50 protein-coding genes and 4 pseudogenes (1 of these 54 running past the window's edge) are annotated in these 56,309 nt (G+C 65.5%); 24 read left to right on the top strand and 30 right to left on the bottom strand.

Annotated elements, in window-relative coordinates; translation table 11 throughout:
• Positions 1-1,530: the 5' portion of an ATP-dependent DNA ligase gene (locus tag AC1DFE_RS13790; protein WP_476906438.1), read on the bottom strand. The gene continues 60 nt to the left of window position 1, outside the view; 1,530 of the gene's 1,590 nt are visible here — the first part of the coding sequence; it begins with the start codon at positions 1,528-1,530; its stop codon lies off the left edge, out of view.
• Between the two features lie 63 nt (positions 1,531-1,593).
• On the opposite strand from AC1DFE_RS13790, the gene AC1DFE_RS13785 reads away from it, so the two are divergent.
• Complete coding sequence (locus tag AC1DFE_RS13785; RefSeq protein ID WP_476906437.1) at positions 1,594-2,196, top strand: dihydrofolate reductase family protein; 603 nt, start codon at positions 1,594-1,596, stop codon at positions 2,194-2,196.
• The gene (locus AC1DFE_RS13780; protein WP_476906436.1) at positions 2,193-2,420 is read left to right on the top strand and encodes a hypothetical protein; all 228 of its coding nucleotides are present in this window, start codon (positions 2,193-2,195) and stop codon (positions 2,418-2,420) included. The genes AC1DFE_RS13785 and AC1DFE_RS13780 overlap by 4 nt, the downstream gene beginning before the upstream one ends.
• 816 nt (positions 2,421-3,236) lie before the next feature.
• Here the strand turns inward: AC1DFE_RS13780 and AC1DFE_RS13775 are convergent.
• Positions 3,237-3,446 (bottom strand): hypothetical protein, encoded by a 210-nt coding sequence (locus tag AC1DFE_RS13775; protein WP_476906435.1) that lies wholly within the window; start codon positions 3,444-3,446, stop codon positions 3,237-3,239.
• 24 nt (positions 3,447-3,470) lie between these two features.
• Between AC1DFE_RS13775 and AC1DFE_RS13770 the strand changes: the two genes are divergently transcribed.
• Complete coding sequence (locus AC1DFE_RS13770) at positions 3,471-4,520, top strand: phospholipase D-like domain-containing protein (RefSeq protein ID WP_476906434.1); 1,050 nt, start codon at positions 3,471-3,473, stop codon at positions 4,518-4,520.
• A 73-nt stretch (positions 4,521-4,593) separates the two neighbouring features.
• On the opposite strand, the gene AC1DFE_RS13765 is transcribed toward AC1DFE_RS13770, so the two are convergent.
• From AC1DFE_RS13765 to AC1DFE_RS13755, 3 genes and pseudogenes are all read right to left on the bottom strand, one after another.
• A complete protein-coding gene (locus tag AC1DFE_RS13765) occupies positions 4,594-5,661 on the bottom strand; it encodes an AI-2E family transporter (protein ID WP_476906433.1) in 1,068 nt (355 codons plus the stop codon).
• 261 nt (positions 5,662-5,922) lie between these two features.
• Positions 5,923-6,226, bottom strand: a pseudogene (locus tag AC1DFE_RS13760) (recombinase family protein); the annotation flags it as partial.
• Positions 6,227-6,574: 348 nt separating this feature from the next.
• Entirely contained in the window at positions 6,575-7,666 is a 1,092-nt protein-coding gene (locus AC1DFE_RS13755; RefSeq protein ID WP_476906432.1) for a maleylacetate reductase, read from the bottom strand.
• A gap of 180 nt (positions 7,667-7,846) precedes the next feature.
• Here AC1DFE_RS13755 and AC1DFE_RS13750 point away from each other — a divergent pair, with 180 nt between their 5' ends.
• From AC1DFE_RS13750 to AC1DFE_RS13725, 6 genes are all read left to right on the top strand, one after another.
• Positions 7,847-8,389, top strand: coding sequence for a YceI family protein (locus AC1DFE_RS13750; RefSeq protein WP_476906431.1), 543 nt, complete (start codon positions 7,847-7,849; stop codon positions 8,387-8,389).
• Between the two features lie 133 nt (positions 8,390-8,522).
• A complete protein-coding gene (locus AC1DFE_RS13745; protein WP_476906430.1) occupies positions 8,523-9,494 on the top strand; it encodes a ring-cleaving dioxygenase in 972 nt (323 codons plus the stop codon).
• A gap of 10 nt (positions 9,495-9,504) precedes the next feature.
• Positions 9,505-10,140, top strand: coding sequence for an alpha/beta hydrolase (locus tag AC1DFE_RS13740; protein ID WP_476906429.1), 636 nt, complete (start codon positions 9,505-9,507; stop codon positions 10,138-10,140).
• Positions 10,141-10,297: 157 nt separating this feature from the next.
• The gene (locus AC1DFE_RS13735) at positions 10,298-10,819 is read left to right on the top strand and encodes a carboxymuconolactone decarboxylase family protein (protein ID WP_476906428.1); all 522 of its coding nucleotides are present in this window, start codon (positions 10,298-10,300) and stop codon (positions 10,817-10,819) included.
• The gene (locus AC1DFE_RS13730; protein WP_476906427.1) at positions 10,816-11,829 is read left to right on the top strand and encodes a pirin family protein; all 1,014 of its coding nucleotides are present in this window, start codon (positions 10,816-10,818) and stop codon (positions 11,827-11,829) included. The genes AC1DFE_RS13735 and AC1DFE_RS13730 overlap by 4 nt, the downstream gene beginning before the upstream one ends.
• Positions 11,830-11,856: 27 nt before the next feature.
• Positions 11,857-12,204 (top strand): GNAT family N-acetyltransferase, encoded by a 348-nt coding sequence (locus AC1DFE_RS13725; RefSeq protein ID WP_476906426.1) that lies wholly within the window; start codon positions 11,857-11,859, stop codon positions 12,202-12,204.
• 363 nt (positions 12,205-12,567) lie between these two features.
• On the opposite strand, the gene AC1DFE_RS13720 is transcribed toward AC1DFE_RS13725, so the two are convergent.
• Positions 12,568-12,831, bottom strand: coding sequence for an antibiotic biosynthesis monooxygenase family protein (locus tag AC1DFE_RS13720; RefSeq protein WP_476906425.1), 264 nt, complete (start codon positions 12,829-12,831; stop codon positions 12,568-12,570).
• 1,002 nt (positions 12,832-13,833) lie between these two features.
• Here AC1DFE_RS13720 and AC1DFE_RS13715 point away from each other — a divergent pair.
• On the top strand, positions 13,834-14,772 hold the full coding sequence (locus AC1DFE_RS13715; RefSeq protein ID WP_476906424.1) for an RNA polymerase subunit sigma-70: 939 nt from the start codon (positions 13,834-13,836) through the stop codon (positions 14,770-14,772).
• Positions 14,773-14,835: 63 nt separating this feature from the next.
• The gene (locus AC1DFE_RS13710; protein ID WP_476906423.1) at positions 14,836-15,402 is read left to right on the top strand and encodes a dihydrofolate reductase family protein; all 567 of its coding nucleotides are present in this window, start codon (positions 14,836-14,838) and stop codon (positions 15,400-15,402) included.
• 614 nt (positions 15,403-16,016) lie between these two features.
• Here AC1DFE_RS13710 and AC1DFE_RS13705 read toward each other — a convergent pair.
• From AC1DFE_RS13705 to AC1DFE_RS13655, 11 genes are all read right to left on the bottom strand, one after another.
• Positions 16,017-17,276 carry a cytochrome P450 gene (locus tag AC1DFE_RS13705; protein ID WP_476906422.1) on the bottom strand — a complete coding sequence of 420 codons (1,260 nt, stop codon included), beginning with the start codon at positions 17,274-17,276 and terminating at the stop codon, positions 16,017-16,019.
• 13 nt (positions 17,277-17,289) lie between these two features.
• Positions 17,290-18,960, bottom strand: a complete 1,671-nt coding sequence (locus AC1DFE_RS13700; protein WP_476906421.1) for an FAD-dependent oxidoreductase — start codon at positions 18,958-18,960, stop codon at positions 17,290-17,292.
• 363 nt (positions 18,961-19,323) lie between these two features.
• Positions 19,324-19,506 carry a hypothetical protein gene (locus tag AC1DFE_RS13695; protein WP_476906420.1) on the bottom strand — a complete coding sequence of 61 codons (183 nt, stop codon included), beginning with the start codon at positions 19,504-19,506 and terminating at the stop codon, positions 19,324-19,326.
• Between the two features lie 439 nt (positions 19,507-19,945).
• Positions 19,946-21,805, bottom strand: coding sequence for a glycoside hydrolase family 15 protein (locus AC1DFE_RS13690; protein ID WP_476906419.1), 1,860 nt, complete (start codon positions 21,803-21,805; stop codon positions 19,946-19,948).
• Positions 21,792-22,439: a hypothetical protein gene (locus tag AC1DFE_RS13685; protein ID WP_476906418.1), complete on the bottom strand. Its 648-nt coding sequence runs from the start codon at positions 22,437-22,439 to the stop codon at positions 21,792-21,794. The genes AC1DFE_RS13690 and AC1DFE_RS13685 overlap by 14 nt, the downstream gene beginning before the upstream one ends.
• A gap of 25 nt (positions 22,440-22,464) precedes the next feature.
• Positions 22,465-23,220 carry a ZIP family metal transporter gene (locus tag AC1DFE_RS13680; RefSeq protein WP_476906417.1) on the bottom strand — a complete coding sequence of 252 codons (756 nt, stop codon included), beginning with the start codon at positions 23,218-23,220 and terminating at the stop codon, positions 22,465-22,467.
• Positions 23,221-23,308: 88 nt separating this feature from the next.
• Entirely contained in the window at positions 23,309-24,415 is a 1,107-nt protein-coding gene (locus tag AC1DFE_RS13675) for an enolase C-terminal domain-like protein (protein WP_476906416.1), read from the bottom strand.
• Between the two features lie 3 nt (positions 24,416-24,418).
• Positions 24,419-26,209, bottom strand: a complete 1,791-nt coding sequence (locus AC1DFE_RS13670) for a thiamine pyrophosphate-requiring protein (protein WP_476906415.1) — start codon at positions 26,207-26,209, stop codon at positions 24,419-24,421.
• A 2-nt stretch (positions 26,210-26,211) separates the two neighbouring features.
• Positions 26,212-27,867: a GMC family oxidoreductase gene (locus AC1DFE_RS13665; protein WP_476906414.1), complete on the bottom strand. Its 1,656-nt coding sequence runs from the start codon at positions 27,865-27,867 to the stop codon at positions 26,212-26,214.
• Positions 27,864-28,505: a gluconate 2-dehydrogenase subunit 3 family protein gene (locus AC1DFE_RS13660; RefSeq protein ID WP_476906413.1), complete on the bottom strand. Its 642-nt coding sequence runs from the start codon at positions 28,503-28,505 to the stop codon at positions 27,864-27,866. Before AC1DFE_RS13660 ends, AC1DFE_RS13665 begins: the two co-directional genes overlap by 4 nt.
• Positions 28,502-28,966, bottom strand: coding sequence for a hypothetical protein (locus tag AC1DFE_RS13655; RefSeq protein ID WP_476906412.1), 465 nt, complete (start codon positions 28,964-28,966; stop codon positions 28,502-28,504). The genes AC1DFE_RS13660 and AC1DFE_RS13655 overlap by 4 nt, the downstream gene beginning before the upstream one ends.
• 91 nt (positions 28,967-29,057) lie before the next feature.
• Between AC1DFE_RS13655 and AC1DFE_RS13650 the strand changes: the two genes are divergently transcribed.
• Entirely contained in the window at positions 29,058-29,558 is a 501-nt protein-coding gene (locus tag AC1DFE_RS13650) for a MarR family winged helix-turn-helix transcriptional regulator (RefSeq protein WP_476906411.1), read from the top strand.
• Positions 29,559-29,691: 133 nt separating this feature from the next.
• On the opposite strand, the gene AC1DFE_RS13645 is transcribed toward AC1DFE_RS13650, so the two are convergent.
• From AC1DFE_RS13645 to AC1DFE_RS13635, 3 genes are all read right to left on the bottom strand, one after another.
• Positions 29,692-30,654 carry an aldose 1-epimerase family protein gene (locus AC1DFE_RS13645; protein ID WP_476906410.1) on the bottom strand — a complete coding sequence of 321 codons (963 nt, stop codon included), beginning with the start codon at positions 30,652-30,654 and terminating at the stop codon, positions 29,692-29,694.
• On the bottom strand, positions 30,651-31,724 hold the full coding sequence (locus AC1DFE_RS13640) for a glucose 1-dehydrogenase (protein ID WP_476906409.1): 1,074 nt from the start codon (positions 31,722-31,724) through the stop codon (positions 30,651-30,653). The genes AC1DFE_RS13645 and AC1DFE_RS13640 overlap by 4 nt, the downstream gene beginning before the upstream one ends.
• Before the next feature lie 162 nt (positions 31,725-31,886).
• Positions 31,887-32,189: a DUF4193 domain-containing protein gene (locus AC1DFE_RS13635; RefSeq protein WP_476906408.1), complete on the bottom strand. Its 303-nt coding sequence runs from the start codon at positions 32,187-32,189 to the stop codon at positions 31,887-31,889.
• 611 nt (positions 32,190-32,800) lie between these two features.
• On the opposite strand from AC1DFE_RS13635, the gene AC1DFE_RS13630 reads away from it, so the two are divergent.
• The 3 genes from AC1DFE_RS13630 (at position 32,801) to AC1DFE_RS13620 (ending at position 35,315) form a co-directional block, all read left to right on the top strand.
• Positions 32,801-34,150: an MFS transporter gene (locus tag AC1DFE_RS13630; protein ID WP_476906407.1), complete on the top strand. Its 1,350-nt coding sequence runs from the start codon at positions 32,801-32,803 to the stop codon at positions 34,148-34,150.
• A 443-nt stretch (positions 34,151-34,593) separates the two neighbouring features.
• Positions 34,594-34,920, top strand: a complete 327-nt coding sequence (locus tag AC1DFE_RS13625) for a hypothetical protein (protein ID WP_476906406.1) — start codon at positions 34,594-34,596, stop codon at positions 34,918-34,920.
• Between the two features lie 122 nt (positions 34,921-35,042).
• Positions 35,043-35,315 carry a hypothetical protein gene (locus tag AC1DFE_RS13620; RefSeq protein ID WP_476906405.1) on the top strand — a complete coding sequence of 91 codons (273 nt, stop codon included), beginning with the start codon at positions 35,043-35,045 and terminating at the stop codon, positions 35,313-35,315.
• Positions 35,316-35,805: 490 nt separating this feature from the next.
• Here AC1DFE_RS13620 and AC1DFE_RS13615 read toward each other — a convergent pair whose 3' ends face one another.
• Positions 35,806-36,708 carry a hypothetical protein gene (locus AC1DFE_RS13615; RefSeq protein WP_476906404.1) on the bottom strand — a complete coding sequence of 301 codons (903 nt, stop codon included), beginning with the start codon at positions 36,706-36,708 and terminating at the stop codon, positions 35,806-35,808.
• Positions 36,709-37,264: 556 nt separating this feature from the next.
• On the opposite strand from AC1DFE_RS13615, the gene AC1DFE_RS13610 reads away from it, so the two are divergent.
• Together AC1DFE_RS13610 and AC1DFE_RS13605 are read left to right on the top strand one after the other, a co-directional pair.
• Positions 37,265-37,759, top strand: a complete 495-nt coding sequence (locus AC1DFE_RS13610; RefSeq protein ID WP_476906403.1) for a hypothetical protein — start codon at positions 37,265-37,267, stop codon at positions 37,757-37,759.
• A gap of 159 nt (positions 37,760-37,918) precedes the next feature.
• A complete protein-coding gene (locus AC1DFE_RS13605; protein ID WP_476906478.1) occupies positions 37,919-38,884 on the top strand; it encodes a polysaccharide deacetylase family protein in 966 nt (321 codons plus the stop codon).
• Between the two features lie 554 nt (positions 38,885-39,438).
• On the opposite strand, the gene AC1DFE_RS13600 is transcribed toward AC1DFE_RS13605, so the two are convergent.
• Positions 39,439-40,338, bottom strand: a complete 900-nt coding sequence (locus AC1DFE_RS13600) for an SDR family oxidoreductase (protein ID WP_476906402.1) — start codon at positions 40,336-40,338, stop codon at positions 39,439-39,441.
• A gap of 456 nt (positions 40,339-40,794) precedes the next feature.
• Between AC1DFE_RS13600 and AC1DFE_RS13595 the strand changes: the two genes are divergently transcribed.
• The 4 genes and pseudogenes from AC1DFE_RS13595 to AC1DFE_RS13580 all read left to right on the top strand — a co-directional run bounded on the left by AC1DFE_RS13595 (position 40,795) and on the right by AC1DFE_RS13580 (position 44,055).
• Positions 40,795-41,463 carry a dihydrofolate reductase family protein gene (locus AC1DFE_RS13595; protein WP_476906401.1) on the top strand — a complete coding sequence of 223 codons (669 nt, stop codon included), beginning with the start codon at positions 40,795-40,797 and terminating at the stop codon, positions 41,461-41,463.
• A gap of 440 nt (positions 41,464-41,903) precedes the next feature.
• Entirely contained in the window at positions 41,904-42,854 is a 951-nt protein-coding gene (locus tag AC1DFE_RS13590) for a cation diffusion facilitator family transporter (protein WP_476906400.1), read from the top strand.
• A 250-nt stretch (positions 42,855-43,104) separates the two neighbouring features.
• Positions 43,105-43,251: a hypothetical protein gene (locus AC1DFE_RS13585; protein WP_476906399.1), complete on the top strand. Its 147-nt coding sequence runs from the start codon at positions 43,105-43,107 to the stop codon at positions 43,249-43,251.
• A 220-nt stretch (positions 43,252-43,471) separates the two neighbouring features.
• Positions 43,472-44,055 (top strand): annotated as a pseudogene (locus AC1DFE_RS13580) (dihydrofolate reductase family protein).
• A gap of 333 nt (positions 44,056-44,388) precedes the next feature.
• Here AC1DFE_RS13580 and AC1DFE_RS13575 read toward each other — a convergent pair.
• A pseudogene (locus AC1DFE_RS13575) lies at positions 44,389-44,673 on the bottom strand (hypothetical protein); the annotation flags it as partial.
• 116 nt (positions 44,674-44,789) lie between these two features.
• Between AC1DFE_RS13575 and AC1DFE_RS13570 the strand changes: the two are divergent.
• From AC1DFE_RS13570 to AC1DFE_RS13560, 3 genes are all read left to right on the top strand, one after another.
• Positions 44,790-45,854, top strand: a complete 1,065-nt coding sequence (locus AC1DFE_RS13570; RefSeq protein WP_476906398.1) for a sodium:calcium antiporter — start codon at positions 44,790-44,792, stop codon at positions 45,852-45,854.
• 158 nt (positions 45,855-46,012) lie between these two features.
• Positions 46,013-47,605, top strand: coding sequence for a S53 family peptidase (locus AC1DFE_RS13565; protein ID WP_476906397.1), 1,593 nt, complete (start codon positions 46,013-46,015; stop codon positions 47,603-47,605).
• Positions 47,606-47,843: 238 nt separating this feature from the next.
• Complete coding sequence (locus AC1DFE_RS13560; RefSeq protein ID WP_476906396.1) at positions 47,844-48,746, top strand: hypothetical protein; 903 nt, start codon at positions 47,844-47,846, stop codon at positions 48,744-48,746.
• Between the two features lie 963 nt (positions 48,747-49,709).
• Here the strand turns inward: AC1DFE_RS13560 and AC1DFE_RS13555 are convergent.
• The 7 genes and pseudogenes from AC1DFE_RS13555 to AC1DFE_RS13525 all read right to left on the bottom strand — a co-directional run.
• Positions 49,710-50,615: an amidohydrolase family protein gene (locus tag AC1DFE_RS13555; RefSeq protein ID WP_476906395.1), complete on the bottom strand. Its 906-nt coding sequence runs from the start codon at positions 50,613-50,615 to the stop codon at positions 49,710-49,712.
• Positions 50,612-50,746: a hypothetical protein gene (locus AC1DFE_RS13550; protein WP_476906394.1), complete on the bottom strand. Its 135-nt coding sequence runs from the start codon at positions 50,744-50,746 to the stop codon at positions 50,612-50,614. Before AC1DFE_RS13550 ends, AC1DFE_RS13555 begins: the two co-directional genes overlap by 4 nt.
• A 103-nt stretch (positions 50,747-50,849) precedes the next feature.
• Positions 50,850-51,782 (bottom strand): NAD-dependent epimerase/dehydratase family protein, encoded by a 933-nt coding sequence (locus AC1DFE_RS13545; protein WP_476906393.1) that lies wholly within the window; start codon positions 51,780-51,782, stop codon positions 50,850-50,852.
• Positions 51,779-52,843: an ABC transporter permease gene (locus AC1DFE_RS13540; RefSeq protein WP_476906392.1), complete on the bottom strand. Its 1,065-nt coding sequence runs from the start codon at positions 52,841-52,843 to the stop codon at positions 51,779-51,781. Before AC1DFE_RS13540 ends, AC1DFE_RS13545 begins: the two co-directional genes overlap by 4 nt.
• Positions 52,840-54,342 carry a sugar ABC transporter ATP-binding protein gene (locus AC1DFE_RS13535; RefSeq protein ID WP_476906391.1) on the bottom strand — a complete coding sequence of 501 codons (1,503 nt, stop codon included), beginning with the start codon at positions 54,340-54,342 and terminating at the stop codon, positions 52,840-52,842. Before AC1DFE_RS13535 ends, AC1DFE_RS13540 begins: the two co-directional genes overlap by 4 nt.
• Before the next feature lie 34 nt (positions 54,343-54,376).
• Entirely contained in the window at positions 54,377-55,432 is a 1,056-nt protein-coding gene (locus tag AC1DFE_RS13530; protein WP_476906390.1) for a sugar ABC transporter substrate-binding protein, read from the bottom strand.
• A 56-nt stretch (positions 55,433-55,488) separates the two neighbouring features.
• Positions 55,489-56,309: pseudogene (locus tag AC1DFE_RS13525) on the bottom strand (flagellar biosynthesis protein FlgA); the annotation flags it as partial.

Genomic DNA, 56,309 nt, shown 5'->3' with positions numbered 1-56,309 from the left:
GCCCGGTGGGGTATGGAGCAGGGCGCGTAACGTCTGGATGGTGTCGGCCTCCGCGGCCGTCTTGTCGTCACGGTAGCGCTTGACGCGTGCGAACCGAAGGGCGATTCCACCCGGATAGCGGGGAGACTGCTGGACGCCGTCGATGGCGATCTCGACGACGGTGATCGGCTCGGTCCAGACCGTACCAGCCGTACGACGCACCTCCAACTCCTGGAACCTTTCGGTCTGCCATCGCAGCAGCGCGTCGGTGAGGCCCTTGAAAGTTTTGCCGACCATCACGTAACCGCCGGGTTCGCCGAACTCGCCGATAGGGTCCAGGGCTCCGAGGTGCAGGTTCGACAGCAGCCCGGTGCGCCGTCCTGACCCCCATTCGCAGGCGAGCACCACCAGGTCGTAGGTGAGCACCGGCTTCACCTTGATCCAGTTCGAACCCCGCCGCCCGGCGGCGTAGGCCGAGCCCACCGCCTTCACCACCACACCCTCATGGCCGGCGGCAAGCGCACCGCGCGACACTTCCTCGGCAACAGCCGGATCCGCAGTGATTTTCCCCGGGATGCGGTGCCCGGGGGCGATACGCTCGAGCACGCCGATGCGTGTGGAGAGCGGCTCGTCGAGCAGGTCGCGCCCGTCGACGTGCAGCACGTCGAAAAACCAAGGATGCAGCAGCGTGGTGCGCGCCGCGTTCGCCCCGAACCGGGACATGGTCTCCTGGAACGGCCGGGGGCCGCCGTCCTCGTCGAGGGCTAGGGTCTCGCCGTCGAGGATCACATCGCGCACGGGGAGTCCGCGCACCACCTCCACGACCTCAGGCAGCCGGTGGGTCACCTCGGCCAGGGTGCGGGTGTAAATGCGCACGTCGTCGCCGGCACGGTGCACCTGGATGCGTGCGCCGTCGAGCTTGTATTCCACCGACGCTTCCCCCGTGGCCTTCAGCGCCTCGCCGGCACTGGCCGCGGTTGCGGCGAGCATGGGCTGCACGGGACGCCCGACGACGAGCCCGACCGCGTCAAGCTGGGCCGCGGTGCCCGTGATGGCAAGCAGGGCGGTCCCGCCGAGATCGCCGGAGAGCATCGCTGCGCGGCGTACGGCCTCGGCCGGCCGGCCGGCGGCGCGGGCGACCGCATCCATCAGTACGCCTTCGAGTGCACCGGTACGAAGTTCTCCGAGCAGCACGCCGGCGATGAAGGCCTGCTCCCGCTCGGTGGCTTCCGCCATCAGAGTCCGAAGGGTGGCGGCGCGTTCCATGGTCGAACCAGTGCCTGCGGCTGCCAACAGCCGGTCCAACACAGCGTCGAGGTGGGCGATAGTGAGATTCGGCTTAGGAGCGGGCTCGCCCCTGGCCGCCCTCATGCCGCTCCAGCCGATCCCGACTCGGCCCTGGCGGGGCTTGGCGGTGAGCAAGCCGACCGCCGTCGGGATGTCCGCGGGGTCGAGCCGGAGCAGCAGACCTGCCAGTTCGTTGACCTTGGCGAGCCGGGAGCGAGTGGTCGCGACGGTATCCGAGGTCCTCACAAGCTCGCCGAGCAGCATGGCACCAGTCTGTCACGGCCGCTGGCTATGGACAGCGATTAGACCCTGTTCCAGAATGGGCGCGTGGGAATCATCGTGGCCAACCTGTTTGTCACCCTCGACGGCGTCTATCAGGCGCCGGGCGCCAGCGAAGAAGATACCGCGGGCGGATTCGCCTTCGGCGGCTGGCAGGCGCCCGTGTCCGATGACGAGGCCGGCGCTGCCATCGGCGAGGAGATTGGCCGCATCGACGCCCTGCTCCTCGGTAGGAAGACTTACGACATTTTCGCGGCCTACTGGCCGCACCAGTCCGGCGAGATCGGCGGCACGCTCAACCGGGTGCCCAAGTTCGTCGTCTCCAATTCACTGGTTGCTCCGGCGTGGGCGGGCACCAAGGTGCTGCCAAACGTAGCGGCAGCGGGCCGGCTCCGAGAAGAGTTCGACGAGGTGCACATGTTCGGCAGCGGCGTCCTCATCCGGTCGCTGCTGGCGGCGGACGTGCTCGACCGCCTCCACCTCTGGCTCTATCCGATCACCCTCGGGCAGGGCAAGCGCATCTTCGACGCCGGGACCGTCCCCGCCTCCTTCCGCCTCGCCGAGCCGGCGCGCACCTTCCCGAAGGGGGCAGTGTCGCTGGTCTACGAGCGCGCGGGCAGCGTGGCGACGCAGGACATGCCGGGCGCGTGATGGGCAAAGTCACGGCATCCATCACCACGTCCGTTGACTTCTTTGTTACCGGCCCTGACGACGGGCCCGAGTACGGCCTGGGCAAGGGCGGAGAGCGCCTGCACTACTGGGTGATGGGCGGCCCGTGGACCTACGACGGCGGGCACAACTTCGCCATGCACTACTCCGACAAGGATTTCTACGACGAGATCGTGGCCGGCATCGAAGGTCCACGGGATGTATGACGCCGCAGGGGCTTGGGGAGGGACCGACCCATTCGCCGGCCGCTTTTCGTGCTCGGCAGTGCAAGACCCTGATTGCGACCGAGGCCTGGAGTCCCGTTCACTGCGACGCACTTCGTAGTCTCAGCTACCTCGATAGGGAGCGGCAGTTCCCATGAACTTTCGCTGCGCCTCGGCGACACCTTCTGGGGAGTGGAGATCGGGCCGTGTTTTCCGCCGGTCCGTCTGAAGCTTGGGAGAGAACCAATAAGTCCACTTCGAGGTGGTTCGCGGACCCAAGGGTCCCCTGGCCGAAAAATCCGACCGCTATAGCTGTCCGGGGCCCGCTGCCGTGGGCGGCCTGCCTGACCCTAAAGTTCTGCCCAGCTGGTTTCTGTGCAAACTAGGGAAGCCGGTGCCGTGGCGCGTTTTTGCAGTGTCTCTTGTTTCTGTTGTTGGGAGGGCTTCTTGGATTGCTACTTCTTCACGGTGCCCCGTAGAGTGCGTCGAGTGGACAGTGATGCTGGTACGTGGTTCCTGAGTCGCGCTGAGCGGGGGAATCTGGCCACGGACGATAAAGCGGGCGGCGCCGGGTCGCCGTCCTGGTCGGAGGGCAACCTCGTGCGGCCTCTGGTTCATGGAGCGACCTACTTCGCCCGACTGCATGAGGAGCTTATGGCTCTGCGTGCGGGAGACCGTGTGTGGTTCACCGACTGGCGGGGCGATGCCGACGAGCGGCTACTTGCTGGTGGACCATCGATCGGCGTTCTGCTCGCCGGGTTGGCTCGCGCGGGAGTGGACGTGCGGGGCCTCGTTTGGAGATCCCACGGAGAGCGAGTGTCAGCCCCGATGAGCGGCCGATCCAACGAGCTCCTCGGTCGAGAGATCAACGACGCCGGGGGAGAGGTGCTGCTGGATCAGCGAGTGCGCTTGTTCGGCTCCCATCATCAAAAGTTTTTCGTCATCTGCCATCGTGAGGACCCGTCGCGGGACGTCGCGTTCGTTGGCGGGCTCGACCTTTGCCACAGCCGTCGAGACGATGCCGGCCACGCGGGTGACCCGCAAGCGGTGGCCATGGATTCCCGTTACGGGAAACGACCCCCGTGGCACGATGCCGCCCTCGAACTGCGCGGCCCCGTGGTGGGCGATGTGCTGGCGGTTTTCGCCGAACGGTGGAACGATCCCCATCCCCTGGATCGGCGCACGCCCTACCGGATGCTGCTGCAACGTCTCGCCCGCATGCCCCGACACCCCAAGCCGCTCCCAGCTGCTGCGCCGCCGCCACCACCGGCGGGCCCGCACGCCGTGCAGCTGCTCCGCACCTACGGCGTGAAACGACCCCCGTTCCCGTTCGCACCGGGTGGAGAGCGCAGCGTTGCCCGGGCCTACGCGAAGGCCTTCACCCGCGCCCGATCCCTGATCTACATCGAGGACCAGTACCTGTGGTCGACAGAGGTCGCAGCCGGAATTGCGGAGGCCCTCGAACGGAACCCCGAATTGAAGGTGATCGCCGTCGTGCCCCGCTACCCCGACTCCGATGGCCCCCTCGCAGGACCGCCCAGCCGGATCGGGCAACTGCGCGCCATCAGAATGCTGCGCCGGGTCGCGCCCGACAGGGTCGGCGTGTTCGACCTGGAGAACAGCACCGGCACTCCGATCTACGTCCACGCCAAAATCTGCATCATCGACGACACCTGGTTCACCTGCGGCTCGGACAATTTCAACCGCAGATCATGGACCACCGACAGCGAGCTCACCTGCGCCGTACTCGACACGGCTGCCGCCAACCGGGAACCTCACGGCAGAGACACCGGCCACGACGCCCCCCGACCGTTGGCGAGCGGACTCCGCCTCCAACTCTGGGCCGAACACCTGGGCCTGGACCAGAACGATTCCCGACTCCACGACCCCGCCACCGGGCTGGAACTTTGGAACACCACCGCCGACACTCTCGACCGCTGGCACGAAACTGGCCGCCGCTCGACGCGACCTGCCGGACACGTTCGCCACCACGTTCCGGAACCCGTATCGGGCCTCCAACGTCTCTGGGCGGCTCCGCTCAGCCGCCTCGTCGTGGACCCGGACGGCCGCCCACGCAGGCTGCGCGGCACCACCCAATTCTAGGCAAGCAACGGCGGTGTCGAGAAGGCGCTTTTTCCGGGGGCCCTTTTCATTGGGCGGCCCTGCTCGCAATCTTTTATTGGTCAGGTTCGGCTGGGGCGAGGGGTTCCGGGCCCGGTGTTTCCCGTTCCGCGAGGGATTTGTATGTGGTCCACGCCAGGGCGCACAGCGGGACTGCGAGGAGTGCACCTATGACTCCGGCCAGTGTCGCCCCTGCAGCCAGGGCCAGGATGATGACCAGTCCATGAAGACGCAGGACACGGCCCATGAAGAAGGGCTGAAGAATGTGGTGTTCGAACTGGTTGGCGCCCACCAGGATGATCAGCACTGTAAGGGCAGGGCCGGGCCCGTTCTCCACGAGGGCTACCAGGACTGCGAGGCTGCCCGCGGATGTTGCGCCGATAATGGGGATGAAGCCCCCTAGAAAGACCACCGCGGCGAGCGGGAGGGCGAGTGGAACTCGAAGAATCAGTAGACCGCCCAGCACAATGACGGCGTCGATGGCTGCGATGATCAGTGTGCCGTGGACATACCCTCCGAGCACTATGATGCTGCGGTCGGCGGCAAGATGTGCCCTGCGTTGGTGTTCTCCGGGGAGGAACCCGATGAGGAAAGCGCGGATCTTCTCGCCGTCCTTGAGGAAAAAGAACAGGATGACCGCTGTCAGGACTGTCCCTGCGGCTATCTCCCCAGCGTTCCTGAGCCCGGTCAATGCGTCGGCGCCAAGGCTTCCCCCAGCCAGGAACTTCTGGAACTCTCCGCGGGCCGCATCGATCTGATCGTTGGACAACGACACCGGTCCGGTTGTGATGAATTCCTGCAGCTGCTTTATGCCTACTTCCGCCCGGGCCGCCAGTACTGATGCCTGCTGGCGCACCAGGGTGACGATGCCGCCGATGATTCCGGCGGCGACGGCGAGGATCGCCAGGAATGAGGACAGCACTGCGAGGGCTCGGGGCCAACCGCGTGCTGAGAGCCAACGGACTACGGGTGCCATCGCCGAGGCGAGGACCAAGGCAATGAGGACTGGCGTCGTGACCAGTGGAACCCGGGTCGCGCCCAGGACCACTACCCAGGCCAGCACCAGCACGGAGAGTGTTTGGATGGCCCGGATGCTTGCATGGCCCAGCCCGTCAGCCCACAACAGCCCCATCCTTGCGGTGAAAGACTGGGGCCGCGGTGATCCAGTCGGGCGGCCCGGAAAATCATTTGATTCCACAAAACTTCTCCTTGCTAGTCATCGCGAATTGTTCGGGTCCGGTGTTGATGGTTAGCTACCCCAATACGTTGGGATCAAACGATACGGGCTGAGCTGCCGCCGGACCTCCCGATTCCACCGTGCGCAGGTGTTCCAGCTCGACCCAGGTCGCGTTCTCCGGCAGGAAGGCCTGGCCGACCGGGTGCATGGGTCATGAATGGATCCGCCGATAATCAGCTTCACTTCACGCCGGGTGTGGTCCTCAACGATGTCCCTTGCGTCAGGGAGCGATCGTGCCAGACGGTCGGGCTTGGTGACCACGAACGTATCCCCGGCCCGAACTGCAGCCAGTGCTTCCCGACGCCCCGGCCTTTCGCGGCTCGTACCGGTCAGTCCATGGTCAACATAGATCCGACCGCAGCCACCCCGAGGGCGACAAGTCCGTTCCGTTGGACAGTCAGGTCCTGCTCATCCGTGGACATCCGGCGTACCCGACAAAATGCGCGTTCATGCCCGCCAGTGTAGCCCTGAAGGCACCCTCAGCGGGCCTTCAGGTGCCAGGGCAAACACCCATCGAGAGGGCAGTATCCAGGCGGAACTCTTGCGGTACGGGAGGGGGCAGGAGGCGTCGCGTCGGAGGACCGTCATACGCGACGGTTAGCACGCGCACAAACGCAGCGTTCGGAGTACTGGTGGTGGAACCAGGACGAGAACCTTGCAATCTCCACACTCGCCGGGGTGCGGCCCCGAACAACTTCGAGGCAAGGCTGCTGGACGTTGGCATTGCCTTGGCTCGCTTCCGCCGAAGGAGCGTGTCATTTCCCTCTCCCTCGGCAATAACGGCAGCGTTTCCGCGCTCCTATAGAGAGTTGCTTAGTCGTCCGGGAGTCTGTTTTGCGGCAGTACCTGCGTACGCGTCGCGAAGGAGTTCCTGAAGGTTTTCCGCGGTGACGTTGCGTGGGTTGGAGGCCGGAATGGCGGGCAGGATCAGCCGGGCGGCTTCGGGGATGCTATCTTCGGCCAGGCCGTAGTCCTTCAGGGCCCTGGGGGCGTCGAGTGTTTCCCGCAGGGCGTTCAGCCCGTCCAGCGCCCGGGCTGCACCGAAAGCGGCGGCGATCCGGGCCTCGGCGTCGGGGGCTAAGGGGGCGTTAAAGGCGAGCACGTGCGGCAGGATGATGGCGTGGGTCTGGGCGTGGGGCAGGTTGTAGGCCCCGCCGAGGACGTGGCAGATCTTGTGGTGCATTCCGGATCCGGCCGAGGCGAACGCCACCGCAGCCAGGTACGCCCCGTAGAGGGCCTGTTCACGCCCGGACGGTTCCAGGGGGTGGACCTTGATGGCCGGCAGCGCCACGTTCAGTGCGCGGACGCCTTCGGTTGCGAGGGCGGCGTTGATCGGGTCGGCGCGAGGGCCCCACAGTGAATCGATGCAGTGCGCCAGGGCGTTGAGTCCGGAAGCCACCGATAGTTCCACCGGCAGGCCCAGGGTGAGCGCGGCGTCGTAGATGACCGTTACGGGCAGGACGGCGTCATCGACGCCCGTGGTCTTCCGGGATGCCTCTGTCCGTCCCCACACGTTGGTCGCTTCGGAGCCGGCATAGGTTGTCGGGATGGCGATGATCGGCAGGCGCAGCGTCAGCGCGATGACCTTGGCCAGGCCTGTGGTTGACCCGCCGCCGGCGCAGACGATCAGGTCGATTCGGTTTTCCGCGGCGGCTGCCCGGGCCTTTTCGGCCTTGTCCGCCGGTACGTGCGGGGCCACGTCATCGTAATGGAGGGCGACGCTGATGCTGTCCGTGACGGCCGCCAAGCGCCTCGCCTCCGCGGCTGACGAGATGACCATGACCCTCCTGGCGCCCAGCCTGGCCACCTCGGCGGCCAGGTTCGCTCCGGCCAACCCGGTGCCAAACAGCACCCTCTGGCCCAGGGTGGTGTGCTCAAAATTCAGACTCATGGCGTGGTACTCCCTGCTCATAGCAATGACACGGCCGAGTATAGGCCAGACCCGGCCGGCACAAGCCCGGACCGGGTACGTGCGCAGCGCCACAGTTGACTCTTCAATGAAACTGCGTCAAGATAGATGCAAATGCATGTATCGGCAGGGACCTTCCCGCCGCATCCTTAGGAGGAAATAATGTCTGTTGAACTCACCCCCGGTACCTGGAACCTTGACCTGGCCCACACCGAAATCGGCTTCGTCGTCCGCCACGCCGGCATCAGCAAGGTCCGCGGCCAGTTCACCGAGGCCGACGCAACCCTGGTCATCGGTGAAGGCGTCGACTCGTCCTCGGTCAGCGCGAGCATCAGCACCGCGTCCTTCGACTCCAACGACGACAACCGGGACGCCCACGTGAAGGGCGCCGACTTCTTCAATGTCGAGCAGTTCCCGAAGATGACCTTCCGCTCCTCCGGGGCCACGGGCTCGGCAGGGCAGTTCAAGCTTGCCGGGGAACTGACCATCAAGGACACCACGCTGCCGGTGGAGTTCGACGTCGAATTCGGCGGCGCTGCCGTCGATCCCTTCGGCGCCACCCGCGCCGGCTTCTCGGCCACCACGGTCATCTCCCGCAAGCAGTTCGGCATCACCTGGAACGCGGCGCTGGAAGCCGGCGGCGTCCTGGTCGGCGACAAGGTCACCATCAACGTCGACGCCGCCTTCGTACTCTCCGCGAACTAAGGCGCTCTCATCAGCTGCCCCGCCGCGCCGTGGCGGGGGCGGGTCGGGAATATCCCGCAAAGTAAATGAATTTGCATGCATACCGGCGGCCGGAAGGTCGACCGGGACGCCAATCGAACCCGGAGGAAACATCATGACCGCACACACTTCCGGTCTGCACCACGTCACCGCGATCGCCGGGGACCCGCAGGCCAACATCGACTTCTACATCCAGGGCCTCGGGCTCCGGCTGGTGAAGAAGACCGTGAACTTCGATGCCCCATCGGCCTACCACCTGTACTACGGTGACGAGGCGGGCCGGCCCGGATCGCTGATGACGTTCTTCCCGTGGGGCAAGGTGGCGCCGGGCCGGATCGGCGCAGGGCAGTCCACCACCACGGCCTTCTCCGTCCCCGCCGGAACCCTGGGCTGGTGGCAAAACCACTTCAACGCCCTCGGCGTGAACTCCGCCATAACCCGCGTCTCACCGGACGAGGAACGCCTCTCGCTCCGGGACCCGGACGGCCTGCAGCTGGACCTGGTCGCCTCCTCCACCGCCGACCCCCGCGACCCGTGGGACTCCGCCTCGGTCCCGGCCAAATACGCCGTCCGCGGCCAGCACTCCTCGGTGCTCACCGTCAAAAACCCCGAACGCACCCTGCGCGTGCTGACCGAGGACCTGGGACTGCGCATCACCGGTGAGACCGCTGACCGGACCCGGCTGGAAGCCGGAGACGGCGGCGCCGGCAATATCGTCGACGTCGTCGCCGACCCGAGGGGACCCTCAGGCCTGGTCGCCGGCGGCACCGTCCACCACATCGCCTTCCGGGTCCCGGATACCGCAACCCAGGAGCTCTGGCGCCGCGACCTGGCCGAACGCGGCTACGCCGTGACCGAGATCCTGGACCGGCAGTACTTCACTTCCATCTACTTCCGTGAACCGGGCGGGGTCCTGTTCGAAATCGCCACGGACACCCCCGGCTTCGACATCGACGAACCCCTGCTGGAACTTGGCCGGTCCCTGAAGCTTCCGCCGTGGATGGAACCCTCCCGCGACGCGATCGAGGGCTCCATGGCCCGCATCCAGCTCCCTGGCGAAAACAACCCCGCCCTGGCCGGACGCTAGGACCCCGGACATGACCACAACCAACACCGAGGTCACCGCCTGGCCGCACCTCTACACCCCCGGACGGGAGGATGCCCCCGTGCTGCTCATGCTGCACGGGACCGGCAGCAACGAACGCGACATCGCCTCCCTTGCCGGCGCCCTGGACCCGGACGCCGGAATCCTCGCCCCCCGGGGACGGGTGCAGGAGCACGGCATGCTGCGCTGGTTCCGCCGGCACGCCGAAGGAGTCTTCGACGTAGAGGACGTCATCGACCGCTCCCGCGAGCTGGCCGGGTTCCTCGGGGCGGCCCGGAACCACTACGGCCTCGGAGACCGGAAGCTGATCGCGGTCGGGTTCTCCAACGGCGCCAACATCGCCCTCGCCACGGCCATGCTGCACCCCGAAGCCCTGGACCGGGTGATCGCGTTCTCCGGCATGTATCCGCTGGGGGAGCGCACCGGCGCCACAGCCCTGACGGGCAGCCGCATCCTTGCCCTCAACGGCGATACGGACCCCATGGCCCCGCCCGCCAGCGTCACCAGGCTTATGGCCGAACTCACCCGCCAGGGAGCCACCGTGGAGCAGGTACTTCGCCCCGGCGGTCACGGCATCGAACCCTACGACCTGGACGCCGCCCGTAACTGGCTCAGCCGCAACGGATAGCCCCGTTGCCCCGAAGGCCGTGTTGTTGAAAGGATCATTGCAGTCAGCCGCTCATGAACCAGCGGCAGGCGGGACCAGGATGCCGCACCGGCCATCGGTGCGGTGCCTATAAAGCCGCAGTGCCGTACTAACGTGCAGCGTCGTATTAAGGAGTTTCATGGTTGGCTCGTTTTTCCTGGACAAATCCGATCCCGGCAGCTGGAGAGCCCTTAACGGGCTGGCCGTGAAGGTCGCCGCGGCGGCCGAAGCCGCGGGCCTGAGCCGGGCCGTCGTTGAACTGCTCAACGTCCGGGTTTCGCAGCTGAACGGGTGCGCCTACTGCCTGGATCTCCACCACCGGCTCGCCCGGGAAGCCGGGGCCAGCGCCCAGCAACTGGCCGTGCTGCCCGCCTGGCGTGAGACGGCCGTCTTCACCGAAACCGAACGCGCGGCCCTTGCCGTCGGTGAGGCCGCCACCGCCCTGCACGGCGACCCCAAGTTCCTCGCCGAACTCGCGGCAGCCCGCGCCGCGCTGACCGAGGCGCAGTACTCGGCCCTGCAGTGGTGCGCGATCGCGATGAACGCCTTCAACCGCGTCTCCATCCTCAGCGGCCACCCGGTCCGCCCCAGACCCGAAGCCAGCGCCACCGGTGACAGGACGGCGGCCGCGTCCCGGGCGTCTGCCGGTGCCATGCCATGAGCAACCTTGAGACCGTCCCCGAGGAGATCATCTGCACCGAGGGCGCCCGCACGGCCAGGGTTGAGTTCCTGGCCCCCCGGGAAGTTCCGCTCGGCGGCCCGCGCGCCATGCCTGTGCGGCGCACGCTTCCCCAGAAGCAGCGCAGCCTCATCGGCGCCTGGTGCTTTCTGGACCACTACGGCCCGGACCTCGTCCCGGAATCGGGGGGCATGCGGGTCCCGCGCCACCCCCACACCGGCCTGGCAACGGTGAGCTGGCTGTTCACCGGCAAGATCGCCCACCGCGACTCCGCCGGCTACGAGGCAATCGTCCGCCCCGGGGAGGTCAACCTCATGATCGCAGGACGGGGGATCTCTCACCAGGAGTTCTCCACCCCGGACACCGGCATCCTGCATGGGGCCCAGCTCTGGTATGCCCTGCCCGACGCCACCCGGAGCATGGCCCCGGCCTTCGAACATTACGCCCCGGAACCCGTCCGGGGCGACGGCACCGAACTGCGGGTCTTCCTGGGCTCCCTGGCCGGATCGTCCTCGCCCGTGCCCACCTACGCCCCGCCCCTGCTGGGCGCCGAGGCCGTGCTTAGGTCCGGTGCACGGCTCGAACTGGACCTGGACCCGGCCTTCGAACACGGAATCCTGCTCGACACCGGCGAGATCTCCCTCGACGGCACCCCTATGGCCGTGGACCACCTGCACTACCTGCGCACCGGCCGCGGCAGGATCGTCCTGGAAGCCGGGCAGACCCCGGCCCGCGTGCTGATCCTCGGCGGAGAACCGCTGGGCGAACAGATCGTGATGTGGTGGAACTTCGTCGGACGCACCCACGACGAGGTGGTCGCCTACCGCGCCGCCTGGCAGGCAGAGATCGGCGCCGAACCGGCCGACCCTCCCACCGGCAACACCTACCCGGACGGCGCCCCATACCCCCGGTTCGGGCCCTACCCGGAAGGGCACCCGGCACCACTGCCGGCCCCGGCCCTGCCCAACGCCCAGCTGCGCCCCCGCGGCTGACCAACAACTCACTTCAGGAGACCTCCATTGGAAAACCAGGCAACCATCACCGTCCGCAGTGCCCCGGAACGCCACCGCTACGAAATCCTCGACGGTGACGCCGTCATCGGCAAAGCCCACTACCTGCCCCGCGACGGCAGCAACGGACCCGAACGGGTTTTCTACCACACCACCGTCAGCGAGGACTACGCCGGGCAAGGCCTCGCCGCACGCCTCGTACAGGATGCTCTGGACGATACCCTCGCAGCCGGCATCGCCGTCGTTCCCGTCTGCCCCTACGTCAAGGTCTGGCTCCGCAAGCACCCGGACTACCAGCCGCGCATGACCCCGGTCCACCCTGAGCACCTGACCGCCGTCGAAAACGCCGCCCCGTAGACCTGTTCGCGGATCGGGCTCCCCAACCGAAATCAGCAGCTGGATTGCCAGCTACCCATCGAGCTGAGTGTTGATCACGGGATATTGTCGGCCGCGCTGCTCGCCGTGGAGATTGGGCGCAGCTTCCAGCACGGCTTCGCCCAGGCCACCGCCAGTGAAGACACACCCCTGGGCGCTGCCCCCTCAACACTCAGACGCTGTGGATGTTTAGAGACGACCACAACGACCTGATCGCTAACGCCTGTGAAAGCCTGGGCTTGGTGCAGCGGAACAGGTCAAGCTGTCACATTCCGTGCATCGAGTCGGAGGCGGGTCTCGTCACCCGATAACGGTACCGTTTCTGTAGTCGGGGGGCGGTGACTGCTAGGGCGTCACCTTGTTCATCAGCTCGTGTTTCTCCGGGCTGACCTCCACCGGCAGGTTTGGCTTGACGCTGTTGTTGAACCAATCGTCGTGCTGCGCAGCACTCTCCCAGATTTCCACAACCCTTATCCCGCCATCCTGCTCCCATGCGTAGTGCGCGATGAATCCAGGGGTGGCCTTGAGCTTGTCTGTAAGGACGGCCGCGGTTCCTTCATATTGTTCCCGGGTCATGCCGGTCACGGTGCTATTGGTCAGGATAGTCATGGTGGGACTCCCTCAATATGCGTCTGCCGACCGGGCGGATGGATTCCGCGGACAGGGCCGGCGCAGCCAGATTGTACGCCCGGGAGGACCTGACTGACAGGGGCTGGGGGATACGCGTCTGCGCCCCGTCCCGCCTCGCGCTTTAGCTATTGCCATTGTCGTTCCGGTGGTGCTTAAGTCCGCTAACGTGGCAGCTACGGCCTGTTTCCTGCACTGGTTTTGTGCCCGCGATGCAGGAGCTGCCCCGAGCTGAGATCGTGTCGAGCATCGTAGACTTTCTGGCCGCAAACGAGGGTGTCCGCGGAGCCTGGGATCCTCGCCGATGGGAGCGGCGGCCGGAGGACCGGAACTTCTCAAAGCGGCAAGCCTATCCGCGTCGATGGCCACGAGCGGAAAGGGCCCGCAGGCGCGTGCGGCCTCACCTTCCCAGTCGCACGGTCCTGCTGAAGAGCTTGCTTGAGGTGAGTTGATGCGGCTGGAAGCTCCCACGGCTTTTCCAGCGGCGAACATTGCGGCGTCGCTCGAGAAGGATCGGTGATGCTCCGAAAGGAGCATCCACTTGTGGAATTCGACTATTCCATGGGCGCCGCAGTTGGTACCGGCTCCTGGGTCCGCATCTTTGTGCCTGATTACCGCCTCACTTACTCCTACTCCACAGGATCATCATGAAGCCGGATACAAAATCCACGGCCAATGGTTCCGGATCTGCACCGGCACATCATCGGATAGCGGGGCCAGTGCGTGTGCGGCTGGCAAGGGGAATTCTGGCTACGCGTCCTCTCACCCGGACCTGGACCCGCCGGTTCTCGACCTCGACCAGATTCCCGGCGCCGACCGCGCCGGACGAGATGTGGACTGCCTATGCGCAATGAGTACCGCAGTCGCCAGCCAGGGCTCGGCGTATGCCGATCATGCCGGTCCCGGCCCCGATGTTGTACTGCGCGGAGAAACGCCTTGGGAGTCAGAAGCCTTCCTGTCGGTTGGCTACGTAGCATTGGCTCTGTGGCTGACATTACAGCGGATGAGTTGGCGGGGTTGCGCAGGGGACTGATCGCTTTCTGCTATCAGATGCTGGGATCGCCCTTTGACGCCGAGGATTCTGCCCAGGACGTCATGGAGCGTGCATGGCGTGCCCGGGACTCATTTGATCCGGGGCGCGCCACGTTGGCCACCTGGTCCTTTCGTATCGCACGGAACGTCTGCATCGACCGGCTGCGTGAGGCACCGCGGCGCCCGCTGCCGCGCGACCTGCAGGATCCCGGGCTGGAGATCGGCTCACCCTTGGTGCCCGCCCTTGACGTCCCGTGGCTGATGCCGGCGCCAAGTGAGTGGTGCACAACCTCCGACGTCGAGGCATCCGTTGAACGGGCCCAGGACGTCAGGCTGGCGGTAACGGCGATGCTTCAGAGATTGCCGCCACGACAGCGCGGCGTCCTGGTCCTTCGGGACGTGCTGGGTTTCACGGCGGCGGAAACGGGCGAGGTGCTGGAGATGAGCGTGGCTTCGGTCAACTCCGCGTTGGTCCGTGCACGCGACGCGATTCAGAAGGGAGCGTCCCGGCGTCAGCCGCTGGCACCTGCTGTCGTTGAGCGGTATGCGCGTGCCATTGAGCGGGCGGATGCGGACGAGCTGGCGTCGCTGGTGGCCGAGGATGTCATCTTCGAAATGCCGCCGGTGCCGAACTGGTCGCGCGGACGGGAGCCCTATCGCGCCTTCATGGAACATCTGTTCTCGTGGCGCGGGACCGGGTGGCGGACGCGCCCGGTCTCCGCCAATGGGCAGCACGGCATTCTGCTCTACAGGGTGACGGCGCAGGCGTTGGAGCCGCACACCCTGCAGCTGTTCGACGGCGGTTGGTCCGGAGCGATCGGACATGTGCTCGTCTACCAGGATGCACGTCTCTTCGCTCTCTTCGAGAGCGGATTCTCCACACACCGATGAGTTCGCGTGCTGCGGACCGTATGAATGGGTGAAGCATTCATCTCTCAGCAAGGACCAGACATCATGGGACGGTTGATCGTTGTCCAGTTCATCACCCTCGACGGCGTCGTGGAGGATCCCGACGGAAGCGCCGGCACCGCAGGCGGCGGATGGGCCATGCGGTACGGCCCACAGGGTGTGGCCGGTGACAAGTTCCGCCTCGGCCCGATCCTTGAGCACGGCCTTCTGTTGTTTGGCCGCAGAACGTGGGAGCACTTCAGCACGCTGTGGCCAGCGCGGGATGACCCGTTCTCGCAGAGAATGAATGCGGCCGCCAAGGTGGTGGTCACCCACCAGCACCTCGATCCGGGGGTGTGGGCCAACTCAAGCCGGATCCCTGCACCGTTGGCCGACTGGGTGACGGGCACTTCACGGCTGCGTGACATCGTGGTGATTGGAAGCGGTTCGGTAGTCGCGCAGCTCGCGGCCGCTGGCCTCGTCGATGAGTACCGGCTGCTTACCTTCCCGATTGCGGTCGGCGCCGGTCGCCGGCTTTACCCCGACGGCGTTCAGCTGAGCCTCACCGCCGCGGAGCGCGTGGGGCCGGCGATCCTTGGCATCTATACGACCAAGGACGAGGCCGCCTCATGATCCGCGAGTTCGTCACAAATGAACACCAGAGGAAGCCAACGGCTTCGGGTAATGCTTCTGTACGGAACGGAGCAACCTGACGGGGATTCGATTGCCCCCAGACGAGGCTCGAGTACACCCTTAATTGATGACTAGGAAGTACGGGTGGTGGGTCGTGGTTACAAATGGCCTCGACCGCACCGCGGTCTGGATTGGAATGGCCGCTGGTAGGGCGCAAGCCGAAGCAATGGCCCTTTCCGGACCTCCGGGATGGTTCGTCCAGGAAGCCGATGGTGTGAGGCATTAACCCAGCACGTCGCCGAACTTGGGGAACATGGCACGGGTACAAACGATGGCCCGATCCCGAAAGCGGCCCGCTCAGCTCGTGGCGGGGCTGGCCCGGTTCGGGAGGTTCGGTTCCATCTGATCTGATTGCTCGTGGGGTTGGCGTCGGTGGCCTTTTTCAATGTCACGCCGAACGGGGCAGTCAGGGCGCCGGGCCTTGAGCGTCTGACGCTCTTCCAAGAGCCGCCGCGCTGAAGCGCCGGTGTCCCACGCTACCCACCTACACGGTGCCTGCGGGAAGTGCCTGAACACAAGCGGGCTCCCGGGACGACGAAAGGGCAGTCCCGGCCTCAGCGCGCGTTCCTTTCTCCTTGTGGCTGTTTCGTCAGGGCGGCGACGCCGTCAATGTCGACGGGCAGGTGCGATGGTCCGCGCAGAAACGGGCTCGGCCGGTATGGCGGCGGGTCGGCGACAAGCCGCGGGTTTTGCAGCCTGTTGGCAAAGGCGGTGAGGGCGATCTGGGCTTCGAGCCGGGCCAGGGGTGCTCCGAAGCAGATGTGGATGCCGCTGCCAAAGCCGAGGTGTTGGGTGTTGGGCCGGTCCGGGATGAAGATGTCGGGGTCGGTGACGTGGGCTGGGTCGCGGTTGGCTGCGGCGAGGAGCAGCGTGAAGGAGGCGCCTGCCGGGATGGTCGTGCCGTCGACGTCGATATCGTCGAGGGCTGTTCGGAAGGGAACGAAATGCACCGGAGGCTCATAGCGCAGCAGCTCCTCTACCATCGGAATGGCGAGGTCGGGGTCGTTGCGCAGTCTCTGGAGCTCGTGCGGGTGGCGGAGCAGTGTCAGTGCGCCGTTGGCGATGAGGTTTACGGTGGTTTCGTGTCCTGCTATGAGCAGGAGAAGTCCGGTGCCGACCAGCTGTTCGGCGGGCATCGGGCCTTCCGGGCCGTCATCTGCGGCCATCGCTGAGAGCAGGTCGTCGCCCGGTGTCTGCCGGTGGGCTTCGACCAGTTCTTCCATGAAGGAGCGTAGTTCTCTCCCGGCTTCGGCTCGCTTCTTCTGCTGTGTTTCGGGATCGAGTCCGGGATCGGTGGATTGCAGGGCGACGTCCACCCAGACCCGGAAGCGGTGTTCATCCCCGGGAGGTACGCCGAGGAGTTCACAGATCACGGCGACGGGCAGTGGGTATGCCAGGTCATCGACCACGTCGATCCTGCTGCGGCCGACCATGTTGTCGATCAGTTCGGTGACGATTTCCGTCATCCTGGGCTCCATCGCCGCGACCCGGCCCGGCGTTGTGGGTGGTCCGAAGTGGCGCATGGCGATCCGTCGGAACTTGTCGTGGTCGGGCGGATCCATGCTCAGGAACGTCGGAGTCATACCTTCACCGTCTCCGCCGGCCCCCGCAGCGGCTGCGGCCGGGTTGCGGCTGATGTCGGAGCTTACTCGTGGATCGTGCAATAGCGAGGTGATCGCAGCGTAAGTGCTGACGACGTAGGTTCCGTCCGCAAGTTTTGTCACCGGCGTCCTGCGGAGCTCAGTGTAAAACGGGTATGGGTTGGCCCTGTTGGAGTAGTGGAGGACCTGCTCCCAGGGGCTGGTGTGGGTCACGGTGGAGGCTCCTTTAGTCGTGAACGGTTTCTGCTGGCCTCCCCGACGGCGTGTCACCGGCTGCGGGGCGGGTCGATCTGGCGCGGCGTTCATTGGGATAGTGACCGGTCACTACGACGGTCGCATCCTGGGTGGGGCCGGCAGCGGGCCTGAACCTCGCGGGCACGGGTTGGGCATCGGTTGACTCGTCCACGTGGCGGAACGACGGAGGGAAGGCTGCTGCCTGCTCGATCAGCGGTTCGTAGAATTCGAGCCACTTGTTCTGGTTGAAGGCGACGGCCGCCACGATGCGGCCTTTGTACCCGTAGACGGCTACGAAGCGTTTCAGGGCCACGGATCCTTGGACTATGGCAACTTCGTCGGCGACCGAAGGGACCCCGACGCTCTTGATCTCGGTGCCGAACTGGACAGACCAGAATTTTGGGACCGCCAGGTGCGGCCACCGTTCGGTCTCGGGGCTGACCATGTTGTGGGCCGCTATTTCAGCCTGGGAGATGGCGTTGCCCCAGTGCTCGACGGCGAGGTACTGATACCCATACATCGGCTGCGGCGCGCGCGCGACGTCTCCGGCGACGAAGACATCATCGGTGACCAGGCCGTTGGAGTCGAACGCGCGGCAGCCGGCGTCGCAGGTGACGCCCCACACGCCGCAGGCCAAGCCGGAATCCGCCAGCCATTCGACATTGCGGACGGCGCCCAGCGCGGCGACCGCCACGTCGATTTCAAGCGTTGTCCCGTCTGACAGAACGGCCCGTCGCAGTTGTCCGGTGGCATCACCGTCAAGGGAAGTGACCCGGGTGCCGCAGCGCAGATCCACCCCCTTCTCGATCTGCAGCTCTGCGGCTATGGCCCCGATCGTGCCTCCGAGGGCGGCAACGAGCGGCGCCGGGCCAGCTTCCGCGACGGTGACAGGCAGGCCGAGGTCACGGCAAACGGAAGCGACCTCACAACCAATGAACCCCGCGCCGATGACGAGCACCCGTCGGGGTTGCCGGGCCAGGTGGTGCCGCAGCCTTGCGGCATCCTCCCGGGTGCGTAACGTCAGCACTCCGGTAAGGGCTGCTTCGGCAGCGTTGGGCCAGGGGCGGGCCCGCAGGCCCGTGGCGATCAGCAGCTTGTCGAATCCGATCCGGCTGCCATCGGCCAGGTGGAGTTGTTTCGCAGCCAGTTCAAGTCCCGTTGCCGCCACCCCCAGCCGCCATGTGGCGTCAATGTCGCGTCGGCGTGGCAACGAGGTGCCTTCGGACCCCGCCGGCCCGGACAGGCGCTGTTTGGACAAGGGCGGCCGGTCGTACGGTTCGTGCGGTTCCTCCCCGACCAGCGTCAGCGAGCCGGTGAACCCTTCCTCCCGCAGCCGCTCTGCTGCGTGCAGCCCCGTCAGTGATGCGCCAACGATCACGATCCGTCCCGTTTTCTTGAACGTTCCCACGCTGTCCCCGGCGGTGTCAGCCATTCCTGGCCGTGGGTTCGAGGGCAGCGACCGGGTTTGCCCGTCCATCTGTTCGAGTCCGATGGCCTGAACCGGACAGGCCGCGGCGGCCCGTCGGATCCGGGTTCGCTGCTCCCCGGCAGGGTCCGCGTCGTACGTTAGCGCCTCGTCCCCCTGGATCGAGAAGACGTCCGGAGCGAGGAAGGCGCACTGGGCGTAGCCCTGGCATTTGTTGAGATCAACGACGATCCTCATGCCGTCTTCTGCCTCCTTCCGGCTTTCGTCCTGGCGTGGGCGCCTCGCCCGACCAACCCGGTCCCCAGGCCCTCACGAGGGTTGACGGGTGAGGCGGGCCAGGGGTTGAGAATCCGATGAAGTCGAGATGAGTCTAGGCCGGGGGCCAGCGAAGAGAAAGAGCGTGCAGCCACCATTTATTTGCATATGCTGCTCATTGCATTGAGTGCATTAGTGTGTGCTTTTCGCGCTGACGAGGGCGCTTATCCATGAGCATTTCTGTGCGGTCCTGTGCTCAGCAACGTCATGGCTGGCGCCCTCCTGCGGACCTGCAGGGACTCTGGGTGCTGCGGTTCGCCCCGGAGGGGCGACGGGCTGGCGGGATCAGTTGCGGGCCCCCGGCCCAAGTTCGCACTGTTCAGTGCGGAACAACACGGCGCCCAGGGCCGCCTGAGCCCATTCCATGGCCGGTGTTCCAGGCATCGCCAGATTGACGAGGCCGCCGATGATCCGCAATGCGCCGAACACGCCCATCAGCTGGGCCGAGGATCCGGCCGCCGTGGTCAAGTTGACCGATAGAGCACGGGCCCGAGGGGCAGGCGCACGCTCTGGGCCTACTGCCATGTGCCTGCCAGCTCCACAGTGGACATGGGTGAGGCGATCATGGAACAGCTGGAACGCTTGGGCCGGGATTCCGGGGCCTGGTGATCGGGCGCAAGGTCACGACGGCGGCAGACCTGGCGGCGTACGACGAGAACTAGCAGTGCGGTGATTTGAGTGCGGTTCGGCTTGGCGTGCGGGGCCTGCTGCAGCGGCCGGTGGTTTCCCCTGTATCCCGGCGTATCCGTGCCCGGGAGTCTGCTTCTGATCTTCTTCGACCCTGCCCGGCCCCGGCCCGGGGTTTCGGGCATGCCGGGTTTTCATGTCGCAAGGGTTGGACTTCGGTACATGTTTGGTCTGGACGATCCCGCGCTGGGTTTCAGCTAACAAAGTCACGACTTCTAACTCATCCAACATCAGTCTTTGTCGTGGGTGTGTTCCTTGTCGGCTGGCGGTCGTGGTCGGGGTGTTTGGGGCGGGGAATGGGGGTGTCGCTGTGATGGGCGCGGCCGTGGTGCAGCTGTAGGGCGCAGTGGACGAGGGGAAAATGGCTGAAAGCCTGCGGGGTGTTACCCAGTTGCCGGTGGGACCGGGGGTCCCATTCTTCGCTGAGCAGACCGACGTCGTTTCTTAGTGAGAGCAGGCGTTCGAAGAGTTCGACGGCCTCGTGGTGGCGGCCAATGCCCAGCAGCGCGTCGGCGAGCCAGAAGGAGCAGGCGAGGAAGACGCCTTCTGTGCCAGGCAGTCCGTCGTTGCTGGCCTCGGGGCGGTAGCGGAGGACGAAGCCGTCGTCGGTGAGGTTCTTTTGGATGGCGTCGACGGTGCCGGTGACCCGGGGGTGGTCGTGGGGCAGGAATCCGACGCGGGGTATCAGGAGCAGGCTGGCGTCGAGTTCGTTGCTGCCGTAGGACTGGACGAAGGTGTTCTGTTTTTCGTTGAAGCCGTGGGTCATGACGTCGGTGTGGATGGTGTCCCGGAGAGCGGCCCATCGCTGGTGCGGACCAGGGAGCCCGGATTGCTCGATTCCTTTGACCATCCGGTCTGCGGCGACCCAGGCCATGACCTTGGAGTGGGTGAAGTGGCGGCGGGGGCCGCGCATTTCCCAGAGCCCGTTGTCGGGCTGGTCCCAGGCGCCTTCGAGGAAGTCCATGAGTGCGACCTGGATGTCCCAGGAGTCGTCGACGGTCCCGGGAGGTGCGGCGGCGCGGGTCAGGGAGAGTCCGTCGAGGACTTCGCCCCACACGTCCAGTTGCAGTTGTGGGGCGGCGGCGTTTCCGGTGCGGACCGGTTTGGAGCCTTCGTAGCCTGCCAGCCAGGTCAGTTCGGTTTCGGGCAGCCGGCGGGTGCCGTCGAGCCCGTACATGATCTGCAGGTCCGCGGGGTCGCCGGCGATGGCGCGCAGCAGCCAGTCGCGCCAGGCAGAGGCTTCCTCGGTGTATCCGCCGGCGAGCAGGGACTGCAGCGTGAGTGTCGCATCGCGCAGCCAGCAGAAGCGGTAGTCCCAGTTGCGGGTGCCCCCGGGGTCTTCGGGTAGGGAGGTGGTGGCGGCGGCGACGATCCCGCCGGTGGGGGCGTAGGTGAGTGCTTTGAGGGTGATCAGGGAACGTTCGACGGCGTCCTTGTACTTCCCTTCCATTTCACAGCGGCTGATCCATTTTCGCCAGAACTCTTCGGTGGACGTCAGAGCGCGGACGGCCTCGGTCCGTTCCGGCGCGGGGCGGTAACTGTGCGCCCAGCGCAGGACGAACGGCACGCATTCGCCGGCGCGGATGGTGAATTCGCTGACGGTGCGCAGGTCCCGGCCTTCCAGGGGCGCCGCGGTGGTGAGGTAGGCCGCGTCCGGTCCCGCGACGGCGGACAAGCCGTGTTCGTTGTGCCGAACCCAAGGCACGATGCGTCCGTAATCGAAACGCAGGCACAGTTCCCCGTACATGGGCACATTGCCGCTGAGACCTTCGACGATCCGCACGATGGTAGCTCCGTCATCGCGCACGGGCATGAAGTCGGTGACTCTGACGCTTCCGTCGTCGGTGTCCCATTCGGTCTCCAGGATCAGCGTGCCGGGCCGGTAGCGCCGGCGGGTACAGTCCGCTGCTCCCGCGGGGGCCAGCAACCAGCGCCCGGCTGATGGGGAATCCAGCAGGGCCGCGAAGCAGGACGGAGAGTCGAAATTCGGCAGGCACATCCAGTCGACAGATCCGCTGCGGCCGATCAATGCGGCCGTGTGCAGGTCGCCGATGATTGCGTAGTCTTCAATTCTGGCCATTACTGCCATTCCTGGTGGTGCTCGGATCCGAAGACCCCGGTTTGGTGTCCGGGTGCCGAGTGGACGCACGGGTGGCGAGGACCACCACGACGGCGGCTGCAACAAGCGCCGCCACGGCCAAGGCCGCGCCCTGCCCGCGTGCCCTCCGGGTTACGGCGCGGGAGTGCCCCCGCCCGCCCGGGTCCGCGCCAGCGAGGGCGACGTCGTCGCCGTGTATGTCCCAGTCAGCCGGTGCGGGAAAAATCCCGGGCGGCAACGTCTCCTGCCGAAGCTGCCGGCGGGAGGCAAGCTGGCGCCGCACGTCTTCACTCGGGGCGGGCACTGCTCCCTCCGCTGCCAGTGCGGCGGGGAGGTCGATGATGTAAGGCTCACCATAGAACGCCGCCGAAGCCACCGATTCCAGCCAGGTGTTGGGCGGGGCCTCAACGCCGCGGCGGGCGAATGCTGAGCGGAGCAGTTCCAGAATGTCATCCAGGCTCTTGCCCTCTGCGTCGCGGGTGACCTCGAAAATGGCCGACTGGAGCTGTGCCTTCACATCCGCCGTAGGGTCCGTGGCGCCGGGGTCCTGTCCGGTGGGGTCAGTGCTAAGCGGTTCTGCATAAGCCGGATCCGTATTACTTGGATTGGTGCTCATGGGCTTCCTTTCAGTCATATCGGCTTCAGCTTCCGACCTGGTCGATTGTGAAGGCCGCCAGGAACCCTGCGGCGGCGATCAGTCCGGTGAGGAGATGGTGCTCTTCGAAGGCCTCCGGGATCATGGTGTCTGCGAGCATGGCCAGGATCGCACCCGCAGCCACGGCCGTGATGAAGGCAACGACGCCGCCAGGTGCGTCCTGCAGGACAACGAACCCGATCAGGGCGGCAAGGCCCGAGAGCACGGCGATTCCCACCCAGACTCCGAAGACATATTTTGCGCTGCGGCCGGCTCTTTTCATGCCGGCGGTGCTGGATAGCCCCTCGGGGACGTTGGAAATGAACACCGCGGCCAGCATGGCCGGGCTCACGGCCCCGGCAGTGACCAGGCCGACCCCAAGAACGACTGATTCCGGCACGCCGTCCAGCAACGCCCCCACGGCTATGGCGGTCCCGCTGCCCGGTTTTTCCTGCTCCGAGGGCTGCTTCCCGCCCGAGCGCTTGCGGTGCTTGGCGCCCTTGCTGGCCAGCAGCGCATTGGCCGCGACATACACACCGGCGCCTGTGGCGAACCCGCCGATAGTCGGCCAGAGCCCGCCGCCGTTAACCGCCTCTTCCACGAGTTCAAAGGACAGCGCCGAGATCAGGACGCCTGCACCGAAGGACATGACAGAGGACACCACCTTGGAAGGAATCTTCCATTTCCAGGCCAGGCCGCAGCCTACCACGAGCGCCCCACCGGCGATGGTGCCCCACATCCACGCCTGCAACCACGCCGGCATCACGCACCTCCCGCCGTCGTACGCCCGTTCGGCTTGGTCCTCTGGATCTTCACAAGGGGGTCCTTTCCTCTTTGATTCCGGCGCCGCATCAGCGGACCCGGTAGTCCGCAGCATCGGCGCTGCGCAGGGCCAGCCCGTTGCCGGGTTCTACTCCGGGCCGTACCCATCCGCCGTCCGGATCAAGCGTTCCCTCGAAGAACAGGTTCTCGATGCGCACATGGTCGTGGAACCATTCCAGGTGGCGGAAGTTCGGGATGGCGGCGGCGACGGCGACGCTCAGGTGCGGCGCGCAGTGCCCGGAGACCTCCAGGCCGTGGGCGGCAGCCACGGCGGCGACGCGCAGCCATTCGCTGATGCCTCCGCACCGGCTCACGTCCGCCTGAAGACAGTCCACCGCGCTGGCGGTGCAGAGGCGCTGGAAGTAGAACAGGCCGGTGCCGTATTCGCCGGCGGCCACGTCTGCCTCGACGGCCCGCCGTACTGTGCGCAGCCCGGCCAGGTGGTCGCTGGACACCGGCTCCTCGAACCAGGTCACCTGCTCCTCTGCTGCCGCCCTCAGCACCCGGATGGCCTGTTTGGCGGTGTATGCGCCGTTGGCGTCAACGAACAGTTCGGTGTCCGGGCCGATCGCGGCACGGGCCTGGCGGATGCGGGCCAGGTCCCGTGGCATGTTGGTTCCCCCGTCCTCGCCGATTTTAATCTTCACGCGGGGAATGTGTTGGCCCTGGGCCCAGCCCTCCAGTTGGTCCCGCAGCTGGTCCTCCGTATAGGTGGTGAACCCGCCGCTGCCATAGACAGCCACCCTGTCCCTGACCGCTCCGAGCAGTTTGTGCAGCGGCAGCTCCAGCAGGCGGGCCTTCAGGTCCCACAGTGCGCAGTCGACGGCGGAGACAGCGTAGGATGCCAGCCCTGTGCGGCCGGGGTTGCGTACCGCCCGGGCCATGGCCGCCGCTGCTGCCGGTACGTCCACTGCGTCGATTCCGTGAACGGCGGGGCCGAGCAGTCCTTCGACCAGATCCACTGCCGCCGGAGGGGCGTACGTCCAGGCGAGCCCGGTCTGCCCGGCTGCAGACACTTGGACCAGGACCATGGTGGTGGATTCCCAGCTGAAGGTCCCGTCGGCTTCGGGGGCGTCGGTGGGCACGGTGTAAGCGGCGGCGGTGACGGCTCTGACGGGGGCCTCCGGGACGGCCACGGCTCAGCCCTCCTTGTGGGGGAGGAATTCCTGGACCTTCGTCTTGACCCCTTCCTTGAGTACGCCCCAGGCGCTCTCATCACCTTTGGCCAGGGCCTTGGCGGTGTTGCGGGCCTGCTCCAGGGTGGAGTGCGGGGGGATGGGCGGGATGTCCGGGTCGGTGTGGACATCCAGGACGGTGGGCCTGTCTGCGGCGAGGGCCTTCTCCCAGGCCGGTCCGACGTCGTCGGGGCTCTCAACGGTGATGCCCTGCAGTCCCAGGCTTGCGGCGAATCCGGCGTAGTCGACGTCGGGCAGGGCCTGTGATTCGCGGAAGGCCGGGACGCCGCCCATCGCCCGCATTTCCCAGGTGACCTGGTTCAGGTCATTGTTGTGCAGGACGGCCACTACCAGGCGCGGGTCTGACCATTCACGCCAGTAGTGCTTGACCGTGATCAGCTCCGCCAGCCCGTTCATCTGCATGGCGCCGTCGCCGGCAAACGCGATGGCTGGGCGCCCGGGGTAGGCGAATTTGGCTCCGATGGCGTAGGGAACCCCTGGCCCCATGGTGGCCAGGTTGCCCGAGAGGGAGCCGCGGACCCCGCCGTGGAACTTCAGCTGCCGGGCGTACCAGTTGGCGGACGATCCGGAGTCGGCGCTGAGCATGGCATCGGCGGGCAGCCTCTTGGACAACTCGGCGAACAGCCGCATCGGGTTGACCGGGTCGGCACTGACCATCGCCTCGTCGTGCATGGTTTCCCACCACCGGCTGATCTTGTCCTGCAGATCCTCCTGCCAGGACCGGTCCCCTCTGCGCTCCAGATGCGGAATCAGGGCCCGGAGTGCGGTGGCGGCGTCCGCGACAATGTTGAACTCGTTCGTGTAGCGCAGGCCGATCATCTTCGGGTCGACGTCGATCTGCACGCCGCGGGCCTGCCCCGGCTCCGGGAGGAACTGGGTGTAGGGGAAGCTGGAGCCGATGGTGAGCAGGGTGTCGCAGCCGCGCATCATCTCGTAGCTTGGTCGGGTGCCGAGCAGGCCGATGGACCCCGTGACATAGGGCAGGTCGTCGGGCAGCGCGTCCTTGCCCAGCAGGGCCTTGGCTACGCCGGCACCGAGCAGCTCGGCCACCTCCTGCACCTCCGCGGCCGCACCCCGGGCACCCTGGCCGATCAGGATCGCCACCTTTGAGCCCTCATTGAGGAGTTGGGCGGCGCCGCGGATGGCGTCGGCGTCCGGCTGGATATCGGGCCACCGCACTCCGACGCTGGAGGGGACCATCTTGAAATCGTGCGTCGGAGCGGCGTAATCGAGTTCCTGGACATCGGCCGGAATGATAACGGCAGTCGGAGCCCGCTGGGCCTCGGCGATCCGGATGGCCCGGTCGATCACGTTGGGCAGCTGCTCGGGAACGGTGACCATTTGGACGTAGTCGGAGGCGACATCCTTGAACAGGGTCAGCAGGTCCACCTCCTGCTGATAGGAACCGCCCATGGCGCTCCGGGCGGTCTGGCCCACGATGGCCACGACCGGGACGTGGTCCAGCTTGGCGTCGTAGAGCCCGTTGAGGAGGTGGATGGCGCCGGGGCCGGAGGTGGCCATGCACACGCCGACCCGGCCACCGAATTTCGCGTAGCCCACCGCTTCGAAGGCAACCATCTCCTCGTGCCTGGCCTGGATGAACTTGGGTTGGTTCCCTGCCCGGCCGAACGCGGCGAGGATGCCGTTGATGCCATCGCCGGGAAACCCGAAGACCTTATCCACCCCCCATTCACCCAGCCGGGAGAGGAGGTAATCAGCCACTGTAATTGCCATGATCATTCTTCCTTCGTGCTCGTCAGGACGCCGCTCCGGGCGTTTTTGGTCAGGACCGCCGCCGTACGGGCCGCCAAGGCCATGATGGTCAGGGCCGGGTTGGCACTGCCCTGGGTGGGCAGCACGCTGCCGTCGGTAACCAGGAGGTTTGGTACGGCAAAGCTGCGGCAGTTCCGGTCCACCACACCGGCGTGCTCGGTGACGGCCATGCGGGCCCCACCGACCAGGTGGGCATACCGGTTGATGGTTATGACCTCCTCCGCGCCGGCGGCGGTCAGGATTTTCTCCATGGAATGCTGCGCGGCGGACATCAGCTGCCGGTCGTTTTCGCACTGGCTGTAGCTGAAGCAGGCTATAGGCGTGCCGTTGCGGTCCGTTTCGTCCGCTAGCGTCACCCTGTTCTGCTCGAGGGGAAGGAACTCACAGAGTGCGCCGAGGCAGGCCCAGTGCGGGTAATCGCTCATGTAACGGCGAAGGTCGGCGCCCCAGTGTCCCTGCGCGGCCACGTGCTCTGCCCACGTGATCGGCAGCGGGGAGACGCACTGGATGGAATATCCGCGCTTATAGAGTTTGCCGGGATCGGTTTCGTAGAAGTCCTCGGTGCTGGCCTCCGGGGGAGGGGCCTTCCACATCCGCACCTCGGACTGGAAACGCCCGGCCGTTTGTGGTGCCCCCTGGACCATCAGGTACCTGCCCACCTGGTCAAAGTCGTTGCACATCCCCTCCGGGAACCTGGCGGAGGCCGAGTTCAGCAGCAGCCGGGGCGTCTCGATCGAGTAGCCGGCCACGGCCACCAGCCGGGCGCGCTGAAACCGTTGCGTGCCATGGTGGACGTACTCGACGCCGGTCGCCAGCCCCGTGCGTTCGTCGAGTCCAATCCTCGTGGCCATCGAATCGGGGCGGATTTCCGCACCGTGGGCGAGGGCGTCAGGGACGTGGGTAATCAGGGGGGAGGCCTTGGCGTTGACCTTGCAGCCCTGGAGGCAGAACCCCCGGTAGATGCAGTGCGGCCGGTTGCCGAAGCGCCCGTTGGTGATCGCCACCGGCCCCACCTTCGCGGTGATGCCGCAGGCCCTCGCCCCCCGCAGGAACAGTTCCCCGTTCCCGGAAACCGGATGCGGCCGGTGCGGGTATCGGTGCGGGTCGCCCCACGGCCAGTCTTCGCCGGATACCGGCAGTTCCGCCTCGATGTCCTCGTAGAACGGCCGCAGGTCGAGGTATTCCAGCGGCCAGTCGGCGCCGACCCCGTCAGCGCTAAAGGTGTGGAAGTCGCTGGGGTGAAAACGCGGCGTGTACCCAGCGAAGTGAACCATCGAACCGCCCACGCCCCGGCCCGAATTGTTCGATCCTAGCGGCACGGGATCGGCCCCGGCGATGACGCGTGGCTCGGTCCAGTAGAGGTGGTGGGAGCCGGCTTCGTCACTGACCCAGTCCTTCTCCGGGTCCCAGAACGGTCCGGCGTCCAGGGCCACCGCTCTCCACCCCGCGCGTGCCAGGCGCTGTAGCAGCGTAGCGCCCCCGGCTCCGCAGCCCACGATGACGATGTCCACTTCATCCCGCTCGTCGTACCGGCGCATGTCCCGGCGCAACTGGGTGTTGCTGCCGGGCCCGGCAGGCAGCAACCAGGCCGATTCGTTCCGTTCGCGCAGGCCGCTCACCGGTCTGCCCCATGGGTAGGATCGGCGCCGGGACGGACGTCCCGAACTTCGAAGGGTTCCAGCCGGTCCAGACCCAGGTTCTTGTAGCCTCGCGGGTAGGCCGGGCCTGCGAAGCCGATCTCGTCCCACGCAAGGGGATGGGAGTAGAAGGCGGTACACGCGTACCTGGTCCACAGGCTCCACACGCGGTCCGCCGGTAGGCCGCGCCAGCGGTCCCGGTCCAGGTCACAGATGTCCTGCAGCAGCCGGGCCTGCTTTCCCGGATCGAGCAGTGCGAAGGTGCAGTCTCCGCGGGAGAGGGCTTCCCGGTCCAGGGCGGCAAGGGAGGCCCGCCAGGCTTCGCCGTCCTGTGGCATGTTGTCATAGTGCCACCCGTCGGTCTCCTCCTCCGCCAGCCGGGCGTCCACCATGTTCACCACAGGAACACGCTGTTCCCCGTGCTGGTCCAGCAGCAGGTCGAAGAGGGCACGGGCGGCGGCCTCTTCGGAGGGAGTGAAGAAGCGGATGTCCGGAGGAAGCCCCATTCGGGATCCGACGACTGCGGCGGTGGCGCGGTCCCAATGTCGGGCCTGGGCAAGGGTGCTAAATCCGGGGTAGCGGCCCCCGCCGTCACCCCGGTCCAGGGGCAGCCCGGTCACGGTTCCCGCCTCAGGACTGCGGCCAGCACGCCCATCCCGCCGACCAGTGTGACCAGCAGCGGCGCGAACAGCGGCGGGCCCATCTCGACGTTGTAGCGCAGGTTGGACAGGCCGCCAGGTTTCTCCCTGATACCCCGCAGGTGCAGCCAGGTTCCCTGCAGGCCGTTAATGATGATGGCGGCACTTGCCAGCGGCAGGGCCGTCTTGGCCATCCGGCGGCTGAACACCCCCGCTACGCCTGCGGCCGCGCCCACCGGCCCCAGGGCTACCGGGACCCACATCCACTTGTTCCCGAAACTGGCTTTGTCGTGCTCCAGGTAAATCTCTGCGGCCGTGACCAGGGCCCCGGCGGCCGTCAATGCTGATAAAGAGCGTTCGAAGCGGCCTGTCTGCACGTTTCGGATCAACCTGTCGATTCCGCTCAACGTGGCGGCCGCATCTTTTGCCTGTGGCGTCTTCATGACTCTCCTTCTCCGCCCTGCGGCGGTCCCTCAATCGACTGGAGTTGCGCAACCTTTGCAGGACAGCAACTATCAGAGGAAACTGGTGCTTATGGATACATCTGCCGTTTCAGACGCGCTGCCGGGGCCTGTCAGCCGGGAAGTGGAAGCCGTGATGGGGGCCGCCGACGTGCTGCTGCGGGTGGCAGCCCAATCCGTAGCGGAGGTCGAGGAGACTGTAAGTACCCCGCAGCTGCGGGTCCTGGTGCTCATCCAGTCCCGGGGGCCGCAGAATCTGGGCGGAGTGGCGGCCGAACTCGGGGTCCACGCGTCCAACGCCACCCGCATCTGCGACCGCCTGGTCGTCGCCGGCCTTCTGGAACGCCGCGAAGACCCAGTGGACCGCCGGTACATTCGGCTGGAACTGACCACGAAGGGGAGAAGCCTGGTGCGTTCCGTACTGGAGCACCGGCGGCAGGCCATTGCCGAAGTGATCTCACGGATGCCTGCCGGTAAGCGGCCCGCGCTGGCATCTGCGCTGGAAGCCTTCGCAGCCGCCGCGGGCGGCCCTGGCACCTCTGACGGCCGCTTTACATTAGGAGCCGGATCCTGAAACGGCCAGCGCCAAGAATGGCAGCACATGTGTTAATCTAAGCGCACTAGTTGCGCATCCGCAATAGTTTCGCAACTCAACGCGATGCGATCTTGGGACGGGGAGACCAAGCCGACGGGGGAGACCGCGCCGATCAGAGCAAAGGATGCGGGCTGATGCCCCACTCGCACGTATGCGACTCCCCGGGGTGCAGGATGATCAGGCCTTCCCCCGAGTTGAACGCATCGGGCGCGCAGGTCATAGGCTCGACCCCCATCCCGGTCCGCCGGCGTTCCGGTTGGGGCAGGGTGTCGCCGGTAAAAATTTCCAGGTAGGAGTACCCCTCATCGACCCACAGCTCCACCCACATGGCGCGGTCCGGGTGCGCAAGTTTCACCCGCGCCCGTCCGTCCGCCCCGCGGAGCAGGTCGGTGTAGGCAACGTCGATGTGACGGCCTCCGAGCTGCTGAATCTTGCGCAGGTCGTACTCCGTGCCGTCCACCGACGCGTGGCCGGTAGGGATGCCGGCCGCGTCCACCGGCAGGTATGTGCGTCCGGGCACCTGGACTAGCCCGTAGTCAATGACCTCAGACCCCAAACGCAGGTAGGGGTGCGCCCCGGTTCCGTAGGGGCACGGTTCAGGGCTGCGGTTCACGGCGGTGGTTCGCACGCTCAAGCCCTTATCGCCCAGGTAATAATCCAGTCGGCAATCCAGGACCCAGGGCCACCCCTGGCAGGCATGCAGGGTATAGCCGAAGGAGATAGTGTCTTCCCTATGTTCGATGAGCTCCCAGTTGCGCCATCGGGTCAACCCGTGGATGGCGCCGCCCTTCTCGGGTTCGCTGAGGTCAAGCTGCAGCCGCTGGCCCTCCCACTCGTAGTTGCCGGCACGGATCCGGTTGGGCCAGGGGATGAGAGATTGTCCCCTGGCGCCGGTGCACATCTCATCCGGCCCGTAGCCGTCCAGGAGAGGCCGCCCGTCCACGAGGTAGTCCCGTAACGCACCGCCGACCTCGGTCAAAAGCGCGTGTTGCCGGCCAAGGTGAATTTCGTACTGCCGCCCGGACGGAAGCCGGTCTCCTTCCTTGGTTTCCGGGCGCCCAGAGACTGCAGTCATGACCGCTCGTTTGCGCCGGCGCCGGCCCCCTGGAGGTCCAGGACGACCTTGACGTCATCGGGCTGATGCTCAAAAGCGCTGGCGAAGTCTTCCAGTGGCACCCGGCGGGTGATCAGGCGGCGCAGCCAGCTCTCGTCGGCCTCGGTGAGCGCCTTCGCCGCGGCGTCGTAGTGGCGGCGGTTGGCGTTGACGCTGCCGAAGACCACACCGTTGCTGAGCACCGCCTGCCGGTTGAGCGCGCCGACGTCCACCCCCGTCTGCTTTCCGGTGCCGGATACTCCGGTCAGGCACGTGATGGCGTCCGGCGCCCGGCAGGTAAGGACATCCAGAACCACTGAGGCCACCCCCGTGCACTCGACAAGGACATCTGCACTGATCTGCGAATCCGGCAACGGTTCACTGTGATAAGTGGCGCCCAGGCTGCGGACCAGATCAGGTTTCGGACCGCTTGTCACTACGTCGAATACGTGGACGTCCAGTCCCTGCTGAACGCCCAGCAACGCTGCAAGCAGGCCGACAGGACCGGCGCCGGTGACAACTGCCGTCCGGGGGCTGAAGAATGCCCGCTGCCCAATACGCCCGATCTGTTCCCAGGCTTTCGCCACAATAGTTGTTGGTTCCAGTAGGACTCCGACGTCGGACAGTGCCGGGTCCAGCTTCACGATGGCCTTTGGCTCAGCCCGCCACCGTTCCCGGGCAAACCCGTCCACTCCCTTGATCCCGTGCTCGGTGTAGCCACCGTTCAGGCACATGTCCCATTCCCCGGCCGCACACGCTTCGCAGGGCTCGGGGTCAGGGCGGCGAACGATACCCACGACGAGGTCACCTTCGGCCAGTCCCGAACCGTCAGGAGCTTCAAGCACCCGTCCCAGGTTTTCGTGTCCGAGCACCAGGTGGTCGTGGCCGGGGGGTGCTTGCCCGTACTCGGCGGCGACTATTTCCGTGTCAGTCCCACACAGACCCACTGCCAGCGCCTCCACGAGCACCGGACCCTCCTGGGGGGCCGGGTCGGGGACCGTGAGCAGCCGGAGCGACTGCTCTTTGCCAGGAGTAACTGCCAATGCGCGCATCGTCTCTCCTCCATAAAAACGCCGTCACTGGTCAGTGTCGCGCACTAGTTGCTTAAACGCAACGGCCCGAGGTATGGTGAGCCGTGATGCCACGCGGCTACACGACAGTCCTCCCGGGAATGAGGGGAACAATTCAGTCCGGGCCGAAGGGGGGAACTCCCGTCAGCCTTCGCACTCCCGGCAATATCCGTAGCCGTCCTGCTCCCGGACCAATTGCGAGCGGTGGCGGACCAGGAAGCAGGAATGACAGGTGAATTCGTCCGCGGCCTCGGGAACTACCTGGACTGTAAGTTCCTCAGCCACGATTTCACCGCCGGGAACGCCAAGAGCCTCAGCATCCTCAGGTGCGTCGAGTTCACGTACCACACTGAGCGCGTCGGGCGCGTTGGCGGACTTCAGCGCCTCAAGAGACTTATCCTGTGATTCCTTAACCTCGGTACGCAGCTCGTCGTAATCAGCGGCCATGACCTGCCCCTCCACTTCCCTGGTGATCCACCCGTGTACAACGAATCCGAGACCACCCTGGTTCCCAAAGGATGCTGGCGCAGGGGGGGCCGCCTTTGCGGCTAGGGTGGGCCAAGGGCGGATCAGTTCGAGGTCGAGCCAGTATCCGAGCACCAGTTTGTGGTGCGGGCACGCACTGACGCCGGAACCATAGAGTCCTGGTTCCACTGTGTTGGCATTCTTTGCGGAGGGCTGCACAGACGGCTTCCTGTCTCTTGCTGAGCTTGGGCTGTTTGCCGCGGCGCCGCCCTTTGCTTTGACCAGCGAACAAATGCATATCTCAACAGCCATTGGTTGGTCGGCAGCCAAGACCGCGAGCCGCAGGTGAAATCGGAGATAAAGGCGCCCAAGGACGTAACCCTTGCATGATCGCAACAGTTGCGTTTGAATAAAAGCAGTGGTTCGCGGGTGAGGACCGCCGGCGGCGGCCGGATTCCACCACCAGGTCGGCTCCACCCGCGAAGTCCTGCTCGTTCCGCCCCCGGCGGAAAGCGGCCCCGCCGGGGGCTCGCGGGAGAGCAACAGCGTGCTGGGGCGCGGTCTGGTCGGCATATCGCGAAGGAGCAATTCCGATGGCACACAACGTCACGTCAGCACCGGCAGTGGGCAATGCCCGATGGAAGCGGTTGATCCCCGTCGCAATCGTCGTCTACATCATCTCGTTCATGGACAGGACCAATATCGGGTTCGCCCTCAACGGACTCCACCAGGACCTGGGCATCGACGCCGCCCAACAGGGGCTGGCCGCCGGCATCTTCTTTATCGGCTACCTCGTCCTGCAGATACCCGGCGGTTACCTCGCCGAGCACTGGAGTGCGAAGAAGTTCGTCGGCATCATGGTGCTCATCTGGGGTGTGCTGGCCATCCTTTCCGGATTCATCCAGGACTTCACCCAGCTGCTCGTGGTGCGCTTCTTCCTCGGCGTCGCCGAGGCCGGAATCTGGCCGGCGATCCTTGTCCTCATCAGCCACTGGTTCCCCGCCGCTGAACGGGCACGGGCCTACGCGTTCTGGATGATGAACATCGCCATCGCCTCCATCATCACCGCGCCGCTCTCCGGATGGATCCTCTCCTTCTCAGACTGGCGGTGGCTGTTCATCATCGAAGGCATCTTCCCGTTCGTCATCGCCGCACCCCTGTGGTGGGCCCTGATCGCAGACCACCCCCGTGAAGCCTCGTGGTGCTCCGTCCAGGAGCGCGAGTACATCGAGAAGGGACTTGCTACCGATGCTGCAGCGCATCCCCAGCAGGAAAGGCTCGGCCTCCGCCACGTTATGTCCAATTCAGTGGTGTGGCGACTGACCCTGGTGTATTTCCTCATCCAGATCGGCTTCTACGGCATCAACATCTGGCTCCCTCACGTGATCAAGACAATCACCTCCGGGTCCTCCGTCGAAGTTGGCCTGATCACCGCGATTCCCTACGTACTGGCGATGTTCGGCCTCTGGTACAACGCCAAGGCAGCCGACCGCTCCGGCCGCTACTCCACCCATGTCCTGCTGTCGATGGCCGTCGGTGCGGTTGCCCTGGTGATCTCGGTGGCAACCGGGGACAACCTTCCGTTCCTCGCAGTCACCCTCATCAGCATCGCCGTCGCCGGAGCCCTGGCCTACGACGGTCCCTTCTGGGCTTCCGCGTCCCGTGCGATGCCGGTGGCCGTGGCTGGAACCGCTATGGGACTGATCAATGCGGTAGGCAATCTCGGCGGATTCGTCGGACCCTACGTGGGAGGGTATCTGCAGGACCTGACGCACGGCAGCTTCCTTGCCACATCTATCTTCCTGGCATGCTGTCTGTTAGCTGCCGGCCTTGTGATGCTAAGCCTGCGGCGCGGCGGTGACAGGCCACTGGAAGCCGCCCAACTGCCGGAGGGACAGTCCGCACGGACGCACGGAGAAACATACACGAAGAAGACTCCCTGACAGTCCGCCTGCAACTGCGCGCCGTACCGGTGGGCCCCGGGCTGAGTCCCGGAGGCGGCGCGGGAGATCCTGGTGACCGCAGGGGCGACCGTACCCGGGGCCGCCGGGACAGGCTTGGCTGCCGGAGCCTGCCTTGACAGGCCACGGCGAACGGCAGTTCGCCGATGCCTTGGAGGACCCGACACAGCTTGCGGCCCTGAAATTGAGCACGGTTCAAGGCCCCCGGCCCCGTCGGCGTATCGGGCCGCTGGCGCAAGAGCCACGGTCAGAACAGAGGAAACTGAGTTGTTAACCAGATTCAACCGGACGTCCGGGAACATCCCCCGACACTTCCGCCTCGATGATGAGCATCAAATCACTTCAGGTCGGCGTTTAGCTCTTTACGCCGGCTCGCTCGTACTAGGCTTGGCGGCGGCGTCGTTGTTCTTCCGACCCTCGGAAACGTGCTGCACAGTGTTGGTATTGCCAGTGTTGACAGGCCGCTGATGAATTGGTTTGCCAACCATCGCACCCTTGCGGCCACGGCCGCCATGACTTTTCTGCCCACGGTGTTCGGCCCGGTCGTTCTGCCCGTCGTCGTTCTCATCGTCTTAGCTATTTGGGCCCTCCTGTGGCGTCGCCTTTGGCGTCCTTTGCTGCTGGCTGGAACAATGATCACCGGGGTGGTGCTCACGGAGATCACCGCACATCTTGTTGGCCGGTCCCGGCCACCGTCGACGCTGATGATGCTCGGCCCGGATCCCACCTCTTCATTCCTTCGGGGCACGTAGTCGCAGCTTCAAACTTTCTGCTCGTTGGCGCCTAGCTGGTCGTATCACGTCATTCCCAAGTCTTTCGGAAAATTGTTGCCTTCGCCGCTGCCGCCGGGCTGGTCGCGGAGGCGGCGAGCCGCTTGTATCTGGGATACCACTGGTTCACCGATACGGTGGGGTCGGTTTGTTTATCTTTGGTCCTCCTGGCGACCGTGATAGCCCTTGACGCTCTCCATGCCCGGAGTTACGACGCAGGAAGACCCGGGGGTGGCACGCGCACTTTTGCTACGGAGCCCGGAAAGGGATTCCCCGTGAAAAGAGAGAAGAGTCCCCTCGCGGCGATCCTGGGGTTGTGCGCCGCGCTACTCTTGTCGGGCTGCTATGCCCCTGCAGAGGGGACCAGAACCGAGTAGCTGTGGGGTCAGACCTCGACTTCGCCGGCCTCGAGTTGCGTGCATCAATGGACTCGAGTAGCCACTGGGTGGCAAGGGTGCAGCTGAGGCGGAACATCTGCCCTTCGTTAGTGTTCTGGCTTGTCAACGCCGGACACCCCTGAAAGAGGGTCGGGCCGTTCGTTCCTCGGGTGAGTTGCTGGACTCGCGATGGTGAATCTAGGTGTGCCGTGGGTGCCACCGACGGCACTTTTCTGTCCTGGTTGACAGGTGATGGGAGGGTGGACACCGGGGTCCGCTCAGTGGCACGGGCTGGCTCCAGATCGTTCTCCGCTGGCACCTCCGTCATAGACCCAGTGTCGTCCAAAATCAGCCAAACGGGCCCGCCAGGTAGTAAATCCCAAGGCCTTCGGCCCGGACCTGGGGCGACGAGATGAACCGAATCGATGCACTGAACAGTGGCCCGCATGACAACCGGTAGGGATGACAGGGTCCGGAACCGTTTGTCGGGCTAATAGAAGCGCATGGGTGATAGCGCGCGGGGCGGACCCAGCGGATCCGGCGCTTGCGGCGGTTGCCGCGGTCTCGGCGGTGGTGCTGGAGGCCTCGGGGGGAGGGGGACGCATGGGTAGTCGTAGTCGAAAGGTCCCGCGGTGAATTGTGCCAGGGCAACGATCCCGGCAGAGGTGAGCGGCGAGGAGGAACAGTAGGCGCGCGCGGTGGCTTTTGAGGTTGCCCCGGCGATCCAGCTCTTGAGTTTGTTCAAGTTGCTGCCGGGATCAAGCGTGCCGGTGATTTCGCCGAACTGGTAGGTGGTGGAATAGATGCCTACTTCTGCGCCGATGCTCTGCAGATATGCGGTCATGCCCTCCAGGTCTGCGGTGTTGGCTATCAGGTCGGGTGACCAGCTGTTCCCGGTTTCCACATCCAGCCACCACAAACGGTGTTTGGCATTGGGGACGCCTCGGACGTTCACGTCGTCATACGCCATGGCGTACCCGTAGATGTAGGCACAGGCCGCGGTTTCGGTGCCGTTGCACATCCCATAGGGGTTGCTGACGCCTGTGCCCCGATAGGCGTTTGATGTGGGCCACCATGAGGCCGTTGCGGATCCAGGGTTGGCTGCATTGACATATAGCGCGACGGGTGCCACTTTGGCCGGATCTGATGTGCTGGCCGCCCACGCCAGTTGGGTGGCCAGGCAGGGATTGGTGGTGTTAGGCCGCCCGCCGTTCACGCCGATGACGGCAAATCCCCGGAGTTCCGGAAGGTCACTGCCGCACTGGGGCCAGGAGATGTCGTTGCCCAGCACGGTGCGGTCCGGCGGTGGGGAACCCGCCGCGGTTGCCGCGCTGGCCGGGGTAACCTGCCAAGTGAACAACAGGCAGGCGGCAATGACTTTTGCTGCTTTCATCGGAGCCCCGGCGGCCGTGTGGTGAGAACTGCCGTAGTCACTGGGCCGGGAAGCAATTCGCCGCCGGGGATGTACCCGGCTCCGGCGAAGGGCCCTGCCCGTGATAAGTAGCGTGCTGAAAAGGCGCAAGGAGCTGCGAAAATCCATCCGTGCCTCCTCCCCCTAGAGCCCAGACCGTGGTGACAACTCCGACGCTACGCAGGGCAGCGTGGGAAAACCTTGGCCCACGAGGGCTATTGGTCCCCGGGACCGCACTCGAATTAGTGGCCCGCCTGGTAGCGCTGGCGGTGCGCTGGGCGGAAACGCCGCCGGATAAAACAAGGATGATGCGTCGTAGTGTCGGGTACTGAAGTGGGGGGCGCTCATTTCTGGTTGGGATCCCGGCTTTCGGGCCAGCCAGTCCGGGCAGGCGGTGCTCGGCACCGAGGTACTTGTGGTCGAGTGTGTGCGCGGAAGGGGTCGCCCGTCTCACCGCGGAACAGTACTACGTTGGGAGCACGCCAGATACATCTCTAAGGCGATGCACATACCGCGGCTGGCGCGTAGCGTGACTGGCATGACAACCAACATGAATTCTGCTCCCGGGTTCGCCTCGAACCGCAGGCGGCGCGCAATAGCGGCGCTGATGGTCGTCGAGGCACTCTCCCTGGCGGCGATCTCGGCGCTGCACCTTTCCGGCGCGATCCGCGGCGGCACGAAACCCTACAACCCTGAAGCCGCCGGAATCGCCGAAGCGGTCATCGGCGTCGTTCTCACCGCAGGAGCCGTCGCTGCCATGAGCAGCCCGAAGCACGGACGCACTGCTGCGCAGGCTGCGACTGGCTTCGCCATAGCTGGCTTCATAGTCGGCCTGACATTTACCATCATCGGCGGCCAACCCGTGGACGTGGCGTATCACGCGACAGTGCTTCCCTTGCTGATCCTCACCCTGGTTCTGTCGGTGCCCAAACCCTGGGACGCGGGCGTCGGAAGAGACCTGGGTCCTGAGCGCCGCGACAACAGGAGCCGCCGAGTCTTCAGGAGCCGAGTCTTCAGGAGGGGCCACGCCTAGCAGATCAAGGTAAAGACCGGCTCGACGCCGGTCTTGGCGATGTGGGCGAGCAGTTCGGCCGAGGTATTGTCGGCGTCCCAGCTGGTGCGGCGCCACGCGTAACTCCTGCGGAATTCGGGCCGTTCCGGCTTTGCGCTTAGAGTATTTTGTGTGACCCCGATGCTGCGCTCCGACTCGGCCCTGGGTGATGACTCGCCCGCCGGCCCGGTACCCAAGCTCTCTTCCCCCGTTCCACACCGCCGCGCCTTCGTGCTGGCAGGCCTTGCGGCTGCCCTTTCCGCCTGCGCACCCGCAACTGCGCCCAGCGCCACGGAGTCGGCACAGCCCTCGGACCGGCGGCACCCTGGGACACCCGGCCGCGTGCAGACCGACCCCGCCACCGCGTTGCCGGCCGAGCGCGCCCGCGTCGTCAAGAGATTCGGCGCCGCGGCCCCGCACTATTGGGGCCTGGAGGCGCCGGGGGTGCAGCTCCGGACAACGGCCCTCAACGCCGTCGCGCTGACCTTCGACTGTTGTGGCGGCCCCGGAGGGAACCGCGTGGACAAGGACCTGCTCGACTTCCTGGAGCGCAATGACGTCGCGGCGACATTTTTCCTCAATTACCGCTGGGTGCACGCGAACAGGGGCGCCGCCGGGCGCCTTATCGCCAACCCCCTGTTCGAGGTCGCCAACCACGGGTCAGCACACCGGCCGATGTCGGTAAGCGGAAGGAGCGCCTACGGAATCGCCGGCACGCAGGACGCCGGTTCCTGCTTCGACGAGGTGAGCATCAACCAGCAATACCTGGCTGGCCTGATGCCCAAACCACCACGCTATTTCCGGCCGGGCACTGCCTTTTTCGACGACGTCGCCGTGGAGATCACCAAGGCGATGGGGTTGCTTCCCGTGGCCTTCAGCGTCAACGGCGACGGCGGCGCGACCTTCCCGGCACCGACGGTCGCGGCTGAAGTATCCAGAGCAGCAGCAGGGGACATTGTCATCGCGCACGCCAACCACCCCCACAGCGGCACCGCCGACGGTATCAAAGCCGCCGTTCCCTTGCTGCGGCGGCGCGGACTGACCTTTCTGCGCTTGTCCGACGTGGCCCCTGCCCCTGCTTCGGTTCCCGCCCAGGCGGAGAGTTGAGCGTCGGCGGCCGGGACATCTACTGCTAAAGCGGCCCGCGAACCGATACGCTCCACGGCCAGGGACGTGGCTACGTCCGGCCCGCCGGAGCGTGTTTCAGAGCTACGCCAGATCCCGGCTTATAGCCAGCCGGGATCTGGGGCAGCCGGAGGTTCGCGGCCCCGTGCCGCTGAGCCAACTACACGAAATCCGGTGGCATTTGGCTGGGAGCATGCCCACCGGAACAGGTCCAATGCCGCCGATTACCTCGTGCTGCTGCCATCCGCGGTCCGCTTCGCCCGTGCAGGCACGGTGATGGCGCCCTTCATTCGGCGTCCAAGCTTTCGCCGTCGTCATTGGGCGTTTCCTCCTGCGGCAGGTCGTTTCCGCTGCCGTCCGGAATGCCTGCGGCTTCCTGGCCCGACTCCCGGGAGACCGGCGCCGACCCATGGAGATCGTTGCCAAGGGCTGTGCCAGGCTCGGTTTGCTGGTTTTACTGTCTCTTGCTTCCTCCCGTTGCGCATTACTGGTCTTGATGGTTCTGATCATGGTGCCGTTACGCTGTGCGTTCCTGTTTAGAGCCCCTTGCCCCCGGTGACCGGAACGACCGCTCCGGAGATGTACGAGCCATCTTCCGATGCAAGCAGCACGTACGCCGCGGCGAGCTCGGCCGGTTGCCCTGCCCGCTCAAGGGGCGTGTCCTGGCCGAATGACGGGAGCTTGTCTGGCCACTCGGTGGCCGGGATCAGGGGTGTCCAGATCGGGCCTGGCGCCACTGCGTTGACCCGGATCCCCCTGGGCCCGAGCTCCTGGGCGAGGGCCTTGGTGAAGGCAACCTGGGCGGCTTTGGTCATGGCATAGTCGATGAGGCCGGGAGAGGGATTGAAGGCCTGGATCGACGCGGTAGTGATGATCGAGGCGCCGGCCTTCAGGTGCGGCACGGCCGCCCGCGCGGACCAGAGTAGCGAATACAGGTTGGTGCGGAAGACCCGGTCAAACTCTTCGGTGGGAAGGGTCTCCAGGCTCTCGCGGTTCTTCTGGTAGGCCGCATTCAGCACCAGCACGTCCAGCCGTCCGAACTCCTGCACCGACTCCTCCACGATGCGGGTGCTGAAGTCCTCCTCGCGTCCGTCCCCGGCGAACAGCAGGACGCGGCGTCCAGCCTTCCGGATCCAGTCAGCGGTATCCTGCGCATCATCTTCCTCCTCCGGCAGGTAGGAGATGGCGACGTCGGCCCCTTCACGTGCGAAGGCGATGGCCGCGGCTTTGCCGATGCCGGAGTCGCCACCGGTGATCAGCGCGGCCTTGCCTTCCAGTTTGCCGTTCCCCTCATAGCTGAGTTCCCCGTGGTCCGGTTTGGGATCCATGGGCGCCGTGAGGCCGGGCTGTTTCTGTTCCTGCTCGGGGAACGGACCGGTGTGGTAGCCGCCACGTGGGTCTTTTGGTTGGTCTGTTTGCTTGTCCGTGTCGCTCATAGTCCGCCTACTCACTGTGTCGGTTTCGAAGCTATTCCGCCCGGAGGACCAAAGTCCACGGCGCGGGCAATAATCAGTAAACTTACCAAACGTCGTCGATTGCGCAACGGGACAGCCTTGCTCTGGGATCAGTGCACCAAAGTCTGAACCGGAGGTGCAACAGTTCAAGCGTCGAAACGGAGCGGCCGGCGAAACCGGGGAATCTAGCAGGTCACCGACATCCGGCGTAGCTGCCGACAAGCCGGCGGCAAGCACGCGAATGTCGAGCCCTGGAGAGGGTTGCATCATTAACGGGGGAAGTAGGGACTTTATCCCAGCCATCGTCCGCTAGCAGCCACCAACGTTGGGATATTTTCGTCCCTGACCGTGAGGTTTGGACTACTTGCGTGACCTCGTGCCCGGTGAGGATGTGAAGCTATACAGTGATTGCCAACGACAAGCACTTCAGGAGATGACATGTCCCTCGTCCGCGTGCATAACTTCTCTGTCTCCCTCGACGGCTTCGGCGCCGGCGAGGGCCAGCAACTCGACGCTCCGCTCGGCCATGCAGGCTCACGACTAATGGAGTGGGCTTTCGAGACGCGAACGTTCCGCGAGATGGGCATCCACGGAGAGTCGGAGGGATCCTTCGGCGTTGACGAGGCGTTTGCCAGCACGTGGGGGCCCGGGATCGGCGTGGAGATCATGGGGCGCAACAAATTCGGCCCTCAGCGCGGTCCCTGGGAGGACGAGGAATGGAAGGGCTGGTGGGGCGATAACCCTGTCTTCCACACCCCTGTCATTGTTCTGACACACCATCCCCGGCGCGTACTCGAAATGGACGGCGGAACAACCTTCCATTTCGTTGACGCCGACCCCGTCTCCGCGCTCAAGCAAGCTCGCGCCCTGGCCGGCGACCTCGACGTCCGGATCGGTGGCGGCGTCAGCACGATTCGACAGTTCCTCGAGGCCGATCTGATCGACCACATGCACATCGTCCTCGTCCCGATCGTCCTGGGCCGGGGTGAACGAATCTGGGATGGACTCGAAGGACTCGAACAACGCTTTGAAATCGAAGCGACCCCTTCTCCATCCGGAGTTGTCCATCTGATCTGCACCCGTCGCCCGGCCCGGGTGGTCGTGTGAAGGGCGGATACTTGGAACGTGGCGAGCAGGAGGGCGCCGGAGCCGTGTCCTGGGAAGCCCAGGACCGCAAACAGAGCACATGCAGCTCTAGTCAACATATCCACCGCCCTCAGCATCATGCTTGAGAACATCCTCACGTCGCGGACTCTTTTCGTAACGTCGACGTCGTTGAGGAGGATCCCGGTGCGGTTTGCCACGGCAGGTGAGGCCGGAACCGGTGTAGGAACCTGGCTCACCCAGATCCTTGACCATCGGGTTGTCGACTGCGCCCGGCCCTGTCGATTTGGCGGCCGGTGTCCCGTCAGCAGGCGGAGATATGACTGACAGCGGCGCGGCGCGGACGAGCTGCGCCTCATCAAGCTGGCCGGCCACCGCGCCTGGATCAGCGTCCCGTACTACTGCCGGGGCATCATTTCCGTCCCGATGGGTACGGTATCCCCATGGCGGCATCCGAGAAACGATATAAACCCGGCTCCACACTGCAGACTGTTGTCATCGCCTTCACGGCGAACGCCCTTGTTGCCGCGGCCAAGTCGGTGGCAGCAGTCCTCACCGGATCTGCCTCCATGACCGCAGAAGCCGCGCACTCCTGGGCGGACACCGGCAACCAGGTGTTCCTCTTCATGGCGGAACGGCGCTCCCGTCGCCCGCGGGACAAAAGCCATCCGATGGGTTACGGCCGGGAGGCGTATGTCTGGTCGATGTTCGCCGCTTTCGGGCTCTTCACCGCGGGGGCGGTGGTGTCCATCATGCACGGCATCCAGCAGATCATTGAACCGGAGCCCGCGTCCGACTTCCTGGTGGCGTACGTGGTCCTGGCCGTGGCCTTTGTCCTGGAAGGAGTTTCGTTTGTCCAGGCTTTCCGCCAGACGCGTGAGGCAGCCCATGAGCTGGAACGGCACACACTGGAGCAGGTCCTGATTAGCTCCGATCCCACCCTGCGGGCAGTATTTGCGGAGGATGCTGCCGCGCTCGTTGGCCTGGTAGTCGCGTTTGCGAGCGTGTTTTTGCGCCAGGTCACCGGATCGCCTCTGCCGGACGCCATGGGCTCGATAGCCGTCGGTGTTCTGCTGGCGGTTGTTGCCGTGGTGCTGATCGACCGTAACCGGCGGTTTCTGGTGGGCCAGGGGGTAACCCCGGACATCGAACGTTCCATGGCCCGGCGGGTGCTCAAACACCAGGACATTGCCCGGCTCACCTACCTCCACCTGGAGTTCGTCGGCCCCCGCAAGCTGTACCTCGTCGCGGCGGTGGACCTGCAAGGCGACCACCCGGAACACGAAGTAGCCGTGACCCTGCGCAGGATCGAGCGTGAGCTGGAGGACCACGAAACGGTGGAGGAAGCCGTGCTGACGCTGGCGACACCAGACGAAGGCGACTTGCGCTTCTGAGGACGCGCTGAGGGAAAACGAAACCCGGGACGAGCTGCCCGCGACACTGGACCTTGCGATAGGCGGATGGAGCGGTCCCGGAATCGGCTGGCCGGACGGCTGTTGCATCGGACACTGGCCCGGTTGTCGCCGCTGGGACCGGCGAAGCGCCTGATCCAGGCAGCCCCCGAAGATCCGGTGCCTGCCGCAGGGGATGCCGCCTCCGGGGGTGGTCCAGGCCGCCAGGGGTCCCGGGCAGCGGATGGAGGACATGGGCTACAAGACCTACCGGGCCGGGGTCGCGGTAAAGCAGCGCACCGGCGGCGTCCTGACCTCCCGGAGCGCCCCGGCTACCAAATCCTCGGCTGCCGGGCGTTCCGTCGTGGTCGGTCCGGCGCGCGACGGGAGCGGCCCCTGAAGGAGCTCGACAGCGAGCTCGGTCATGAAGTCGCCCCAAAGATCGGCCCGCCGTCAGCCGGCGGCTCGGCCGTGCACCCCGGGAAGAGACCGTCGGAGACCTGCCGCCGGTGGCGGTCGGCGAGGATGCCATTACGTGCTACAAACCCCAGAATCGCCACACGAGGGCATGCTAGTCGCAATCACTAAGGAGGTTCGCGGTGCCGGACACCACTTGCCACATGTCGATCTCCCTTGACGGCTTCGTCGCCGGGCCGGACCGAAGCCGCGAGGACCCCCTGGGCAAGCGGGGGCGGGAGCTGCACGGCTGGCATATCGGCGACCCGCGAGCCAACGATGCCGATAAGCTGGCGAACGAGTGGCTCATGCGCCCGCGGGGCGCTTATGTGATGGGTCGGACATGTTCGGTCCGATCCGCGGGGACTGGGATGAGGAATGGACCGGGTGGTGGGGACCCGAACCGCCGTACCACGCGCCGGTGTTCGTGTTAACCCATCACGGGCATGACCCGATCCAGATGGACGGCGGGACGACCTTCCACTTCGTCACCGAGGGTTTCGACGCGGCCTACTCGCCCGCGTGCCAGGCCGCCGGGGACAATGGAGTGGACATCGCCGGTGGGGCCTCGACCGTCCGCCAGGCACTGATCGCCGGCGTGATCGATGAACTCACCCTCGACATCGCACCGGTGCTGCTCGGTTCGGGCGAGCGCATCTTCGACGGGGTTGAATCCTTCGGTTTCGAACCCGCTGAGGTGCTTCACTCACCGCTGACCACCCACATCCGCTATCGCCGTGTTAGCTAACTACCGCAGCCGTCGGCCCCTGCGCAGCAGGACGGTCATTCAACCCGCTCTGCCCGTTAGGTAGATGGCGAAGGCGAGACCGCCGGTGAACCAAGCCCGGCGCTGCGGTAGTGGGCCGCCTGGACTACGCCTTTCCCCGGGCCACGCTCACCATTGACGGGCCGGTGCCAGGCTGGATCAGCACCGACCGGGGCAATGCCGGGGTGAATCTCGACGGAAGCAGATCGACGGACTTCGCGAGCGTCACCGCCCTCACCAAAGGAGCAGCGGGGGACCGCCTCGTGAGGCTTGCCTCCGATATTGCCCTCCGGTACAAGCCCGACGCCGTCGACCTCACCGAGCTGATGTTCGACAAGAACACCTTCGGAGGCGATGACCTCGCGGTGCAACCCTGGCATGGACGTTCGGGCGCCCTGGGACCGGGCCGGCGGGAACCGGGCCGACAGCGGGCAGGACTATGCCCTCCTCGCCCAGGCGGCGGACCGGCTCGTATTGGCGGAGCAATCCATTGGTGTTTTCGTTGGATCCTCGCTGCCATGGGCTGGCGGGGTCGCAGAAGTAGACGTCCATGTCGGTGGCGAGGCTGAATGCGCCGTGCTTGGCCATTTCGGCGCCTTGGGTTCTCTGTTTGTTCCACTGACTGCGTATCGGAGGATCGGCATGTTTGAGGGCCTGATTGGGTAAGTCTGATCTGTGGGGAGTAAAGAGGTTTGACGGGATGAAGGGAAAAATCGATGCAATCGTTGCCGTTGGCAGTTCTGCTCCTGGTTTTTGCCGGTGCTGCGGCCGTCATTTGGGTGGCGGGGATCCAGCTGTCCAAACAGACGGACGTGCTCGATGACCGGCTGCACCTCGGTTCGGCCTTGGGCGGGCTGATCCTGCTTGCGGTCGCCACGAACCTGCCGGAAATTGCGATTACGGTGAGCGCGGCGGCGGCTAACAACATTGGCGTCGCGGTGGGGAACATCCTGGGCGGCATCGCCATCCAAACAGTTGTGCTGGTCGTCCTTGACGTTTTCGGCACCAAGGGCACCGGGCCCCTCAGCTACAGGGCAGCATCCCTGACACTGGTTATCGAGGCGGTGACCGTCATCGCGGTCCTTGGCGTTGTGATCGCTGGCAGCCAGATGCCCAGCAGCCTCATCGCTTTCCGTCTCACCCCTGCCGCACTGCTCATCACCGTGATCTGGGTCCTTGGGCTCGTCCTGGTGCAGCGCTCCCAGAAAGCCCTTCCGTGGCACCAGCAAGGCGACGCCCCCGGCGGGCAGGACAAACCAAAAGGGCATTCCAAGCAGCAGACCACGGAACAAAACAAGCATGTCGGCACCGGGAAATCCGCGCTCATCTTCATCGTCGCAGCCCTCGTGACGCTCGGCGCCGGCGTGGTCCTGGAGCGGAGCGGTGACGCAATCGCGGGACACATCGGACTCTCGGGGGTGCTCTTCGGAGCAACGTTCCTGGCCCTGGCCACCGCGTTGCCGGAAATTTCCACGGGCCTGACCTCAGTGAAGCAAGGAGACTACAAGCTGGCCTTCAGTGACATTTTCGGAGGCAACGCCTTCCTGCCCATCCTGTTCCTGGTAGCCGTACTCATCACCGGCCAGCCTGTACTTCCCCAAGCCCAGGCCACCGACATATATCTCACCGCGCTGGCCATCCTGCTGACGCTGGCGTATCTGCTCGGGCTCATCTTCCGACCTAGAAGAAAAGTGCTCGGGATGGGGACAGATTCACTGGTCGTGCTCGTCCTTTACCTGCTGGGCATCGCCGGGCTATTCGCCGTCGCCAGCACCGGGTAGGTCCGCTGCCATGGCCCCCACCATGAAAGGCTGCGGGCCACCCCAGCCGTTGGGGTAAGCCTGGTTAACAATCGGGGTACTTTGTCCTAGAGGGCCGAACGACGTTCCACTGACAGTACCGAGGCCCTGAACGGTCACCGTCCCGCCAACGGAGCACTATGTCTAAACAGAACACCACACCCAACCCCCCTGAGCGGAGCGTTCCGCTTGCCGGTTCGGAACGGCAGGCCGCGGTGAGGATCCAGGCCACGCACGGGCCCGTGGGACCTTCCAGCAGGATTGAGGTGACCGTGATCCTGCGCCGTAAGGAACCGCTGCCGGATCCCCCCGCCGTGACCCCGTCCCGGGACGAGCTCGCGGCCCGCTACGGGGCCTCCAGCGGGGACATGCGTCTTGCGAACGACACTTTCACGCGGCTTGGAGCGGAAATCCTCGAAGCGGACTTGGCCTCCCGCCGGTTACGGCTGGCCGGAAATGCCGGGCAACTGAGCCGGATCTTCGGCACCAGCCTGGAGGAAGTAACCAGCAGCGGGCCGCACGGCCACGACATCACCCACCGGCACCGGACCGGAGGCCTGCAGATACCCGCAGAGCTTGACGGAATCGTCATAGCCGTCCTGGGTCTAGACAACCGGCCCCAGGCACGTGCGCAGTTCCAGGCCATCCCGCTGGCCGCAGCCGGCACCAGCTACACCCCGCCGGAACTGGCCATGATCTACAACTTCCCCGCAGGTGCAGACGGCAACGGCCAGTGCGTGGCCATTATCGAACTCGGCGGGGGCTTCGGTCAGGCGGATCTGGACGCCTATTTCGAAGGTCTGGGCATCACCGGGCCGAAGGTGGCGGCCGTAGGAGTGGACGGCGTTGCCAACCGGCCAGGGCAGGACCCGACGGGCGCAGATGGGGAAGTGCTGCTCGACATCGAAGTGATCGGTGCGCTGGCACCGAAGGCCGACATCCTCGTCTACTTCGCCCCGAACACTGATGCCGGGTTCCTAGACGCGATCATCAACGCCTCCCACGCCGCTTCGACACCGGCCTCGATCAGCATCAGCTGGGGCGAAAACGAGGACGCCTGGACGGCCCAGGCACGGACCGCGTTCGACCACGCCCTCGCCGACGCCGCGGCGCTGGGCGTGTGTGTCACCGCAGCGGCAGGGGACAACGGCAGCGCCGATGCTGCCACGGACGGCAAGGACCACGCAGACTTTCCGGCCTCCAGCCCACACGTACTGGCCTGCGGCGGCACCCGCCTTGACGCCGACCCCGCCGTCGGGACCATCAGATCGGAAACCGTCTGGAATGACGGGCCGAAGTCCGCCACGGGTGGCGGCTACAGCGATATGTTCCCGGTCCCTGCCTGGCAAAGCGGCCTGCGTGTCCACGCCCGCCTCCACCATCCGCGGCCACATTCCAACCCCAAGGGACATGGCCGCGGGGTCCCGGACGTCAGCGGCGTCGCGGACCCGCAGACTGGCTACCGGATCAGGGTTGATGGACAGGACATGGTCATCGGCGGCACAAGCGCCGTCGCACCGCTCTGGGCAGCACTGATCGCCTTGTTCGCCCAGACGACCGGTCGGCGGTTTGGCCAAATCCAGCCTTTGCTCTACAGCCGGACAGCCGGCTTCCACGACATCACCTCCGGAAGCAACGGCACGTACCAGGCAACAAACGGTTGGGATCCCTGCACAGGGCTCGGCAGCCCCGACGGGACAGCCCTGCTGGCGGCAATCAGATCCACTCCCTAAATCTGCAGCCGGTGCCGTTCACCCGGGCCCCGTCCTCGGCGACGGACTGGCTGAAAACGAAGAGGCACGCCACCGGCGGGGATCCCGACTGTGTCATTGCTTACGTTCGGGACAAAGTTGAGGAAACTCCCGGGTCGGCGTGGAAACCTTAACGATGAGCCGCAGGTGGGTCAGATACCCATTGGCGGAGCAAGTGACCCATCGACGCAGAACTGGCTGCACGAACAAAGCTGGAAAAATGACCAAACCTGACAATAACGATACTGAAGGACCATCCGAGAAGGCCGCTCAACCCGGCAACGGCCTAGGTCTGAGCCCCATCCAGATCATCGCCGGCGGCGGCGCCGCTGCGGTGGCTTCCGTCATTGGCGGGCACCTCGGCATGGCAGGAACCGTGGTCGGTGCCTTTCTCCTCAGCGTTGTCTCGGCCATTGCGCTGCCGCTGTTCCGCGCCTCTCTGGAAAAGAGCCACGAGCAGATCAAGCGCCTTAGGCCCCGACGCGTCACGGATGCAGCCCGGACTAGGCGCCCACAGATTGCCGTGGACACCGCGAGCATCGTCCGGGCCACATCGGGCAAGGTCTCCACTACGCCTTTGTCGCCGGAGCAGCCTTGGGAAGTCATCGCCGATGCACGGCTCGCCCCCCACAAAGCACCCAGGGGCCGGAAGGCCCTGGTGGCTGCCGGTGGAACAGCCGTCATCTTCCTTGTTGGAGTGGGGTCAGTCCTTGGCATCCAGTCAGCCACGGGTGTTGTCCTTTCGAGTGGAACGAGCGCTCTACAAACCGGTATTTCCCAAGTCGTGTCAACTGCCGGCAACATCAAGGGCAGGCCCCTCACGAACCCGAAACCGAGCGCCCAACCAGTCGAGCCGAGTACAGTGCCAACGAATACGGCCACCGACCCAGCCACAGACTCGGCCACAGACCAGACCGAGCAGCCGGCGCCCACGCCCACCCTCGCAAGCGACCCCGCAGCAAGTACGGAACCCGCGGCACCAGCCGGTGCGGACACACCGGTACCGTCGGGCACGCCCGCTCCAGCCGCGGGAACATCGGACGGAAGCAGCGGTACGGACGGAGCCGACAGCCAAACGCAGCCAACCGTCGGAACATCCGCGGGCGGCCCCCCAGCCAAGTAGATTTCATCTGACTGCAGCCCAGCTGCTGTAGCCATGCACGCCGGCCCCACCCGGGTAAACGCGGGAAACGGCAAGGAACAGCCACGGTTGAACATCAACCGTGGCTGTTGCCGTGGACCGAGAACGTCAGAACGCCGGTGGGAACCCATAGGTCGCCTTGATGCTCCGGACCTTCTCGAGCCGCCCCTACTGCGTTGACTGGCTATTTGGTCATCGAACAGAAATAGGGAAGCTTCTGGCCGGCCGTGGCCGTTCCGGTAGGTCGTGTCGACATAAATCCGGTCTTCAGCCACCCGCGGATCTGTGGCCGATATGAAGAGGGAGGCGGCTCCAAATCCAGCCAGCATTGCCGACACTTTCGCACACCAGAGGTGCCGCCCGGTTCGAAGGTGAAGTCTTCGTGGTGGAGTTGCCGTGGTGGCAGCCCGGCCTGCATCAAGGCCGTTGTCGCTGCGGGGGCGAACCGGGGCGACGCGAAAGGTAGACGTCGCGGGTCGTCAGCTCCGGAACCAATGGACTGGAGGCTGTGGGCCGTTATTGCGTTCCGGGGCTCGGACGCGGGGTCCGGTCAGGAAGATCAGTTGGGCTCTGCGGTGCCGGGCAATGCGCCAGGAACGGAAGGTTGAACCGCAGCGCCCGCGCGGCGCCTAAACCGCCAAGGCAGTCACAGCGACAGCACTCAGGCGACGCGTGACCAGCACGGATGAGACGGCGGCGCGGCTCATTGACGGCGCACGACGGGTGCCGTTGGAAGTCTCCGGCGGCCCTCGCCGGGTACGGGGAGCTCCTGAGTACTTTGGCAAGCCCGTTTACCCCAACCACGTCGAACGGCAGCGTGGGTAGCCAAGATGACGCGCTCCCGGGCCATGCGGGTCCGGAATTCCCGGACACTGCGGCCGTCAATATTAAGCTCTGCCAGGGTTCCTTGGACGGAGGTTTCCAGGTCCGGGGCAACCACGGTGTTCATGGGATGCGATAGAACCTGCGGGCTGTGCCTGCGAAGAGGTCGTTTCGATCGGCCTCTGTAAACCCTGACGTGATTTTGTCGAAGGCGCTGAAGACGTCCGTGTAGCTGGAGTAGAGGCCGTCCACCGGGAAGTTGCTGGCGAACATGCATCGTTTGGGCCCGAAGATGTCGATGGTTGTCAGCACTATCCGTCGGATGCTATCGGCCGTCCATGTGTGGTCGTTGGTGCCGAGGGCGGATATTTTGACGGCTGTGTTCGGCTGCGCTGCGACGAGTTCCATACCCTTTGCCCACTGACTCAGTGCTTCGTCGTCGCGTTCGATAGGCATGCCGGCGTGATCGAGAACGATTGGTGTGGAGCTGTGCTGGGCTGCCAGACGGGCGGCCTGGGCGAGCTGTGATGGGAAGACCTGGAGGTCGAAGGAGAGACCAAGATTGCTGAGGGTCTTGAACCCTGCGACCCACTGGGGGTCGTTGATGAGATCATCGCGCTCACGGTGAGTGTAGTAGGGGTCGGGGTGCCAATTAAGGATGTCGCGGACGCCCCTGACGGACGACCGTTCGCGGTGGCTTTCGAGCTCTTCGTGGGCATGGGGCGAGGCCAAGTCGACTTTGACCACCTGGACGCTGGGAATACCTGTCTCGGCGCTGACCTTGTCGACCCATTCGGACTCCCATGCCGGGTCGGCGGCGCCATTTTCGACGTGGACGGAGGCGACCAGCCGCGCATCGATGGCCGCGAGGCCAGCGGCGTCAGCCAGGTAGTCGGCTGCTAGGTAGTCACGCCGGAGCGGAAGGTCGTCGCCGTGGTATCTGGCCTTGGGAGCACCTTCCAGCCACGGGTAGCTGGCTCCGCTGAGAAGGCAAAGGTGGTGGTGGGCGTCGATGACGTTGAGGGTCAACCTGAGGTCCTTCCGGATCGTGAAGCGTCGGCGATGGTCAGTTCGACGGCGGAGTGGTCCAGTTCTCCCCGGCCATCAGAGACCATCTTTTCGAAGATGTCCCTGAGCATCAGGGACAGCGGGAGCTGCATGCCTCTCTTCGCCCCGGCATCCTCGGCGCCTCCACCGAGGATCCGTAGGAGCTGGGTGCAGTCCAGACGGCTAGACCGAGGAGTGAAACTCTTGACGCCCTGCTCACAGGTCAAGGTCTTTCAGATCGACTAGGTGGTCCTCGGAAATCTGCTCGAGACAGTGCCGGGCTTCGAAGCCGAGCCATTCAGAGGCCCGGCGCAGCGAAACGGGGACCTCGCGGCCGGGAATGCTTTCCCGCGGGACAGCCGCGGCGTACCTGTCCAGGGCCTCGTTGGTGGGCTGGCGCAGGTATGTCGTGGGGGCGGCCACCAGTATTCCCGGAGCTGGGGGAGTGCACCGCTGAAGTGCTGCCCCGACCGAGGCTGCCGCGTCGCGTGTGTCGAGATAGGTCCAGCCTTCGCAGGCCTGCCGCCGCGGGTCTTCGTTCATGGCGCGGCGTATGTGCTGGGCCAAGACCGTCCCATCCTGTGCGTAGATGTCCCGCACCAGCGGAAAGCGGATCCCGGTGAGTTCTATCCCGTACCTTCCGGCTGTCGCTTCGGCGGCGTGCTCGTTGGCCTGCTTGGACAGCGAATACGCGTCGGCAATGACTGCCGGTTCGTCCTCGTCCCAAGGGTAACGGGAAGGCAGGACGGGGTTGGGGTTCAAGGGGAGGCCGAACGCATTGATGCTGGACGCGTACACGACTTTCCGTACACCCGCCCGACCTGCGGCTTCCATGACGAGGAAGGTGCCCAGGGCATTGGTGGCGTAGATGTCCTCGGGGGTTCCCTGGTCGAGTCCAGCAAGGCCGGCGAGATGAACCACGGCGTCCTGCCCCGCGACTGCCTTGTGTACGGTGTCCGGGTCGGTTACGGAACCGGTAATGTAGCGGGCGGTCTTGGTTTGGGCCTCCGGTCCGGGGACGCTGAGGATGGTCACCCCAACGCCCTGTGCGGTCAGGTGTTCGACCACGGCACGGCCGATCAGTCCGTCCCCGCCGGTGACAAGGACACGCTTGAGGCTCGGGGTGCCTGGATGGTGTGCCTGGATCATCGGGCGGCTCCGCTCGGTGCGGCCTGTCCGGCGGAAGAATCCGGGCTGGCACCGGAGGCCTTGTCCTGGTTGTCGGCCTTGGCGCGCTTGAGCATCGGCCAGCCTTTGCTGATCTGGTCGACAGAGACGGCGACGACGACGACAACGCCGGTGACGATCTGCTCGTAGAAACTGGGGACGTTCAGCAGAACCAGGCCGTTGGTGAGGGCGCCCAGGATGAGTGCGCCGACCAGGGTCCCGCCGATGCGGCCTTCCCCGCCCATGAGGTTCGCGCCGCCGATGACGGCTGCGGCGATGGCGGTGAGCAGGTAAGGGCTGCCCGCTTCGGACTGGGCGGCGGAGATCCTGGCGACGACCACCATGCCGGCCAGTGCAGCGAGCAGGCCTGAGATGCCGTAGACCAGGAGTTTGACGCGGTTTACGCGGATGCCGGAGAGCCAGGCTGTCTCCTCGCTGCCGCCGGTGGCGATGACGTTCTGGCCGAACACCGTGCGGCGCAGCAGGACCCAGGCGAGGATGGCGACGACGATGACGATGATGACGATGATCGGGACTCCGCCGATGTAGCTGTTGAGCAGGAACACAAACGAGGAGGGGACGTTGTAGACGGGGGTGCCATTCGTGGTCACGTAGGCCAGGCCCTGGTAGACGCTCATCGTGCCTAGCGTGGCGATGAATGGTGGCAGCTTCAGCAGTGTGATCAGAACACCGTTGAGTGCGCCCGCGGCGAAGCCCAGGACTAGGCCGGCCAGCAGGCCCGGCACCGGGGCGACCCCGGCGTTGACCATAAGGTTGGCCGAGACGATGCCGACGAAGCTCGCGATGGAGCCGACGGACAAATCGATCCCTCCGGTGACGATGACGAACGTCAGTCCGATGCCGATGAGGGCGTTGACGCAGGCGGATACTGCCACGTCCCTGAGGTTGTTGATGGTGAGGAAGTTCGGGTTGAGGATGCCGAACCCGATGAAGATCACCACGGCCGCGGCGACGATGCCTAGTGCCTGAAGGTTCAGCGGACGTCGCCCTTCCGCCCGGCGCACTGCAGTTTGATTGGTCATGATGCTCCCTTCGCGATTCCCATGGCGCTGGCCACGAGGCTGTGTTCGTTGATGTCGTCGCCGACATGTTCAGACGAGATGCGTCCTGCTCGCATCACCAGGACCCTGTCACTGAGTGAGATGATTTCAGGCAGGTCGGAGGAAACGACGATGACGGCGTTCCCGGCTGCGGCGAGTTTGTCGATGAGTCCGTAGATCTCGGCGCGGCCGCCGACATCGACGCCCTTGGTGGGTTCGTCGAAGAGGAACACCCGTGAACCGCGCCTGAGCCATTTGGCGATGACTATTTTCTGTTGGTTGCCGCCGGAGTACTGGCGAGCAAGGAGCCGGACGTTGGCGGGCTTGAGCGCAAGGGAGTCGCCGATCGCGCGGGCCACGGCAGCCTGCTTCCTGGGACTGATGAATGGGCCGGGGCCGGTGAGCTCCTTGGCCCCTGCCAGGGCGATGTTGGCATAGGCCGGCATCTGAAGGGCGAGCCCCTGCTGCTTCCGGTCTTCGGGGATGAACGCGATCCCGGCATCCCGGCTGTCATTGGGCGTTCGGACGCGAAGTGCCTTGCCTTCGATCTCCAGTTTCCCCGCGGCACCGGGGTCCGCACGGACGATGGCGCGCAGCAGCTCGGTGCGCCCCGAGCCGACGAGTCCGGCAATCCCCAGCACTTCCCCGCGCCGGACCTCGAGTGAGTTGGGGTGGCGGGAGAAAGGGCTCGAAACATCCGTGGCGCGGAAGAGCGCCGCCGCATCGGGAGCGACCGGATGTTGCCTGCGGAAGCTGAGCAGTTCCCGGCCGACCATGTTCCGCACGATTTCCTCGACGGACGTCTCAGACATGCGTTTCTCGAAGCCGACCCGACCGTCCCGGAGGACAACCACCCGGTCGGAGACGCTCATCACCTCCGGCATCTTATGGGAGACGAAAATGACGCCGACTCCGCGGTCCGTGACGATCTGCCGCACGCGGGTAAGGACGGCCTCGACGTTGTGCTCCAGCATGGAGGTCGTCGGTTCATCCAGCGCCACAATCTTGGCTCCGAAGGCGAACGCCTTGACGATGGTGAGGGCGTGCCGCTGTGCCGGGCTCAGGTCTCCCAGCCGGGCCGTGGGCTTGAGGGGAAATCCCATCGAGGCCACATCGGCGAGGGCGCCCTGCACTGCGTCCCCTGCGCGGCGCCGCTCCTGCGGCGTCTTGCCCAGGAGCAGGTTCTGCGCGACGGTCAGCTGGGGCACGATGGCCGGTTCCTGGTGGGCGATGACGACTCCGTCCGCCAGCGCCCGCCGCGGCGAGTACTCGCCGCGGCGGACCCCGTCCACGGTCACCGTTCCGTGGTCAGGGGCCAGGGAGCCGCCCAGGATTCCCAGGAGCGTGCTCTTCCCGGCGCCGTTCTCCCCGGCGAGGGTGAGTACCTCGCCGCGGTTCAAATGAAAGCTCACGTCGTCCAGCGCACGCACCCCTGGGAAGGACTTCGCGACGTTGCGGATCTCGAGGAGGGTCTCAGTCATTGTTGGTCCTGTGTTGGTCCTGTCGTGGCCTGGCTTAGGGCATGCCGGTCATGTACTTGGAGACATTCTGCTTGTCGATGACGAACGCCGGTACATCCACCCAGGCAGGCACCTGCTTGCCGGCGAGCATCCACAAGGCGACGTCCACACCGGTGGCGCCTTCCGTCGTCGGCCGTTCACTGACGGTCGCCGTGTAGGTGCCGGCAGCGATCTGCTTCTTCGCCTGGGGGATGCCGTCGGTGCCGACGAGCAGAACCCTGCCCGTGAGGCCCTTGGCATCGATCGCCGACTGGACCCCGAGCGCCATGCCGTCGTTCTGGGAGTAGAAGGCCTTGATGTCCGGGTTCGCGGTGAGCATGGCGTTCGCAATGGTCTGCGCCTGGTTCGTGTCCCATTTGGCCGTCTGTGAGGCAACCAGGTTCAGGTTCGAATGCTGGGCGACACCGGCCTTGAAGCCTTTGCCTCGGTTCAGCGCGTTCGAGGAGCCAGGGTCACCCTCAATCTGGGCGACCTTGCCGCCGGAGGGCAGCGCCTTGGCGATGTAGTCCGCAGCGGACTGCCCGATGGTCTGGGCGTCCGGGCCCACGTACACGACGCCCGGGAGCGTGCCTTTGGCGTCGTTGAGCACGATCGCCGGGACACCCTTGGCCAGTGCTGCCGAGAAGACGCTGTCCAGAGCCGTGGCGGAGATCGGCGACGCGAGGATCGCGGAACATCCCTGATTCAGCGCGCTCTGGGCCTTGTCGAGCTGCTCGGTAATGGAGGACTCGTCGTTGACGGCATATGTCTGGAACTGGACGCCGAGCTTCTTGGCCTCGGCCTCGAAACCGTCCCGCTCATAGCCCCAGAACTCATTGGCGAGCGTGCGGGTGACGTAGCACAGCTTCACCCCGGACTTCGCCTCGGGGGCCTCGAGGGATTTCTGCAGTGAGTCGACGTCGGTCTTCTGGTCGGCCTGGACGAGCGAGGCCAGGTTGTTGCCTGAACCGGACGGCGAGCTGGGCTCGGGTGTTGCGGAGCAGGCGCTCATGGCGAGGGCGGCAACAGAGACGGCGGCAATACTGGCAAACCAGCCAATACGTTTCGTCATGGTGGTTCCTTTCATCTTTGGAAGGGGGTGTTGCAACAGTGGGGTAGCAGGGCCGGTCAGACCGTCGTGCGGATCAGGGCTTCGGTTTCGCGCCGCAGCTCGAGGGCGGTCGAGAGGGACTCGTCGATGATGATGTCCTCCCATTTCACGCTGTTGCCCTTGGCTACGGAGTTCTTGAGTTCGACGTGGTGGGCCAGGGCCACTGGCAACAGTCCTTCGCGGACGGAGGTCTCGGCCGAGACGAGCTTGCCCCACACCGTGTAGCCGCCTTCGCCGTCGAGGAACTCGCCGGCCAACAGGTCCTTCTTGGCGGTGGCGACGACGTCACCGAAGAAGCCCTTGGGAGTCCCGGTAGAAACACCACGCAGCACGGCGTTGGCGATCGAAATATTCAGTTCGAGGCCCACGTAGTGGTACGGGCGGTAGAGGGCAGCGTACTGGCCGGTGGGGTCCGGGTGCCAGGGGTATTCGGTGAAGCAGCCGGCAACGTAATCGTTGGTGGCCTTGACGACGACGAAGACGCCCTCCTGGGTGTTGAACGGGATCCAGTGGCCCTCGCGGGTGACGCTGGACATCACGTCCACCGAACCCTCGTGGGCAAGGACACCGCCGACCTCCGAAGGCCGGCAGATCGTGGCAATTTCCTCGATGTTTCCGGGCGTAAAGGTCAGCCCGGTGTCCGACGGCGTGAGGCCGGCGCCGTTGGCGACGGCGGCCATCTCGATGGCTGCCTTGGTGCCGTCACGGAAGGAGGTGTGCATGTACGGGTTCAGCTGGCCGGAGTCGGTGAGCTCCTTGGAGAACTCCCAGTTTTCCCACACGTTGTCCGGGTTCATCTCGTGGTAGTGCTCGAGGTACTTGGCGCCCTTGCCCGCGC

Source organism: Arthrobacter sp. 05T423 (assembly GCF_056396245.1).
This window is presented reverse-complemented; position numbering and strand designations above follow the sequence as displayed.

What these genes read in the sequence shown, in the direction of transcription:
- AC1DFE_RS13690 (WP_476906419.1), bottom strand. Translation starts at nt 21,805, where the DNA reads ATGGCCAGAATTGAAGACTACGCAATCATCGGCGACCTGCACACGGCC.
- AC1DFE_RS13650 (WP_476906411.1), top strand. Translation starts at nt 29,058, where the DNA reads ATGGATACATCTGCCGTTTCAGACGCGCTGCCGGGGCCTGTCAGCCGG.
- AC1DFE_RS13550 (WP_476906394.1), bottom strand. Translation starts at nt 50,746, where the DNA reads ATGCAGCTCCCGCTGTCCCTGATGCTCAGGGACATCTTCGAAAAGATG.
- AC1DFE_RS13685 (WP_476906418.1), bottom strand. Translation starts at nt 22,439, where the DNA reads ATGAGCACCAATCCAAGTAATACGGATCCGGCTTATGCAGAACCGCTT.
- AC1DFE_RS13535 (WP_476906391.1), bottom strand. Translation starts at nt 54,342, where the DNA reads ATGACTGAGACCCTCCTCGAGATCCGCAACGTCGCGAAGTCCTTCCCA.
- AC1DFE_RS13565 (WP_476906397.1), top strand. Translation starts at nt 46,013, where the DNA reads ATGTCTAAACAGAACACCACACCCAACCCCCCTGAGCGGAGCGTTCCG.
- AC1DFE_RS13655 (WP_476906412.1), bottom strand. Translation starts at nt 28,966, where the DNA reads ATGAAGACGCCACAGGCAAAAGATGCGGCCGCCACGTTGAGCGGAATC.
- AC1DFE_RS13750 (WP_476906431.1), top strand. Translation starts at nt 7,847, where the DNA reads ATGTCTGTTGAACTCACCCCCGGTACCTGGAACCTTGACCTGGCCCAC.
- AC1DFE_RS13600 (WP_476906402.1), bottom strand. Translation starts at nt 40,338, where the DNA reads ATGAGCGACACGGACAAGCAAACAGACCAACCAAAAGACCCACGTGGC.
- AC1DFE_RS13640 (WP_476906409.1), bottom strand. Translation starts at nt 31,724, where the DNA reads ATGCGCGCATTGGCAGTTACTCCTGGCAAAGAGCAGTCGCTCCGGCTG.
- AC1DFE_RS13545 (WP_476906393.1), bottom strand. Translation starts at nt 51,782, where the DNA reads ATGATCCAGGCACACCATCCAGGCACCCCGAGCCTCAAGCGTGTCCTT.
- AC1DFE_RS13615 (WP_476906404.1), bottom strand. Translation starts at nt 36,708, where the DNA reads ATGAAAGCAGCAAAAGTCATTGCCGCCTGCCTGTTGTTCACTTGGCAG.
- AC1DFE_RS13560 (WP_476906396.1), top strand. Translation starts at nt 47,844, where the DNA reads ATGACCAAACCTGACAATAACGATACTGAAGGACCATCCGAGAAGGCC.
- AC1DFE_RS13540 (WP_476906392.1), bottom strand. Translation starts at nt 52,843, where the DNA reads ATGACCAATCAAACTGCAGTGCGCCGGGCGGAAGGGCGACGTCCGCTG.
- AC1DFE_RS13595 (WP_476906401.1), top strand. Translation starts at nt 40,795, where the DNA reads ATGTCCCTCGTCCGCGTGCATAACTTCTCTGTCTCCCTCGACGGCTTC.
- AC1DFE_RS13670 (WP_476906415.1), bottom strand. Translation starts at nt 26,209, where the DNA reads ATGGCAATTACAGTGGCTGATTACCTCCTCTCCCGGCTGGGTGAATGG.
- AC1DFE_RS13590 (WP_476906400.1), top strand. Translation starts at nt 41,904, where the DNA reads ATGGCGGCATCCGAGAAACGATATAAACCCGGCTCCACACTGCAGACT.
- AC1DFE_RS13730 (WP_476906427.1), top strand. Translation starts at nt 10,816, where the DNA reads ATGAGCAACCTTGAGACCGTCCCCGAGGAGATCATCTGCACCGAGGGC.
- AC1DFE_RS13700 (WP_476906421.1), bottom strand. Translation starts at nt 18,960, where the DNA reads ATGAGGATCGTCGTTGATCTCAACAAATGCCAGGGCTACGCCCAGTGC.
- AC1DFE_RS13755 (WP_476906432.1), bottom strand. Translation starts at nt 7,666, where the DNA reads ATGAGTCTGAATTTTGAGCACACCACCCTGGGCCAGAGGGTGCTGTTT.
- AC1DFE_RS13745 (WP_476906430.1), top strand. Translation starts at nt 8,523, where the DNA reads ATGACCGCACACACTTCCGGTCTGCACCACGTCACCGCGATCGCCGGG.
- AC1DFE_RS13610 (WP_476906403.1), top strand. Translation starts at nt 37,265, where the DNA reads ATGACAACCAACATGAATTCTGCTCCCGGGTTCGCCTCGAACCGCAGG.
- AC1DFE_RS13530 (WP_476906390.1), bottom strand. Translation starts at nt 55,432, where the DNA reads ATGACGAAACGTATTGGCTGGTTTGCCAGTATTGCCGCCGTCTCTGTT.
- AC1DFE_RS13570 (WP_476906398.1), top strand. Translation starts at nt 44,790, where the DNA reads ATGCAATCGTTGCCGTTGGCAGTTCTGCTCCTGGTTTTTGCCGGTGCT.
- AC1DFE_RS13740 (WP_476906429.1), top strand. Translation starts at nt 9,505, where the DNA reads ATGACCACAACCAACACCGAGGTCACCGCCTGGCCGCACCTCTACACC.
- AC1DFE_RS13770 (WP_476906434.1), top strand. Translation starts at nt 3,471, where the DNA reads ATGGATTCCCGTTACGGGAAACGACCCCCGTGGCACGATGCCGCCCTC.
- AC1DFE_RS13720 (WP_476906425.1), bottom strand. Translation starts at nt 12,831, where the DNA reads ATGACTATCCTGACCAATAGCACCGTGACCGGCATGACCCGGGAACAA.
- AC1DFE_RS13585 (WP_476906399.1), top strand. Translation starts at nt 43,105, where the DNA reads ATGGGCTACAAGACCTACCGGGCCGGGGTCGCGGTAAAGCAGCGCACC.
- AC1DFE_RS13680 (WP_476906417.1), bottom strand. Translation starts at nt 23,220, where the DNA reads ATGCCGGCGTGGTTGCAGGCGTGGATGTGGGGCACCATCGCCGGTGGG.
- AC1DFE_RS13630 (WP_476906407.1), top strand. Translation starts at nt 32,801, where the DNA reads ATGGCACACAACGTCACGTCAGCACCGGCAGTGGGCAATGCCCGATGG.
- AC1DFE_RS13605 (WP_476906478.1), top strand. Translation starts at nt 37,919, where the DNA reads ATGCTGCGCTCCGACTCGGCCCTGGGTGATGACTCGCCCGCCGGCCCG.
- AC1DFE_RS13710 (WP_476906423.1), top strand. Translation starts at nt 14,836, where the DNA reads ATGGGACGGTTGATCGTTGTCCAGTTCATCACCCTCGACGGCGTCGTG.
- AC1DFE_RS13735 (WP_476906428.1), top strand. Translation starts at nt 10,298, where the DNA reads ATGGTTGGCTCGTTTTTCCTGGACAAATCCGATCCCGGCAGCTGGAGA.
- AC1DFE_RS13635 (WP_476906408.1), bottom strand. Translation starts at nt 32,189, where the DNA reads ATGGCCGCTGATTACGACGAGCTGCGTACCGAGGTTAAGGAATCACAG.
- AC1DFE_RS13645 (WP_476906410.1), bottom strand. Translation starts at nt 30,654, where the DNA reads ATGACTGCAGTCTCTGGGCGCCCGGAAACCAAGGAAGGAGACCGGCTT.